The following is a 55193-nucleotide window of genomic DNA, read 5'->3' on the forward strand; positions in this document are numbered from 1 at the left end:
TCTCCGAGCTCGCCGAGATCGGTCCGCGTGAAGACGTTCCACCGCTGCAACAGCGGCTTGAACACCAGCTCGTCCTGCGCGGCCGGATCGTAGATGCCCGCCGCGGCGAGCACGTCGTCGCTGTTGCGTCCGTCGGCCAGGGTCACCGACGGCACCGCGAAATCGGCGATCCGATCGGCGATGGCCCGCATGGTCTGATCCGGCGCCACGTTGAAGCCCGCCTCGACCATGTCAGCGAAGAAGACGGCCTGCAGCTCGTCGTCGCGCGCGATGCGCTCGGCGATCGCGGTGACCATCGGGCTCTCGCCGAGCGCGGCGGTGTTGCGGTGCCGGATCGCGGCGGCGACCTCTTCGAAGGCGCACGCGGCGAGCACATCGAGCAGGTGCATGCCGGGGCGGCGGAAGCCGGTGGTCATGTGCTGCATCCGCATCCGCTCCAGCTCGACCGGGTCCACCGACCTGGTCACCATGAGGAAGTTGCGGATCAGGATCTCGTGGCGGTTCTCCTCGGCGGTCCAGCGACCGACCCAGCGCCACCAGGGGCCGGTGCGCAGGTACTTGCCGAGCTCGCGGTGGTACGAGGGCAGGTTGTCGGCGATGAGCACGCTGACGGTCAACGCCAGCTTGGCAACCTCGCTGAGTTCGGACTGTTCCGGATCCCAGTCGATACCGCCGAGGAATGAGAAGTTACGGCCGTCGTCCCACGGCACGTAGTCGTGCGGCTGCCACCCGTCGGCGGCGTCGATGTGACGGCGCAGGGTGGATTCCACGTCCAGCGCGAGCGATTCGAGCAACTCGCGGTCGGTCAAGAGAGTTTGCACCAAGACAACCTAGCGGTTGAGCCCGTAGTACGGGGATTCAATGAATGAGACCGGACAGGCGTCCGGGACCGCCCCCGGCGATCCCGGACGCCGACGTGCCAACTACTTCATCGTGACGGTCGTCTTGCCGTCCACCCAGGTGATGGTGCCACCGGTGAAGTCGCTCTCCTTGCCGCCCGCGATGTCCTTCTCGTCGCTGGTGGGGTAGCCCAGCTTGCCCTGGGCGCCGCCGTTCTCCTCCCACGCCTTGCGGATCTCGCCCCAGACGATGTGCGCCTGGCCGTCCTTGGCCTTGTAGACCGTGCCGCCGGCGAAGTCCTGGTACTTGCCCTCCTCCGGGCCGGACTCCTGGGCTTCCAGCGGAGCGCCGAGCGCACCGGTCGGGCCGCCGCTCTGCATGTACTTGTCGAAGATGTCACCGGAGACGGTGACCTCGCCGCCCTGCGTGGCGATCTTGGTCTCCTCCGCCGCACCCGAGGCGTGCTCGTCGCCGCTGTGCATCGCGGCCGAGGTGGCCGTCACCGACGCCGCGGCGTTGTCGTCGTTCTTGTCCTCATCCTTGCTACAACCCGCGACGATCAGGCCAGCGGCCGCGAGCAGGGCAGTGTATCCAGCCGTTCGTCGAGCGAAGTGGTGCATTTCCATCCTCTCGAAAGTGGCTACCGCGGACGTCCCCGGCACGGCGACGCCGCTGGCAGCCTAGGCCGATGTTCAGCAAAGACCCGGCGAATCACCAAGTGACACGCCGGGTCATGCCGAACAGCTATAGCCGGGATATTACCCGTCGACTGTGAGCTGAAACACACCGCCCAGATCAGGCGTTAGGCCCGTACTCCTCCAGCATCTCGGTCACGAGCGCCGCGATCGGCGACCGCTCGCTGCGGGTCAACGTGATGTGCGCGAACAGCGGGTGACCCTTCAATTTCTCGATCACCGCGGCCACGCCGTCGTGCCTGCCGACCCGCAGGTTGTCCCGCTGGGCCACGTCGTGGGTGAGCACCACCCGTGACCCGGTGCCGAGCCGGCTGAGCACGGTGAGCAGCACGTTGCGCTCCAGCGATTGCGCCTCGTCCACGATCACGAAGGAGTCGTGCAGCGAGCGGCCGCGAATGTGGGTGAGCGGCAACACCTCCAGCATGTCGCGACTGAGCACCTCCTCCATCACCTCGCGGCTGGCCAGCCCGTCGAGGGTGTCGAAGACCGCCTGCGCCCAGGGGCCCATCTTCTCGCTCTCGCTACCCGGCAGGTAGCCGAGTTCCTGGCCGCCGACCGCGTACAGCGGCCGGAACACCACCACCTTGCGCTGAGTGCGCCGCTCCAGCACGGCCTCGAGGCCCGCGGTCAACGCGAGCGCGGATTTACCGGTGCCCGCCCGGCCGCCGAGCGAGACGATGCCGACGCTCTCGTCCAGCAGCAGATCCAAGGCGATGCGCTGCTCGGCGGAACGACCGTGCAGGCCGAACGCCTCGCGCTCGCGCACCAGCTGGACCCGCTTGTCCGGGGTGACCCGGCCGAGCGCGCTGGAGCTGCTGCCGAGGAGCCGGATTCCGGTGTGGCACGGCAGTTCCCGTGCGCCGTCGAGATCCAGCACCGACTCCGCGTAGAGCTGATCGATCTGGGCCGAGCTGACGTCGAGTTCCACCATGCCGGACCAGCCGGAGGTGACGACGTCCTGCGCGTGATACTCGTCGGCCTGCAAGCCCACCGCACTCGCTTTGACCCGCAGCGGAATGTCCTTCGACACGAGCACCACCTGGCGGCCCTCGGCCGCGAGATTGAGTGCGCACGCCAGGATTCGGGAATCATTGGTGTCGGTGCGGAAGCCGACCGGAAGGACCGCGGGATCGGTGTGGTTCAGTTCCACCTGCAGCGTTCCACCCTCGGCGCCGATCGGTACCTGCTGATCCAGTCTGCCGTGCTGCAGCCGCAGATCATCCAGGTTGCGCAGGGCTTCCCGCGCGAACCAGCCCAATTCGTGGTGATGCCGTTTGCCTTCGAGTTCGCTGATGACCACCAGCGGTAGCACGACGTCGTGTTCGCCGAAACGGGTGAAAGCCCAGGGATCGGACAAAAGGACCGAAGTGTCGATGACGAAGGTATCGGCCGGGGAATGCGAGGGGTGTGCCCCCTTCGCGGCGGTTCCGCCTTTCGCGGAACGGGATTGCGCCGAGGGAGCGGGAACGGAGCGTGAAGCAGTCACGGTGGGCTCCTCTTTGTCCGCGCGGCACCCGCACGAACGATCTCGCTGGACCGGTCCGTCCTGATGGACCCGACGTTGCCGTCAGATGCCACGAGGGCCGGGTGCCGGCCCCCTCGTACTGAATAGCTCAGTCACGGTCAGGACCTCCCGTACGAGCCACACCGCCGCGGCCCGCACCATCGACGCTACCGCCGAACCACGCTTCCCCGCTTCCGCACAGGTAGGCGTGTCCGTGAATTTGTCGTTAACCTCACCTCCCGTCCGCTATCGCCGTGCCCGCGCGATCGGTCCGGGCGGCCGCGGATTCGCCGGTGCGGTCCGGGCCCCGCCGCCGCGCGGCCCGCTACAGTCGCTGGTATGGCCGGTAACGAGGACCTGGACACGCTGTCGTCGAAGGAACTGCACGACCGAGCGGTGAAGCTTGCCGTGCGACACGGGGACGTGAAGTTCCTGTGGCGGCTGCTCACCTCGATCCCGGCCGCCGAGGCCGCCGCGGGCAACCTCGGCGAGAGCGAGGCCGACATCAAATACGTGCTGCCCATGATCGACGACTACCTCCACGCCGGCGACGGCGAGATCGCCGAGGTCTTACGACCGATCTACCTGGAGTACCTCAACGAACACCGCTGACCCAGCACTTCAGGCCGCCGCCCAATCGCAGGATCCACACCAGTTCTCGGGATCCACACCGGTTCTAGCGGCTCAGAACTGGTGTGGATCCCGGGAAAGGGTGTGGATCCGGAGGCCCGGCGGGGTTCGTTTGGTACGACGGACCGCGAACTCCTAGACGACCGCATGCCTTCGGGGTTCCATGTCGCGGTCAGGCGGGGGTTTCCGGCCGGGCTGGGTGGTGGTGTCGATGATGCCTGACCCATCCAGACGCGGCTTGCGCACAGTGGTTGTCTGTGGCCCGTCGCTGGTCGTTGTGGTGGTGCTGGTCGAACCGTCCGGCCCCTGCATGGACTGGGCGACAGTGGTGGTGCCGTCCGGGTTGGGTGTGATCGTTATGGTCTTCCCGTCCTGGGTCGTGGCTGTTGACGGAACCCCGTTTTCGACCAGGAGTGCAGTTGCGAGAGGGCTCCCACTTCCGTCCAGACCGGTCGTGGTGTCCGGTGTTTGCCCTGGTGCGAGCCCGGTCATTCGGAGCACCTCGACGGTGCCTCTTGGATCACGACATTGCTCAGCTCGGATTTGGCGGCTATGAGGTTCGTCTGGACACCGTTCGCGACGCCCTGCGCATGCTGCAACAGTTCCAGCGTGTAAAGCCCGGCTTCAGCCATCAGTGGTATACCGGCCGACCATCGGAGCAGGTCCGAGAGTGTCGTAGCCGGAAGCCAGAGGTCACCGCGTGCCCCTTGAAGAGACCGTCCAAAGTCACTTGAAGGAGTCCTCGCGGGATGACCGATATCCAGCGTCTCGACCCGAGCCAGCCCTTCGACACCCAGGTCGGGGCCCTGGATGTCACGATCCCGAAGCCGCGGTCGGGTAGCTACTTCCCCCGACTGGCTGCTCAAATGTCGCAAACGCACCGATCGGGCGTTGATCAGCATGGCCGCGACCTGCTACCTGCCCGGCGTCGGCCGCGACATGATCGAATCCGCGGAACGGTGGCGAAAAGCGGTCGATAGTACGCGGATTCGAGAGTGAATCAGCGCGACAATGCGGCCCGCGCGATGCCTACGACGGTGCCGCGCAGGAAGTTCTCCCAGCTGAAGTGGTCGTCCCACAGGATGATTCGGCCGTCACGCACTTCGAACGTGCCCGCCACCCAGAACGCGACCCGTACCCGCCCCACCCGCAGCACATCGGTCCGGTCGGTGAGCACGATGTCCCCGTTCGCCGCAATATGATGCATCCGCACTTCGAAGCCGAACACGTCACGGTCGAGGCCACGCAGAATCTTGCGCGCCAGCCCACCCCTGATATCGGGCAACGTGGTGTTCTTCCAGACCAGATCCGGATGCAGCAACTCCAAGGCCTCGGCGACCGCGCCGAGCTCGAGCGCGGCGAAGAACTCCCGCACCGTGGTGATCGCATCCTGCTGTAACTCGAGTTTCCGGCTCATGGTCCGACCATAGGCCCCTAGCACACGAAACCGCGCGGCTCCAAGAGAACCGCGCGGTGTGCCGTGTGGCCCGGTCGCCCGACGTTCGCCCTGGATCAGGGGAGAACGGCGCAGGCGGGACCGAGGTTGATGCCGGTGCCGACCAGGATTTCGCCGCGGCGCGAATAGACGTCGTAGTCGTCGTCACCCAGGAGCTCTAGCACGATGATCCGGTGCTGGCCCTTACGGTCGGGAGTCCACGTGGTGCGGGCCAGTCCCGACGCGTCCGCGACGAGCTCGCTCGGCCGGAACTGCCGGTAGTCCGCGGTCTTCGGGTCGTCACCGATCTGGTCCAGGATGGCGATCGTCCTACCGGGATCGGTGGTCACGGTGACCTGGTACGAGCAGCCGGTACCACGGGCATCGGCCGAGCTGCCGAAGCTTTGTCCCTGCTCGACATGCATATTCGTGACGACTGCTCCCGCGTGCGGTGCGGCGAGCGCGATCGTCGCGGCGGCCGTACCGAGCGCCGCCAGCATCGTGGCGGCCGCTCTATTGGATCTGAGCACGTTGAAATTCTCTCTCTAGCAATGGCATTCCCCAAATGGGTGAAAGGCGAACCGGCACAGCGGCTGACCCCCCGCCCTCATCTTTCAGGGCTTCCCGCCCAACTTCAACCCTGAATTCCCTTCTCCCCCTACGCGAAAGGCATCGATACGCCGGACGACGCCGCGCCGCCGACCAGCTACCGATCAGCCCATGGCACGGGCGCCGATCAGGACGCCGAGGCCGTCGAGGATTCGACCGATACCGAAGCGCAGCGCACCGACACCGCCTGCTGCCGCGCCTTCTTCGGTGAACGCGGCTACCGATCGGGGGTAGTTCTCGGCCGCGGCGGCGACCATCTCGGCGAGCTGGCTCGCGATCCGGTTCTGGAACGCGCCCGCGTCGACGACGGGAACCTGCTGCACGAGGCTGCGCACATGCCCGGCCAGCAAGACGATGGAGTCCAAGCACTCCGCGGCGGTCAAGCCGGTATCGGCCAGGGCGGCGAGGGCGGACTCCATCCATGCCATCTCGTTGGGGCCCATGGGGCGCGCGCCGACGGTGAGTTCGATCGCCCACGGGTGGGCACGGTACCGCTCGAACAGCGTCTCGGCCCAGTCGGACAGCGCCGTCCGCCACGCTGAATCCTGCGGCACCACAGTTCTTTCCGGTGGCGCGCCGAGCGCGGTGTCGAGCATCAGCGCGGTCAACTGTTCCTTGCCGGGCACGTATCGATACAGCGACATCTTGGTGAAGCCGAGGCTTTCGGCCAGCCGTTGCATGGACAGGTTCGCGAGGCCTTCGGCGTCGGCGATCGCGATCGCCTCGGCCACGATGCCCGCGAGTGAGAGAGCCGGTTTCGGTCCACGCTTAGGCCGCTGCTGGATGCCCCAGAGCAACTCCACGGTGGTCGGCGTCGGCATGCCCGGATCCCTTCGATAAACGGCTTGACTTTAAAACTGTGTCTACCATACGCTAATCTGCGTCCAACGGAAACAGAATCCGTGAGACGCAGATGGAACAGGGAGCAACCGTGCAGAACAAGTCCGTCCTCATCTCCGGCGCCAGCATCGCCGGGCCCGCCCTCGCCTACTGGCTGCACCGCTACGGCTTCGACGTCACCGTGGTCGAACGCGCCCCGGCGTTGCGGCCAGGCGGCCAGGCCGTCGATTTCAAGGGCCGCACCCACTTCACCGTGCTGGAACGGATGGGCATCCGCGCCGACCTCGAGGAACGCCGGACCGGCACCACCGACACCGTGTTCGTCGACGACGACGGCAACCGCCTCGCCGTGATGTCCGGCGACTTCACCGGCGGCGACCTGGAAATCCTGCGCGGCGACCTCGCCGAGGTGATGTACAAGCGCACCGCCGAACACTGCGAATACCTGTTCGGCGACTCGATCAGCGCGCTCACCGAACTGCCCGACGGCGTGCACGTCGAATTCGAGCACGGGCCCGCGCGCACCTTCGACCTCGTCTTCGGCGCGGACGGCATCCACTCCCGAGTACGCGGGCTCGCGTTCGGACCGGAACAGGACTACGTCGAATACCTCGGCTATTACTACTGCGTCGCGGGTGCGAGCCCGTGGAGCGCCGAGCGCAGCGGCCCGCGCGAACGCGCGATCGGCTACGGCCACAACGCACCGGGCAAGCTGGCGATCACCGGTGGCGCCAAGGCACAGCAGCTCTACATGTTCGCCTCGCCCGAGCTCGACTACTCGCGCGACGACGCCGCCCAGCGGCGGATCATCGAATCGGTGTACGCCGACGTGCGCTGGCAAGTACCGCGGATGCTCGACGAGATGAACGACTTCGACGACTTCTACCTCGACTCGCTCAGCCAGGTCCGCATGAAGGGCCGCTACACCAAGGGTCGAGTAGCCCTGCTCGGCGACGCGGCCTACGGAAACACCTTGGCCGGCTTCGGCACCGGGCTCGCCGTGGTCGGCGCGTACGTCCTCGCGGGCGAACTCGCCCTCGCCGGTGGCGATTACGCGGTGGCCTTCGCACGCTACGACGAGATCATGCGGCGCTACGCCAAGATCGCGGGCAACAGCAACGCGGGCAGATTCCTCGCGCCGAAGACCGCACGCGGCATCCGACTGCGCAACTGGTTCCTCGGATCGCGGCTGTTCACCCTGATGACCAGGTACGCCGACAACGCCGCCAACGACATCGACCTGCGGGACTACCCCGCCCTCGTCGGCGTCCCCGAGATCAACTGAAACCGGCTGGCGCACTTCGGATCGCACCCACCGCAGGTTCCAGGGCGACCGGTACGCGACGGTCCCGCCGCGATCCCGGGACAGCGGCGAATCGGCTGTGTTTCGATGGAACCGATGTCGGGCGAGGCGCGTCTATAGGGTCAAAGGCACTGACGAAAGGAGACGGTGATGGTGGACAGCCCGTTTCCGGGATACATCGAGGATGCGAAGTCCGGGGCACTACAGGTGCGGATGGATCCGCAGGGGTTCGTCGATATGGACAAGGCGTGCCAAGAGCTGATCGATGCGCTCGTCGCGGTACAAACCGATGCCCGTGAGATCGGCGAGCGGCAGTATTGGGGTCTTGGCGAAGGCAATCCGCGTCTGTCCTCCGCCATCGAGCTGGTCGGCATGTTCCGCGACAAGGCCTTAGGCGGACCCAACAACGCCTTCGACACCCTCACCGACTACATCGCGGTGGCCCAAGAGATCCAAACCATGTTCACCGCGATGCGCGACACCTATGCACGCGTCGACGCCGGGTTCGCCGCCAAGCTGCGGGAGCTCGGGGCATGAGCTTCGGCCGCTATAGAAAGTCCACTCCGCGAATCGGTTTCGCGGCAACAGCGGCCGGGTTACTACTCGTTACCGGTTGCGTCGGCGAAAAGGCCGGTGGCACAACGACAACCGACGCACCATCGACCCCATCAGCGGCCGCGACAACCACGGCCGCAACGAACCCGCACACGGCGTTCGATCCGTGCTCGGCGTTGACGCCGCAGATCCTGGCCGCCCATCAATGGGATGCCAAGCCGCCGGAGCCCAAGCAGGACAGTGCCGCTGGCGTCACGTGGCAAGGTTGCCGCTACGTCGCCAAGGCGGGTTACGGGTTCGTGGTGGAGACCACCACCGGCACGCTCGCCGAGGTGCGGGAGAAGTTCCCGGCGGCCAGCGAGATCGCGACGGGCCCGCGCAAGGCCCTGCGGTATGAGGCACGGCCCGACATACCGGGCGGATGCTCCATCAATGTCGAGATGCGGTCCGGATCGCTCTACATCCTCACCAACGTGCCGCAGACACCGGCGAACAAGCACCTGGGTGCTTGCGAAATCACCACCGAAATCGCCCAAGCAGTCGCACCATTGCTGCCGGAGGGCAGCTGAACCACCCTACGGGGGAGCGAGCATGAAACAGACCGACGGCCGCGCGATCACCAATCCCGAGAACGCGCAAAGCTTTACGCACGCCGAGATCAAGCAGGCGGCCGACGAGATGAACCCCGACGGGGTGGCCGGTGCGCGTGACGCCTGGGCGAAGATGGCCACCGCGGTGACGGACGCGGGGCATCGGTTCGAGACCGCGATCAAGCAGGCGGTCGAACAGCATTGGGAGGGTGCGGCGGCCGAGCAGGTGGTGCGCGGCATCCGCGAGTACGCGGCACGGGTCGGCGAGTTCGGTGAGTCGTTGCACGCGCAGAGCACGCCGCTGTCCCAAGCTGCCGGTGCGGCCGCGAAATTCAAGATCGCGGTGCCTGATCTGGTGGAGACGGCGACGAATCCGCGCGGGCCGGAACTGCGCAACGCGAGCGAGGAGCAGGCTCGCGACGACATGACCACGCAGTACATCCAGCCGTACGGCACCACCGCCCCGGCCATTCCGACATTGCCGCCGCCGATCAACCCGGTCGCCGCGCCGCCACCAGGCACCGGTACGGGCACGGGCACGGGCACGGGCACGGGCACGGGCACGGGCACGGGCACGGGCAGCGATACCGGTACCGGCCCCGGCCAGGCCTCGGACGACGACAGTTCCACCCCGTCCGGTTCCGGCACGTCGACCGAGCACAGCGGCGACACCGTTACCGAATCATCCGAGCAACCGGCCGAGACCGGTTCCGACGCAGCGGAGCCGAGTATGGAACCCGCTGGCGCGCAGTCGGCTTCGACCAATCCCAACCCGACCACGGCGACGACACCGGCGTCCACCACGCTGTCGAATCCCGCAACGCCCGGCGCAGGCCCGTTCGGCGCTATTTCCAGCGCGGTTCCTTCCTCGACGCTGCCGAGCACATCACCCGTGCCGTCGACGGTGGTCTCGGCCGCGCTCGACGGGACGCCCGGCAGATCGGGCACGCCGACATTCGATCGCCCGAGCGGTGTGGCAGCCCCGGTCAGCGACCCGGGCACGTCGCGTCCCGCCGCACCGTCGACGACACCGGGCGCCGCGACCGCGCAACCGGCCGCTGCCCCGGCGCGTACCGGAATGCCCGGCGCGGCAGGCTATTCCGGCATGGTCCCGCCGAGCCTCCGTCCGCGCCGCGACGGCGACGACGAGCACAAGGCGCCCGGCTACCTACGGACCGAAGAGCACGCGAAGGAATTACTCGGCGAGGTGAAGCCCACGGTGCCGCCGGTGATCGGGGTCGAATGACGTCGCGGTGGTCGCTGTCGGCAGAACAGTTCGCGGCGGCCTGGTTCGGGACCGGCCTCGATCGCCTGCCCTTTCCGTTCCGCTTCACCAGCCGGTTCCCCGGCCTCCACGAATACCAGCAGTACCAGCAACGCTTCCGGGAGGAACTGGCCAGGCAGGAGCGAATCCCGCTGGCGCGCACCATCACCGCGCTCGCACGACCCGATTGGCGAATCGAGCTGTTCGGCTGCGACAACACCCGCGACGGCATCGAACTGCGCGCCATCGGCGGCGCCACCCGCAGCGGCGTCGGGGTGATCGCGCAGCAGGATCAGGCCCCAGACGGCGGGCGGGTGCAGCTGCGCCGCTGCCGCGCCGAACAGCTCGCGAACGAACTGGTGCGGCTGCTCCCCGACGCGGCCGCGGGCAACACCGGTGAAAAGAGCTTCCTGCTGGACGATCTCAACGACGCTCGGCCCGACCCGTTCGGCAACGCGCCCGCCGGCGCGGTGAAGGAGAAGTATCGACGGTTCTGGCGGCAGTCGTGTACCACCCGCGGCATGATCTCGGTGCTGCTCGGCCCGCGCAACGCCGAACCGTTGAGCACCGGGCGCCTCCGCTGGATCGACACCACCGACGGCCGCTACTACGAGGTTCCGGCCAACCGCGCACTCATGATTCGGCCGGGCACCAGCGCCGACATCCGGCGCTACCTCGAGGAATCCGTCGCCCGAGCCAGAGCCCGAATGGATTCCGGGTAAAGGCTGATCGTGTTTCGTGTCAACGACGTTGGCGGATCGCCTCGGTGAGCTGATCTGCTTCGTAGCGGTGCCCGGCGGCGTTGGCGTGCAACGGTTGTGCCGGTGCGCTCGGGACGAGGCCTTCGGACCAGCGGTCCTGCTCCGGGGCGCACGCGTCGTGGCCGACGCTGCCCGGGTAGACGTCGACGAACACCGCACCGTGCGCGGCCGCGGCGGCCGCGAGCAGCGCGTTGATCTCCCGCACCGCGGCATCGAGCCGATCGGCCATGGGCGGCGGGATCGGCAGCGCGGGGAAGCAGCCACCCGCGCGCACCCGTTGGACCTTGCCCATCACGAAGATGTCGGCGCGTGGGGCACGCGCTGCGATGTCCTCCAGCAGCACAGCGATTTTCGTGGCCAAGGCGGTGCCGGACCAACCGTCGCCGACGAAGTCGTTGACGCCGAAATCTACGGACACGATGGTGGCGTCCGCGCCTACCGCATCCAGTTGCGGGCCGTTGGCCTGGCCGAACAGCAGCGGCTGCGGTGCGTACGCCTCGGCGATCTTCGCACCGGAGCAGGACGCGTCGCGCAGGGTGAGCCCGAGGGCCGCGGCGCTCAAATGGGCATAGTTGCGATCGGACCGGAAACATCCGAGCGGATCGAGCTGGTCGGCGATGAACGGCCCCGCCGCACCGGACTCCCCCAGCGACACATAGATTTGCGGCGGCTCCGCACCGGCCACACCCACCGTGCTCGCCGCCAGCAGCAGCGCGCAGACCACCCGAACCACCAGCCTGCTCACCACCGGTTGCCTCCACGCCGAGTCGTCCCCACGCACCGCCGAACCCCGCCCGAGCACCCTATCCACGCCCGCCTCGGCAACCGCGCCGACACGCCCACACCCCCACCGCGACGCCAATAGGACCGCACCCACACCCACCGCGCAAAGGCCAGGGCCCGCCGACACACGGGGCCCACCTACGACCGCGGGCCAACACCCCAAGCGAAGAGGATGTGCGGCCGCCGACGACGCGGGCCGACGACACGGGCCGACGACACCTGCCCGCACCTCCGGAGGGAGGGTGCGGGCCCACGGTGGTTCGGGGTGGCTCAGCCGAGCAGGCGCCAGTCCTCAAGGCCGTCGTAGAGCGGGACGCTCTGGGCGAGCTTGGTGACGCGGGCGCGCAGGGCGTCCACGTCCGAGGTGCCGGCCAGGGCGCTCGCGATGACGTCGGCGACCTCGGTGAACTCGGCGTCGCCGAAGCCGCGGGTGGCCAGGGCCGCGGTGCCGATGCGCAGGCCGGAGGTGACCATCGGCGGGCGCGGGTCGAACGGAACGGCGTTGCGGTTCACGGTGATTCCGATTTCGTGCAGCAGATCCTCGCCCTGCTGGCCGTCGAGCTCGGAGTTGCGCAGGTCGACGAGCACCAGGTGCACGTCGGTGCCGCCGGTGAGCACGCTGACGCCCTTGCCCTGCACATCGGCGGCGCTCAGGCGGTCGGCGAGGATCTTCGCACCGGAGAGGGTGCGCTCCTGCCGCTCCTTGAACTCGGCGCCGGCCGCGATCTTGAAGGCGACGGCCTTGGCGGCGATGGCGTGCATGAGCGGACCGCCCTGCTGGCCGGGGAACACCGCGCTGTTGAGCTTCTTCGCGAAGTCCTGCTTGGCCAGGATGAGGCCCGAGCGGGGTCCACCCAGGGTCTTGTGCACGGTCGAGGACACCACGTCGGCGTGCGGCACCGGCGACGGGTGCAGTCCGGCCGCGACCAGACCGGCGAAGTGCGCCATGTCCACCCACAGGTAGGCACCGACCTCGTCGGCGATCGAGCGGAACGCGGCGAAGTCCTGCTGACGCGGGTAGGCCGACCAACCCGCCACGATCACCTTCGGCTGGGTCTGGACGGCGATGCGGCGCACCTCGTCCATGTCGATGCGGTGGTCTTCCTTGCTGACCCCGTAGAAGTGCGTCTCGTAGAGCTTGCCCGAGAAGTTGAGCCGCATGCCGTGGGTCAGGTGACCGCCGTGCGCGAGATCGAGGCCGAGCAGCTTGTCGCCCGGGTTCATCAGCGCCATCAGCACCGCGGCGTTGGCCTGCGCGCCGGAATGCGGCTGCACGTTGGCGAATTCGGCGCCGAACAGTTCCTTGGCACGGTCGCGGGCGAGGGTCTCGACGACGTCGACGTGCTCGCAGCCGCCGTAGTAGCGTCGGCCCGGGTAACCCTCGGCGTACTTGTTCGTCAGCACGCTGCCCTGCGCCTGCAGCACCGCGCGCGGCACGAAATTCTCCGAGGCGATCATCTCGAGCGTGTCGCGCTCGCGGGCGAGCTCACCCGCCATCGCGGCGGCGAGCTCCGGGTCGAGCTCACCGAGAGATTGAGTATTGACCGAGGCCGTCGTCTGCGTCACCGCCTCAGTCTATGGGCCACCGGTGCGCCTATCAGCAGGGGGTTCGCCCCCCTACACCGACCGGCGACCGCCCGCGAGGTCACCGCCGCGCCGAGCGATCGCGCGCGTCGGCGCCACAGCGGCTACTGCGGCACGGGGAGGTACTGCTCTAGCAGGACCGTGAGGTGCCGATGGGTATCGCGCAGCGGTTGGGTGGATTTCATCGCGCGGGATTGGATGATCGCGCCCTCGATCGCGCTGAACACGAAGCTGGAAAGCGACGCCGCCTCCGTGTCCGGGACACCAGCGGACACCATTGCGGCCCCGAGCTTTTCGTGCCATTCGGCGAAGGCGGCGCCCGCGGCGGCCTGCACGTCGGGCTCGGATTCGGCGAGGGCCGCACCGACGATCGGGCATCCGGTGCGGAACGCACTCGACTCCAGCGCCGTGACCCACCAGCCGGTCAGCGCCTCGAGCCACTGATCGGCCGGCCGGCTCGTGGTGATCTTCTCGATCACCGCCACGAGCCGGGTGCCCGCGACGGCGGTAGCGGTCGCAACCAGCTCGCTCTTGCCCGCGGGAAAGTGCTGGTAGAGGGAATTGCGCGACGCCTTGCCGCGGTCGAGCAGCGCGGCAAGGCCTGCCGCGTGCACGCCTTGCTCGCAGACCAGCTGGATCGCGCTCTCGATCAGCCGGGCGCGTGGGCCGCTCATCCGGGCTCCTTCCAGGAGACGGTTGCGTGAACCGATCGGTTCATGCTCCAATCATGACAGATGTGGACCGATCGGTTCACCGAAAGGATTGCATCATGTCGGAAACCACCCTCGACCTCGCCCAACTGTCCGGCCTCGAGCTGCTGCGGACCGCGATGACCATGCCGCAGCGGCCGCCGTTCATCGGCGATCTGCTCGGCATGGAGGTCGACCTGATCGAGCAGGGCAAGGTGGTCTTCGCGCTGCACACCAGGCCGGACTTCGCCAATCCGCTCGGCACCACGCACGGCGGCATCTGCGCGTCGCTGCTGGATTCGGTGATGGGTTGCGCGGTGCACAGCACGCTGGCGGCCGGTGTCGGGTACACGACGCTGGAGCTGAAGGTGAACTACATCCGCGCGGTGCCGACCGACGGCAGGCGCATCACCGCCACCGGCACCACCATCCACCTCGGCCGCACCACCGCGACCGCGGAGGGTCGCGTCGTCGACGAGCAGGGCCGCCTGGTCGCGCACGGCACCACCACCTGCGCCATTTTCAATGGAAACCGCTGACACACAAGGAGAACCGCTATGCGTGAACGCAGCCCGAGTGCAGCCGTCCGAAAGTTCCGCCGGGAGCGACTGCTCGGCCGCTACCTCGCCAATCCAGCCGTAAGTCTGCTCGAGCGCATCGGCATCCGGTCCGCCATGCTCGCCGAGCTGGAGACCACCGGAGCGAAAACCGGTCAGCCGCGCCGAGTTCCGGTGACCGTCTCGATCGACGCCGACGGCGCCTGGCTCATCTCCCAGCACGGCCGCCGCTCCGGCTGGGCGCGCAATATCGTCGCCGACCCCAAAGTCCGCCTGCGCCAAGGAAAACGCTGGTACACCGGCACCGCCGCCTTCGTGCCCGACGACGATGTGGTCGCCCGCGCGCGCAGCTTCGCCACCGGCCGCGTCCCCGAATCCGCCGCCGAGTGGACCATGAAAGCGCTGGAGAGCGACCCGATTTCGGTGCGCATCACCTTCACCGCCGCCTGACCGTTTCGACGCTGGACACTCCGCACGAGGTACCCCCGATCTATAGGGGCACAACAATTCGGGTCACTCGGAAAGGTAACGGGACAAGCACTTTCGATCGGTTAACCGGGTGCATAGTCCGTTCGTCGAGGAGTCAGCATGCTTGCCTTCGTCGCAGTTCCGTCCAACCCCATCGAAGGGCTGCTCCGCCAGCTCTCCACCATGATGTGCAGCCTGTCGGCGGGTACGTCCTGCTCGGTCATCCAGTAGGACACACGCGTCCGCCGGGTATGCCGGCGGCACACCACCGCGAGTGCGCGGTGGTCCGGCCGGTCCGGGCCGGAGTGGATCGCACCGTACGGCACACCGCCGCGCAGTCGCCTCTCCCCGATTCGCGCCCGCTGCCACTGCCCGGCAGCGGGTGCGAATCGCGTTCGGCCCGTCCCGGGGCCGAACTCAGCTGTGCAGGAACTCAGCCGCGGCGGATCGCGCCCGGTGTGAGCGGCTCGTCGAGCAGCCGGCGGAAGCGGTCGGAGCGCTCCCCTGGATCGACCGCCTGGTCCAGCCAGCCGCCGAGCAGGCGATAACCCTCGACGTAGGTGGAGATGTAGGCGCGCCACAGCGGCGACGAGAGGAAGCGCAGCGACTGCCGGGCCCGGTCGGGCGTGACCAGGCTCCAGGTCTGCAGGAACTCGGCCACCTCGTCCTGGGTGCGGTGCCGGTCGTGCAGCAGCAGCGCCGCGTCCTGCCGAACGCTGAGCAGCTTCGCGGAGGCGTTCGAAAGTCGTTCCGCGCGTTCGCCGTCGAAACGCAGCCCGAGGTCGGCGTAGATCTCCTGCGCCCACTTGCCCCAGCCGGGACCGACCAGCGAGCGCAGCGCGAGGTCGGCCAGGCCCTCCGCCATCAGGCACTGCGGCGTGTTCACCAGGAACAGTGTCTGTTCGGCCTGGCCCGCGGCGACCAGCCCGGCCTCCTTGCGGCAGTGCTCGGTGTGGTGACCGGGGTAGGACTCGTGCGCGATCAGCTGCGGCAGGTGCGCCATGTGCTGTTTGAGGTCGGAGTTGATCGCCACGCGGGAGTGGAAATTGCCGAGGTAGTAGTTGAAGCCGGACCACGGCTTGTCGCCGACCACCTCATAGGTGACGTGCTCGTGATCGGGCAGCGGGTAGCGCTCGCGCACCAGCTCGCGCAGCGCGCTGGAGAACGCCTCGACGCATGCGGGCAGTCGCTCGGGCGGGATCTCGTCGGTCTTGCGGTGCGCGGCCACCCGCTCGGCCAGCGGTCCGTCACCCGCGAGAACCTCGTCCATCTGCCGGTGCGCGTCGCGGTAGTCCTCGACGTCGGCGGGTGCGATGTCGACATCGAAGTAGGCGCGCACCTCGTCGACGAAGCCGATGTCGTCGCCGGCGAACTTGCGTCCGGAGCATTCCAGCGCACGCAGGTGCACATCCAGGAACTCGGTGCGTTCGGCCGTCAGCCCGGCGTCGGGCAGCTCGGCCCGCAAGCCGGCCGCCCGCTGCGCCAGCTGACGCGGCTCCGGTGCGGGTGCGTTCGCCACGTCCCGACGCAGTGCCGGATCACCGGTGTACGCGTCGACGAACCCCTCTTCCAGCCGGTCGAATGCCAAGCCGAGCCGCAGGTACTCGGTCACGAGTGGATGCGCTTCCATCCGACCGACATTAGCCGTCGGGCGCGTCCGGCGCGCGCCACATTCGACCGGTTACCAACCGGTACCGGTACCCCGCTTTTCCCGCGATATCGGCGCAGAGCAGAATTCGGCTATGCGGCGAAAGCTAGACCGAATCTCACTGAGCCGGCAGGGTATGTGTGCGTGTTTGCCGAAGTGGAGCGTCGGGTAAGTGGCACGAATGAGCGAGCCGAGTCCGTATGTGGAATTCGACCGGAAACAGTGGCGAACTCTGCGTAAGTCGACTCCCCTGGTGCTCACTGAGGAAGAACTGAGGGGCCTGCGCGGTCTCGGCGAACAGATCGACCTCGAGGAAGTGGCCGAGGTTTATCTGCCGCTCGCTCGACTCATCCACCTCCAGGTGGCCGCGCGGCAGCGGTTGTTCGCCGCGACCGCCACCTTCCTCGGCGAGACCCACCCCGACCGCCAGGTGCCGTTCGTGATCGGCGTCGCGGGCAGCGTCGCGGTCGGCAAGTCGACCACCGCCCGCGTGCTGCAGGCGTTGCTGGCCCGCTGGGATCACCATCCGCGGGTCGACCTGATCACCACCGACGGATTCCTGTATCCCACCGCCGAGCTCACCCGGCGCGGCATCATGCATCGCAAGGGTTTTCCGGAGAGCTACGACCGCCGCAAGCTGCTGCGATTCGTCACCGAGGTGAAATCGGGCGCGGCCGAGGTGTGCGCGCCGGTGTACTCGCACATCTCCTACGACATCGTGCCGGACAAGTTCCACTGCGTGCGCCAACCCGACATCCTGATCGTCGAGGGCCTCAACGTGCTGCAGACCGGTCCGCGGCTGATGGTCTCGGACCTGTTCGACTTCTCGATCTACGTCGACGCCCGCATCGAGGACATCGAGAAGTGGTACGTGCAAAGGTTTCTCACCCTGCGCGAGACCGCGTTCGCGAACCCGAACGCGCATTTCCACCACTACGCCGGATTCACCGACGACCAGGCGACACACGCCGCCGAGGAGATCTGGAACAACACCAACCGGCCGAATCTGGTGGAGAACATTCTGCCCACCCGGCCACGCGCGACGCTCGTGTTGCGTAAGGACACCGACCACGCCATCAATCGGCTGCGGCTGCGCAAATTGTGATCCCGCTTACAATTTCCACGCGTCGTCGAGGCGTTTAGCCACATTGATATCGCGGGCCGCGGCAATGTGCGGTTTGTCGATCTCTTTGGCGATATAGCGGGCAATGAAACGCCGGATCTCGTGATCGACGCTGGCGAGGATGCGCAGCAGCTGACCGCGCATGGTGGCGGTGGCGACGTTGATCCGGACGTCGCTCGAGCGCGGGGTGGCGATGTCGATGAGCACCCGCAGCGGCGCGGCGGCGCGCACGGTCAGATGCAGATGGATGTTGCCGTCGACCTCGAACCGATGCCGGTCCAGCGCCAGATCGATGAGCATGTCCACGTTGAGCGGGATCTTCAACTGGAACGAGATCACGTCCTCGACCTCGCGGCGCACCTGCGCCTGCCCGAGTCGCACCTGCGCGCTGGCCTTGGCCAACTTCGCCGGACCGACTCCGATCGGGCCGAAATCGAAAGCGGCGCCGGTCAACTGGTCGAAGGCGCCGAGGATGCGCTGCTCGGAGACGGCGTACTCGAAGAAGCGCCGCCCGAACTCCTCATAGCTGAGATACGGCTCAGGGACCGGTGCGCCGCCTACCTCGCTCACGCCGCCCTCCCCACCGGCGCGAGCGCGCGGGCGCGCCGGACTAGATACCGAACCTGCGATGCCTGGCCGCGTAGTCGCGCAGTGCCCGCAGGAAGTCCACACGCCGGAACTCCGGCCAGTACGCCTCGGTGAACCATATCTCCGAGTATGCGCTCTGCCACAGCAGGAACCCGGACAGACGCTGCTCGCCGGAGGTGCGAATGACCAGATCGGGGTCCGGCTGGCCGGAGGTGTAGAGGTGCTGGCCGATCGCGTTCACGGTGATCGATTGCACCAGATCCTCGCCGGTCTCCCCCGCGGCGATCTCCTGCCGGACCAGCGAGCGCACCGCGTCGGTGATCTCCTGCCTGCCGCCGTAGCCGATGGCCACATTGACGTGCACCCCGTTGCGGTCCTCGGTGCGCTCGGCGGCGGTGCGGATGCGCTTGGCGATCAGCTCGGGGAAACCGTCGAGCGAGCCGACGACGCGCACGCTCCAATTCTGTTCCGGCGCCGACAGTTCCTCGACCACGTCGGTGATCACTTCGAACAGCGTCTCCAGCTCGTCGGGATCGCGCTGCAGGTTCTCGGTGGAGAGCAGATAGACGGTGACCATCTCGATGCCCTCAGCGTGGCACCAGCCGACGAGCTCGGCGATCTTCACCGCGCCGACGCGGTGGCCGTGGCTCACATCGGTGAAACCGTTCTCCCGAGCCCAGCGCCGATTACCATCGCACATCACCGCGACGTGGCGGGGATGTTGTTTGCCGGCCAGCTGCTTGGTCAGCCGGGCCTCGTAGATGCGATACGGCAAACCCCGCACCTGAACCGGAAGCTCCACGCGGGCCACCCTACGCCCCACGGACAGGATCCTGTCAGCCGCCGCACCTCCCGGTACAGTGACGGAGGGGCGGTAACCTACGGTTCCGTAGGTTACCGGTGAGTTCAACCAGGAGGTAGCTCGTGTCCGAATCCGTCGGTGCCACCGATCCCGGCGTGGTCGAGGACTCGGCGCCCGAGTCGCTCGCCGAGGCGCTGATCAAACCTCGGATGCGCGGTTGGATCCACACCTGGGCGGTCGGTATCGCCGCCGTCGCCGCGATCGTGTTGATCGCGAAGGCCGCGACCGTCTCGGCGACGGCGGGCTGGTCCACGCTGGTCTACGGGCTGACCGTGTGCGGCCTGTTCGGCATCAGCGCGGTCTATCACCGGATCACCTGGCCGACCACGCGGGCCCGGATCCGGATGAAACGCGCGGACCACTCGATGATCTTCCTGTTCATCGCGGGCAGCTACACGCCGTTCGCGTTGCTCGGCCTGCCCGGCCGCACCGGACAGACTCTGCTGATCGTGGTGTGGGCGGGCGCCCTGGCCGGAGTCGCGCTGAAGCTGCTGTGGCCCACCGCCCCACGCTGGGTTGGCGTGCCGCTCTATCTCCTGCTGGGCTGGGCGATCGTGCCCGTCGCCGGCCAGCTGAACACCAATGTCGGTATCGCCCCGCTGATCCTGCTGCTCATCGGCGGCCTGATCTACAGCGGCGGCGCGATCCTCTACGCCACCGAATGGCCCAATCCGTGGCCGGCCGTGTTCGGTCACCACGAGTTCTTCCACGCCGCCACGGTGCTCGCCGCGCTGACGCACTACGTGGCGGTCTGGCTGGTCGTACTCCGCTGACCGGCCCAACCCGCCGGGTGACCGCCCGGTTTGCTCTAAGCTGCTCGTTCGTGTTCCTCGTCGCGGTCCGCAGGCCGCATCGGCCCGAGCGGCACGCGACATGATCGCGCGGCTGGTCATCTGGGCGCTCAAAGCCCGCGCGGGCTTGGCGGCCATGGTGATCGCGGCCAACTTCAGCGGATTCGGCGTCATCGTCACCGAGCTGTGGCTCAGCGGGTCGCTCAGCATGCTCGGCGACGACCGGCTCCGATCGGTGATGCTCGCGGGCATCTATCCCACGTTGGGCTTCCTGGTCGGGGTCGGCCTCGCCCTCCGGGACCGATCCTCGCACTTCGGCTGGCTCGATCAGGGGCGACGCCCGACCGAGAGCGAGGCGAGGCAGGTATTGCGCCTGCCGATCATCATTACCGTCCGCGCGTTCGCGGTGTGGCTGACCGGTGTCATCGTCGCCACCGTCACGCTGATGTATCTGGCGCCCGACAACGATCCCGCGGTGCTGGCCGCGCTGTTCATGCTCGGCGGGTTCGAATCGGTCGGGCTCACCTTCCTGATCGTGGACCGGTTGATCCGGCCGACCATTCCGGTGGTCGCCGCGGTGCTCGGACCCACCATGCACTGGAGTTCGACCGTGCTGGTCCGGGTCGTGGTGAGCTGGGCGGTGGCGGGCGCGCTGCCGCTGCTGATGCTGATCGTGGTGCTGGCCAATCCGGCGGCCGCGCCCACCGACCGCATCCGCACCGGGGTCTACCTGTCCATCGTCGGCCTGACCGTCGGCGCCATCGCGACCGCCTTCCTCGCTCGCGCCGTCGCCTCACCGATGCGCACGCTGCGCCGGGCACTCGACCGGATCACCAAGGGCGATCTCGACGTACGGGTGCCGGTGGGCAGCACCAGCGAGATCGGCAGGCTGGAGAACTCCGTCAACGAACTCGCCGCGAATCTGTCCGAGCGCCAACGCATGCGCGACCTGTTCGGCAGGCATGTCGGCAACGAGGTGGCCGAGCGCGCCCTCGCCGGCGGCGTCGACCTGACCGGCGACGTGCGCACGGTGACCGCGCTGTTCGTCGACGTGACCGGCTCGGTCGAGCTGTCCACCGGGCTGCCCCCTGAACAGTTCGTGGCCAAGCTGAACCGGCTGCTCGCGACCGTGGTCGCGGCCACCGAGGAGAACAACGGACTGGTCAACAAGTTCGAGGGCGACGCGGCGCTGTGCATCTTCGGCGCCCCGATCGACCTGCGCGACAACGCGACCCCCGCACTGCGCGCCGCCCGCCGGATCCGCGACGAGGTGGTCGCCGCGGGCGAACTCGACATCGGCATAGGCGTCGCGCACGGATCGGTCTTCGCGGGCAACGTCGGCTCCGACACCCGCCTGGAATACACCGTCATCGGCGACGCCGTGAACGAGGCCGCCCGCCTCACCACCGAGGCCAAAGAGGTGCCGCGGCGAATCCTGGTGAGCGGCGCGGTCATCGAATCGGCGGCCGCACACGAACGCGCCAAATGGGTGCACTACGAAACCATCCTGCTCCGCGGCATGCAGACCCCCACCGCCTGCTGGACCGACCTCGACCGGCGCACCGGTCCCGAGTCGGCCAGTGCCAGCGGATCGGCCGGGCCCACTACTGCCACCGGGCCCACCGGATCGACCGTGCCCACCGCTGCCACTGAGTCCGTCGCCGCCACCAGCACCACCAGGTCAACCGAACCCACCACCGCCACTGAGTCCACCACTGCCACCAGGACCACCGGACCCACCACCGCCACCGGGCCCGCCGCTGCCACCGATGTCGCCGGGACTACTGGGGCTACCAGATCGACCGAACCCATCACTGCCACCGGGTCCGCCGCTGCCACCGGTGTCTCCGGGGCCACCGGATCGACAAGTGCCGCAAGTACCGCAGGTGCAAGTCCGGTCATCGACCGCAATGGCACCGCCGATCCGACTACCGATCGCAGCACGGTCACCGAAGCGCGCACGGCCGCAACGGAGACCGACTGACACCGAGGTAAGACCAAGGCACGAACTGGTCAATTGATCACCAGGTAATGGTGGCGTTGGGCTCTCGGCCGATGCCGCCACCACTACCTGGTGAGCGAATGACCAAGTCGCAAACGAGCGCGTCGGCAGGCACCCGTGCGTGTCACGAGGGGCTTGATCGCGGTAAGTGTCCGGGGCATCACGTCCGGCGACAAGGATCCGCCCGATCGCAGTGGTGAGCCTGGAGAAACACGGATCCACTGGATCGCGCGGAATCAGACCGTCCTTCACCTGCTGTCCGCGCACCGCGCGAGCCGACGCGACCCCGGTTGTCGAAGTCCGCAGTGCCACAGCAGAATCCACCCGAGATCCGGCAGCGTCCGCCGCGCACACGGTCGAGCGGCGCCGCGAAGATGCTCGGCGCATCGAACCGGAGCGAACAGTACCCAGTCGATGACGCTGTTGGCGGCCAATGCGGCCTTGCTCGACGGCGCGAGTCGGACCTGTTCCAGAGCCCGCCCGTACTTTCGTGTCCCTCACGCGTGTCTTTCGACAGACACGCGCGCAGGGTAATGGGAACTGCGCGGCGTCGGCCGGCTCGATTCCGCGACGGAACAGATCACCTAGTCGAGGTTTCGCTCCAGGGCGGTGCGTAGTTCATCCGTGGTGCCCACCGGGAGGTCGCAGACCGCGCCGCGGCATACGTAGGCGGCAGGTGCGCCGTGTAGCAGGGGGCGATCCGCGAGGAGCGGCACCGCGTCCGGTGCGGCGGCGATGATGACCGCTCCGCCGGGTGCCGTCACTCGCGCTGTCGCAATCAGTTCCGTTGCGGCACTCGCAGACTCGGCGGCGATGGCGATCTGCAGCGGGCCTTGCAATGCGGCCTCGGCCACGGTGAGCCACTGCCCGGCCGAGCGCGGCGCGCGGGCCAGCACCACCGCGCCGCGCAGCAGGGTCTGCTCGGCCAGTTCGCGATACGGCACGGCAAGGCCGGGCTCGCTGCTGCCCGCCGCCGTGAGCAGGGCTTCGGCCAGCGCCGACGCGCCCGCCGGAGTCGCACCGTCGATCGGGTCGCGCGGGCGGGTGACCAGGGTTTCCGCGTCGTCGGCGGTGTCGAACCAGCTGCCGGGGGTCGCCGGGTCGGCGAAGTGCTGAATCGCGGTGTCCAGCAAGCGTTGCGCGTGCCGGAGCCAGTCGAGCTCGCCGGTGGCTTGATGCAACGCGAGCAGGCCGGTGACGAGCCACGCGTAGTCCTCGAGCACGCCCGGCGACGTACCCGCCGTACCGTGCAGCGACGCCCGACGCACCCGGCCGTCGATCACGTGCTCGGACAACAGGAATCGCGCGCACCGAGCCGCGGCCGCCACCCACTCGTCCACGCCGAGCGCGGCGCCCGCCTCGGCCAGCGCGGTGATCGCCATGCCGTTCCACGCGGTGACCACTTTGTCGTCGCGTTCCGGCTGCGGACGGCCGTCGCGGACCTTACGCAATGTCGCACGCACCCGTTCGAGCCGATCGTGCTCCGCCGCTTCGGGTTCGACGTAGCGGGTGAGCACCGACGTGCCGTGCTCGAAATTCCCGGCCTCGGACACCCCGAAAAAGGTTGCGGCCCAAGTACCGTCGTCCGGACCGAGCACATCGGTCAGCTCGTCCGGCGTCCACACATAGGTGGCGCCTTCCACCCCCGGCTTACCCGGCTCCACGTGCGTGTCCGCGTCCAAGGCGGAGGCGAATCCGCCGTGCTCGGTACCGAGATCGTCTAGCAGGAACCGCACCGTCTCCCGAGTGATCCGGTGCGCCAACGACTCCCGCGACTCCCGGCGCGCCAGGTGCGCGTAAACGCGCAGCAATTGGGCGTTGTCGTACAGCATCTTCTCGAAGTGCGGGATCACCCAGGCGGCGTCGACCGAGTACCGCGCGAAACCCCCGCGCAGCTGGTCGTAGATGCCGCCGCGCGCCATCGCGTCGGCCGTGCGGGCGACCACCGCGTGCACCGCGGGATCACCCAGGCGCTCCCAGCTGCGCAGCAATCCTTCCAGCAGCGCCGACGGCGGAAACTTCGGCGCCGCACCGAATCCGCCGTGCTTCGGGTCCTCGTCCCGCAGCACCGCCGCGACCGCGTGATCGAGCAGTTCCGGCGTGATCGTGAACTCCGAGTCGGGTAAGCCCGCGGCCTGCGCCTGCAACGCCGCCGTCACCTGCGCCGACGCCTGGTCGACCTCGTCGCGCCGGTTCCGCCAGGTATCGGTGATCGCGGCGAGCAACTGGGTGAACGACGGCATCCCACCGCGCGGCACCTTCGGGTAGTACGTCCCGCAATAGAACGGCTCCCCCGCCGGGGTGAGGAAGCACGTCATCGGCCAACCACCCTGCCCCGTCATCGCCACCGTCGCGTTCATGTAGACCGCGTCCAGATCGGGCCGCTCCTCCCGATCCACCTTCACACACACGAAATCGACGTTCATCAACGCCGCCGTCGCCTCGTCCTCGAACGACTCGTGCGCCATCACATGGCACCAGTGACAACTCGCGTATCCGATCGACAGCAGAATCGGCACGTCCCGCTCTGCCGCCTCCGCCAGGGCAGCGGCATCCCACTCCCGCCAGTGCACCGGATTGCCGGCATGCTGACGTAGGTAGGGAGATGTCGCACCGGCCAATTGGTTCACACTCCCAGCCTGCCACATCAGGATGCCGCCGAACCCGACCCATGCTCGCCTCTCGCGCCCGAGGCCAACCCGGACTAATCGTTGCGTTAGTCCGAGTTATCAGGCGAACTCGGACTAACGTGGCGGCTTTCCGTGTGCCCAACCCATCCTGTCCGCGGAGGAGGCGGAAACACTGACAAGCGCTTCGTGCAGCAGCGTTTTCGCGGCAATCAACCGCCTCGCCGAAGCTGGCGTACTGCGGCCGCTGAGCGATCGGAAACGCAACCGGATCCGGGGCGCCTGCTCGGTGCTCGACGGACCTCGGTGTCCGGATCGCCGACACGGCTCGGCCAAGGTGATCATGGGGTGCGGCGCGGTCAGTCCTTGACCACGGCTTCGGTGGCGGTGCGGCCTGCGGTGGTGACGCGGTCGAGGAAGTCGGCGAGTAGTTCGAGTTGTTCGGGGGTGTAGTCGGCGCAGAGTTCGTCTACGGCCACGTTCATGCCCGACAGGAGGTCGTACATCTCGCCGAGTCGGTCTGGGAGGGAACGGACGACGACCGCGCGGCGGTCGTCGCTGGCGCGTTCGCGCACGATCCAGCCGGCACGTTCCAGCCGGTCCAGTACGCCGGTGAGGGTCGCGGGGTGCACGCCCGCGTGCTTCGCGAGTGCGCTGGGGCTCAGTGGGCCGTGGGTATTGATCAGGTCCAGGCAGTCGAAGTCGATGTCCTTGAGTTCGAGCCGGGCGCCGACCTGCCGATTGAGCAGGGCCAATTGGCTGCGCACGGCACGCAGCGAGCCCTTGATCCGCGTCGTCGTGCATCACGGCGGTCTCGGTGATCGGCATGCGCCGCAACGGCTTCGGCGCAATCGAAGGCCAGTCGAGGTGCCGACCGACACCATGATCATCACCGCGACCAAGGCGGCCATCGGAATCCGCGCCACCAACCCGCCGAGCCCGACGGCCAGAATCAGCAGGAACACCCCGGCCAGGAATGTTCGTCATCATCGGAGCCACCGGAACAGTGGGCCGGGAGGTCGTCGGACAGCTGACATAGCTCGGCGCGGACGTCACCGCCGTGACCCGCGACCCCGCCGCCGCGCAGCTGCCGCCGGAAATCACTGTGGTGCAGGGAGATCCGTCGATACCGAGCATTCCCGGCGCGACCTGGACCGGCGTCGAGGCGGTGCACTACGCGCGCGTCCCTGGCCCCACCACCGACACCGTCGAAAGCCTGCTGGGCCGACCGGCACTCGACTTCGCCGCCTGGGCAGCCGAGCACGCCGCTGCCTTCGGCCGCTGAAGCCGGACCATTTGGTTGCGCGCGACGCAAATAACCTTTGTCAGAGTTGCGTGGCGCACAGCACTCCCGAATTCCTAACCTCGTGGTCATGGCACTGTCCATCCGATCGGCGGATCCCGAAAAGAGCCGCCCCAGAAGGGAATTCCTATGAGCACGACATCATCCGACGCCGCCGTCACCGCGTTCATGCTGGTGAAGACCACACCGGAATGGCTGGCACTGACCGTTGCGCAGCGCGTCGCCGCCTTCGAAACCGAAGTCCTACCCGCCATCAACAAGCGGACGAAGGGCGTTCGCTCCCGCTTCTTCGACACCGAGTTCTACTCGACCCGCGTCACCGACGTCTGGATGTGGGAGGCCGACGACCACGAGTCCTACCATCTGCTCATCGAGGCCCTCCGCGAAACCCCCTTCTGGGACCGCTATTTCGAGATCGTGGATCTCCTGGTAGGTGTCGAGAACGCCTACGCGAAGAACTACGACCTGCACCCTTTCGCCACTGTGAGCACGTAACCGCGTACCCGGGCGCTACGCGACGCCGGGATCTTACGGAAGGGATTTGAAGAGGACGGTGGTTACCGGGGCGGCGTCGGTGCAGGGGTCGCCGAAGTCGGTTTGCACGCGGGTGTTGCGGACGGCGAAAGCGATGCTGCCGTAGGGGGCGGGAGTGGCGATGTTGCAGACCAGCTTGTGGACGTCGGCGACGTAGCGGAATTGAATGACCTTTCGGCCCTGGTATTCGGTGCGGCGCAGGTCGGTGTAGGCGCCGGGTTCGAGCATGGTGTCGATGGTGCGGTCGGAGGCGGCCATGACGAGCTCGAAGGCGCGATCGCCGGCCTGCCATTTGCACATCTGCCAGGTCGGGAAGGCGGAGTCGGTGAGGCGCTGCTTGGTCGCCACATCCAATCCCGCTGCGGTCAGGGCAGATTCGGGAAGGGTGCACGGATCCCAGAACGCGTCGGCGGCGGGAGCGCTGGACGGACTCGCGGTGACCGCGGTGCCGGGTGCGGCCGGGCCGGGGTTGCTGTCCGGAGCAGAAGGCGCGGCAGTACCGGGCGCCGCCGGGCCGGGCGCAGCGGGACCGGGAGTCTCCGGAACAGAAGGCGCAGCGGTCGCACCGGTAGCGGTCACGGAGGCACTGCTCGGTGTAGCCGTGCTCCGCGCGGGCTCGGCGTCACAGCCGGCGAGCAACAGCACCACACCACCGGCCAGGGCCACACCACACCGCGCGGTCATCGTTCGGAACATGCTCGAATTCCCTACTGCCAGTGGTTTTCCCACATCGATCAAACGTGCTTGTTTCGCTCTCATGCTCACATGCCCGAATGATCGGTCGCAAGCACTGCGATGCCCCCAAAAGTAGTGCGCACGAACGAATTTGCCGTGCTCACAGCGGTTTCGCGGTGCGGAGGGGCGCGGTCTGGCATGGTGTCCAGAGGTGATCACGTCGGTGAGGGGGCAGGCTGTTTACGTATCGGGTCGAGATCTTCGAGGGCGAGCGGCACAGTCCGGTGTGGTGGCAGGTCGCGAACTCGGGGTGGGCCGCGGAGGTGTCCGCGGCGCTGAAGGAAATGGCGGTGCGGCTCGAGCTCGATCTTCCCTACCATCCGAGCGAGCGGTGGTGCTGGTACCGGTATGAGGTGCGCTGGCCGGACGGCGCGATCCTGGAGGGGTTCGAGGGCGCGGTCGAACCGGATTCCATCGCCGACGATCTGCGCGCGCTGGCCCGCGCGGTGATCGCGGTGAGCGTTCGCGATCTACGACGGAGCACCGAGTAGCGCGCGGGCCCGCCGTGTCGTCCCGCTGTGCTTGACTCTCCGGTCACTGGAGCATCGAGGCTGACCTTTCGTCCGCGAACCCGACAGGAGGACCAGATGAAGCTCGACCTGGCCAAGACCGACAAGCACTACTACCACGCTCCGACCGACCCGATCCGCCGCGTTTTCGGTAGCTACCGATACGTGACCGTCGCCGGCTCGGGCGCACCGGAAGGGCCGGAGTACAGCGCGGCGCTGGAGACCCTCTACCGCGCCGCCTACGGCGCGAAGAAGGTGGCCAAGTCCGCCGACCAGGATTTCGTGGTGCCGAAACTGGAGGGACTCTGGTGGGTGGAATCCGATGAACCCCCCTTGACGGTCCCGCGCGAGCAATGGCATTGGAAGCTGATGATTCGCATGCCGGAGTTCGTCACCGCGGATCTGGTGTCGGGCGCGAAGTTCGAAGAATTCAGCGAGGGCGACGCCATTCAGGCGTTGCACATCGGTCCGTACGCGACCGAACCGGACACCCTGGCCCGAATGGACGCCTTCATGCGGGCCGAAGGATTGACGATGAACGGCCGTCACCACGAGATCTATCTCACCGACCCACGCCGCTCGGCGGGCCCGAAGAACAGGACCATCCTGCGGCATCCGGTCCGGCCCAGCGCTGACCAGGCCGCGCGCAGCGCCGAAAAATAGGATGCGCCGGTCGAATTCGACCCGATACAGTACGCAGAGCGCCCAACGCGCGGGCAACGGTGATCGACGTTTGCCTATAGCGTGCTCGAAATGTCCTGGGCGCGAGTGAAATCAGTCCACCCTGCTACTCCGCCGGAAAGGGCAGAATTGCCATGCGCAAATTCAGCGGCACGCGTCCGAGCGACGACGCAGCTCGGATCATCGCCACCACGATATCGGACGCCCACGCCGAACAACACGCACTGCACCGCAGTCACAGCGGCCGTCTCGCCTACCAGCACACGGCCTCGCACGAGCTGTTGCTGCTCGCCGCGTCGACCGTGGTGCGGATTCGGTAGCCGCGCGCCCGCACTACGGCGTGCGCGCCAGCACCTCGCGGCCGACATAGCCGAGCAGCCTGCGATGCGCGGACGCCCCCTCCTCGACCGCGACCTGAGCACCGAAGACCCCGGGCACCCGGAACTTATCGATGCCACCCCTGGTCCGCATGATGGCGAGGAGTTCGCCGCACAGCTCGTCGTCGGCGAGGTCGGCGCGATCGATGGCCACCGCGATATCCACTCCGTGCACCACGAGCTCGGTGAGATGGACCAGTGCCGCCGTCGACGCGGGCACCGTGCCCAACGACGTGCGCACCCGGTAATCGAGCGCGTCGGGCCGGTGCCAGGCGGCCCGGTCCACCTCCGCCGCCGCGGCGTAGGCACCCTGCGGATCGCCGCCGAGCCAATCGGATTCGTGATCGGCGCCCGAATCCGTGCCGCTCAACGCGGCCGCGTAGACGTGCATACCGCCCACCATGTGGTTCAACACGGTGCGCACGTCCCACTCCCGACACGGTGTCGGCGCGGCCAGCGAGCTGTCGTCCAAGGCGGAAACGATGACGCTCGTCGCCTCGAGTGCACGGTCGATCTGTCCGATCACGTTGTCCATGAGCTTCCTTCGGTCGAGCGGTCTGGCTGAATTGGTAACACAGGCAGGCGAAATGCGGAGGCCGTTGCGAAAGCTGCTCTCGCCTGAACAGGTTGCCAGCAGTGTGCTTCTCGGTGGCCGACAGGAAAGCAATGTGCGTGCCGAATACAACTCGTTACAGTGTGCAATGCCACGGGTGCGCGCGCAACGTGCACCGCGATATCTGAAAACTGTTGAGCCACTACTGTTACCACCGTAGAGTGCGCTACGCGCCGGAGCGGAGGCCAATCGCTTCCACTCGGGTCCGACGAGATTTCATACCCCGGTTCGCGGTTATCGAAACCTGATGTGCCGATTGAATTCACATCGATGTCGCAGAACACACATTGCCGGTTCAGTGGCCCGACAGCCGATTTCCGCCAGTGAAAGTCAAGGAATAGTAAAAGATTTTGCCACGGGAAGGATCCGGAGACCAGGTCAATCGATGTTCCAGCACTCCACCGCGATATCCCGGAACCCGCGCCCATCCTTTTGAAATGCCACGACGCACACCCGCCCGCGCCCGATCCCGTGCACGATCCAACTCGGATCCACCTCGGTGCCGGACGCGGAGAGGTCACGGTCGATGCCGGGGCCGGTGAAGCTGAGGAACCCGACGAAGCCACACCCCTGCGCCGACGCCTGATATCCCTCGGCACCGCCGACCACGCGCAGGCGGATCGGCGCCACTGCGGCACCCATAGTCACGACCTCCACGACATCGAACCAACGCGGCGCACACCGCGCGCCACCACCAGTCTAGCCACCATTTACCTTCCCCCACTTCCCCTTTCACGCGCCGCGCGTCCCTTGGTTATCCAACAGGGATGCCCACCCCTGTGATCCAGCTCACATATCGATCGTGGCCTGCGACGACTCGGTTTTCCACTGCGCATTCGCGAAGGACGACGGTGGGTAAACTCACGTCGGTGCAGCGCAGTACCGGTGTGCTATCAGGAAGGTCGGTCGTGCGATCGTCTAGAACCCGAACCGGCGCGGGTGTCGTCGCGATACCCAGGCCCGCGGGCCCGCGCGTGCGCGGCGCATCGCTGCGGCAGGCAGAGCCCAGGCGGGCCGCATGACCGAGCAGCGCGGCACCGACCCCGACTTACACGCGGATCTTCTTGCGGCCCTCGGCGTCCCGATCGACGACGAACTGCTGACCCTGGCACTGACGCACCGCTCCTACGCCTACGAGAACGGCGGGATGCCGACCAACGAGCGCCTGGAGTTCCTCGGCGATTCGGTACTTGGGCTGAGTATCACCGAAAGCCTGTACCTGCGGCATCCGCAACGGTCGGAGGGCGATCTGGCCAAGATCCGGTCCCGGGTGGTCAACATGCACGCCTGCGCCGAGGTCGCGCGCAGCCTGGGTCCGGCCGGGCTCGGCCCGCACCTGCTGCTCGGCAAGGGTGAGGAACTGACCGGCGGCCGCGACAAGACCAGCATCCTCGCCGACGGCATGGAATCGCTGCTCGGCGCGATACACCTGCAACACGGCATCGACGTCGCGCGCGAAGTGGTGCTGCGTCTGTTCGACGACCTGCTCGAGCGGGCCGCCAAGATGGGCGCGGGCCTGGACTGGAAGACCAGCCTGCAGGAGCACACCGCCGAACACGGTCTCGGTGTGCCCAGTTACGAGATCACCTCGACCGGGCCGGACCACGACAAGGAGTTCACCGCGACCGCGGTGGTCGGCGGCGTCGCCTACGGCACGGGCGTCGGGCGTTCGAAGAAGGAGGCGGAGCAGAACGCGGCCGCCACCGCCTACACCGCGCTCACCCAGCAGCAGAGCTAGCAGCGCTGACGGTTGGTCAGGTGCGCAGCGGCGGTCCGTCCGGGCCGCCCTCCTCGGCGCGCGTAGTGATGCCGTGCTCGGTGCCCTCATCGGCTTCCTGATCCGGCTCGGGGTGATCCGGTTCGAAGGTCGCGGGCAGCCGCTTGATGTGCTTGTTCATCGAGCGAACCAGCAGCACCGTGCCGGCCAGCAGGATCAGGATGATCAGGAAGCCGAGCGGCGAGGCCTTGCCGAACTCGGGTCCGGTCGGCGTGCCGGGAGATGTCTGAGCGAGCAGAACCAACATCACCGCTGCTCGTCCTCGATACCGGCGAACAGGTCGGTCTCCGGCAGCGCGGTGCGCACCCGGGTCTTGGCCAGCTCGAATTCCTCGGTCGGCCAGAGCCGCTGCTGCAGCTCGAGCGGAATGGCGAAGAACGCGCCGTTCGGGTCGATCTGCGTGGCGTGCGCGCGCAGGGCGTCGTCGCGCTGCGGGAAGTACTTGGCGCACTCGATCTGCGTGGTGACCCTGGAGAACACGTCGCCGCGCTCGGGCACGTACTTGCGCATCCGGTCCAGCCACTCCTGTAGCGGGAAGGGCTCACCCATCCGCTCGTACTCCTCGGCGAAGACCTCCATCCGCCGTGCGGTGAAGCCGTGGTCGTAGTACAGCTTCAGCGGCGTCCACGGTGCACCCGCGTCGGGGAAACGCTGCGGATCGCCCGCCGCCTCGAACGCGGCCATGGAGACCTCGTGGCAGCGGATGTGGTCCGGGTGCGGGTAGCCGCCCAGCTCGTCATAGGTGGTCATCACGTGCGGCTTGAACTCGCGCACCACCCGGACCAGCGCCTCGGTGGCCTCCTCCAGCGGGACCAGCGCGAAGCTGCCCTCGGGCAGCGGCGGCAGCGGATCACCTTCGGGCAGCCCGGAATCGACGAAGCCGAGCCAGTGCTGGCGCACGCCGAGCGCGCGGGCCGCCGCGGCCATTTCCTCGCGACGGATCTCCTCGATCCGATCCAGGACGCCGGGCGTGTCCATCGCGGGGTTCAGGATGCTGCCGCGTTCCCCGCCGGTCAGCGTGACGATGAGGACGTCGTGTCCCTCGTCGGCGTACCGCGCGGTCGTCGCGGCACCCTTGCTGGATTCGTCGTCGGGGTGGGCATGCACCGCCATGAGGCGAAGGCCACTCACGTCTCGTTCACCATCGCTCTCGCTCGCGGGTGTCTGGTCTTCGTTCCCTATAGTTCCATTCGACCGACATTTGTTCCGACTTACCCCCCGGGAGCGACCTCATGGGCGAGCGCGACGACGCCACGGCTCCGGCGGCGATCCGCAGGCCGACCGACCGGTACGGAAAGCAGCCGTCCGCGCGCCCCCGCTGGTTGGCCCCCGCGCTCATCGCGGCCGTCGCGGTGCTCGGCTGCGGCGTGGCCTTTCTCGGCTGGCAGAAATACGGCCCCGAGGACATCGAGTCCGAGCAACTCGGCTACACCGTTGTCGACGATGCCACGATGTCGATCCGGATCAAGGTCACCAGGAAGGATCCGAGCCGGCCGGTGGTCTGCTTCGTGCGCGCGATGGCCCGCGACAGCGTCGAGGTCGGGCGCCGTGAGGTGCTCATTCCACCCTCTGACAGCGGCACGATCCAGCTGACGACCACCGTGAAGGCTTCCGAGCGACCCGCCTCGAGCAGCATCTACGCGTGCAGCGCGGACGTGCCCGAATACCTGCGGGCGGAGTAGCCCGCTACCGACCAGCACCGGCGCCAGAGTCGATTTGCCGCAATCGCCGCAGCAAATGTCCTCGAAATTAACTCCGACCTGCATGTTTGTGATTCATGCTAAAATGGCCTGACACACGGTTCCGGGGTTCGGAGCCGTGTTTGCTGCATTGGCGGCCAGCGCTATCTGTTCCGGACCACGAGCTTTGCCCGGAACCAGGGTCTGTCGGGGTTCGAAGAACTTCCCAGGATCGCTCTAGCCGTCGACTGGTGCGTGCCCGCCCCACGGGTGGGTACTGCGGCAGTTATCAGGGAATCCCGGCCTGCCGGGAACAACTACTAGGGAGTGATCGAGATGACTGAGACGCAAGTGACTTGGCTGACCCCGGAGTCGCACGACAGGCTCAAGGGAGAACTCGATGCGCTCATCGCCAATCGTCCCGTTATCGCTGCCGAGATCAACGAACGCCGTGAAGAGGGCGACCTCAAGGAGAACGGCGGATACCACGCCGCGCGTGAGGAGCAGGGCCAGCAGGAGGCGCGCATTCGCCAGCTGCAGGAACTGCTGAACAACGCCAAGGTCGGCGTGGCGCCGACCAAGTCCGGCGTCGCGCTGCCCGGCTCGGTCGTCAAGGTCTACTACGACGGCGACGAGTCCGATACCGAGACCTTCCTCATCGCGACCCGCGAAGAGGGCCTGAACGACTCCAAGCTGGAGACCTACTCGCCCGCCTCCCCGCTGGGCGGGGCGCTCATCGACGCCAAGGTCGGCGAGACCCGCGAGTACACGCTGCCCAACGGCAACACCATGAAGGTCACCCTGGTCAGCGCGGAGCCCTACCACAGCTGACCTCGCGGGCCGGGTCGCCGCGCGACCCGGCCGAATGTTCCCCCTGAGACACGAGCGGCCGCACCCGTATTCCAGGTGCGGCCGCTTCGTCATCTCAGGCGTCCCGTCAGCTCGCGAGCGCCTGCTCGACATCGGCGAGCAGATCGGCCGCGTCCTCGATACCGACCGAAAGCCGCACCAGATCGGCGGGCACCTCCAGGGCGGAGCCCTCGGTGGAGGCGTGGGTCATCGCGGCCGGGTGCTCGATCAGCGATTCCACCCCGCCGAGCGACTCGGCCAGGGTGAACACCTTTGTGCGCGAGCAGAACTCGCGAGCGGCGTCGGCGCCGCCGTGCAGCCGCACCGAGATCATGCCGCCGAACCGGCGCATCTGCTTCGCGGCGACCTGGTGCCCCGGGTGCTCGGGCAGACCGGGGTAGATCACCTGCGCGATCGCCGGGTGTCCGGCAAGGAACTCGACCAGGGTCTCCGCGTTGTCGCAGTGCCGGTCCATCCGCACGGCGAGCGTCTTGGTGCCGCGCATGGTGAGGAAGGCGTCGAAGGGGCCTGGCACCGCGCCCGCGCCGTTCTGCAGGAAGGCGAACGCCGCGTCGAGCTCCGGATCGTTGGTGATCAGCGCGCCGCCGACGACATCGGAGTGCCCGCCGAGGTACTTGGTGGTCGAGTGCGTCACGATGTCGGCGCCGAGCAGCAGCGGCTGCTGCAGGTACGGGGTGGCAAAGGTGTTGTCCACCACGAGCTTCGCGCCCGCGGCGTGCGCGACATCGGCCAGCGCCGGGATGTCACCAATGCTCAGCAGCGGGTTGGTCGGGGTCTCGACCCACACCAGCTTGGTGTTCGGGCGGATCGCCGCGCGCATCTCGTCCACGTCGAAGACGTGCGCGGGCGAGTGCTCGATCCCCCACTGGCTGAACACCTTGTCGATCAGGCGGAAGGTGCCGCCGTAGGCGTCGTCCGGGATGACGATGTGGTCACCGGGACGCAACGTGGCCCGCACGGCACAGTCGGTGGCGGCCATGCCGGAGGCGAAAGCCCGGCCGTACCGGCCGGATTCGAGCGCGGCGAGGTTCGCCTCCAGCGCGGAGCGAGTCGGGTTACCGGTGCGGGCGTACTCGAAACCGCCACGCAGACCGCCCACCCCGTCCTGAGCGAAGGTCGAACTCGCGTAGATGGGCACGTTCACCGCGCCGGTCTGCGGATCGGGATCGAACCCGGCATGCACGGCCCGTGTCGAGAACCCCAGCCCAGCTGTGCCTTCGGTCCGCTCGCTTCGCTCACTCATGAACCACACCCTAATTGGCCGCATCGTAGGGGCAACCCTCTGGTCGGGCTACCCGCCCGTAGAACCGTCACGCTCGCCGCGTTGTTCCGCGCGCCCCGCCGTCGCGACCGGAGCCGATCGGACAGATCCCGATACTTCCGGCCGATGGCCGATCTAATTCCACAGCTAGACCGCTTGGGCAGAAATATCTTCCGCCACTTGGGGCAGTGAACCCGATCTCACCGGCGCGACCGGCAATTAGGCTGAGCGCATGGTCACTGTGGAAGAACTGTTCGCGATCGATTCCCTCCTCTCCGACGACGAGCGCGAGATCCGCGACACCGTCGCCGCCTTCGCCGCACAACGGCTGCGCCCGCACATCGCGGACTGGTTCGAGGCGGGCACCTTCCCGGCCCGCGAGATCGCCCCCGAACTGGGCAAGGTGGGTCTGCTCGGCATGCACCTCGACGGCTACGGCTGCGCGGGCATGTCGGCCACCATGTACGGACTCGCCTGCCAGGAGCTGGAGGCGGTCGACTCGGGCGTGCGCAGCATGGTGTCGGTGCAGGGGTCGCTCGCGATGACCGCGATCCACAAGTACGGCTCCGAGGAGCAGAAGCAGCAGTGGCTGCCCGAGATGGCGGCGGGCCGCGCGATCGGTTGCTTCGGGCTCACCGAGCCGGATTTCGGCTCCAACCCCGCCGGCATGCGGACCAGGGCCAAGCGCGACGGCACCGACTGGGTGCTGAACGGGTCGAAGATGTGGATCACCAACGGCTCGGTGGCCGATGTCGCGGTGGTGTGGGCGCAGACCGAGGACGAGGGCAAGCAGGTGATCCGCGGCTTCCTGGTGCCCGCGGGCACCCCGGGATTCACCGCCCGTGAGATGCACCGCAAGCTGTCGCTGCGCGCTTCGGTGACCGCCGAGCTCGATCTCGACGACGTCCGCCTGCCCGCCGAGGCCGTGCTGCCGGAGTCGCGCGGGCTGGCCGCGCCGCTGGCCTGCCTGAGCGAGGCGCGCTTCGGGATCATCTTCGGCGCGCTCGGCGCCGCGCGCGACTGCCTGGCCGCGACCATCGACTACGCCCGCACCCGTGAGGTATTCGACAAGCCGCTGGCCGCCTACCAGCTGACCCAGGCCAAGCTCGCGGACATGGCCCTCGAGTTCGGCAAGGGCCAGCTGCTCGCCCTGCACCTCGGCCGGCTGAAGGACCGCGGCACGGTGACCCCGCAGCAGGTGAGCGCGGGCAAGTTGAACAGCACCCGCGAGGCCATCGCGATCGCCCGCGAGTGCCGGACCATTCTCGGCGCCAACGGCATCACGCTGGACTATCCGGTGCTGCGGCACGCGAACAACCTCGAGTCGGTGCTCACCTACGAGGGCACGGCCGAGGTGCATCAGCTGGTGCTCGGGCGCGCCCTCACCGACGCGAATGCCTTTCGCTGACCGGCGAATACGAAGCCGGTAATTTGCTGAAACACACCGATCGAATAGTGGTGAAGGGGAGAATCGTCACAGTTTCATCAAGACACGCCGGTTGCTAGCATCGCAACATGTTCCTGCTCGGCCCCGCGTTGCTCGAAGTGTCGGCGCGCAAGATATTGAACCGCCTGCACAAGACGCACGGGGTACCGGCGCTGGCTGCCGCGGCACAGTTGCCCGCGCTCTCGGCGGCACTCGACCAGCACGCCGCGGCCGTGCGCGACATTCTCGAATGGGGTGTCGAGGACGCCGCCAAGGTGCCTGCGCCGGTGCTGCTCGCGGGTTACGCGCGCGGGCTCCTCGATCAGGTCCGCGAGGCCGCGACCGGCGCGGAAGGGACCGGGCTCACCGGCGCCGCGCCGGGCGATCTCGGCAGTTGGGCCAGCGCGGACTGGCTGCAACTACGCCTGGCCGGGGTCTGCCTGCACGCGGCGCGCACCACCGCCTGAACCGAAAAGACGTCCGCCACCAGCTCGGCTGATGGCGGACGTCGTTGTCGGAGGACGAGATTCAGCGATCGATGCCCGGTTCGCGGTAACCCATGTACTCGCCCGAACGCTGGTAGGAACCACCGCCCTGCTGGTATCCGCCGCCCTGCATCGCGCCCTCGTCCCACTGCTGGCCCTGCTGGCCGCGAGCCGCCTGCTGATCCATCCACAGCTGCTCCCGCGAGGCGTCCTCACGGCCCCGCGAGTACGCCTCGGCGTGCCCCTTGACCGCGGGCATCTCCTCTTCCAGCCCGCTCAGCCAGTTCTCCCAGCGCTGCTGCATCGGGCGGACCATCCCGCCGCCGACACCGACCACCAGGATGCCGCCGATGGTGGCGAGCACCGTGATCAGGATCGGCATGGTGACCGACATGGCCACCCCGATCTGGTTCAACGCGGCCACGATGCCGACGCCCCAGATGAACACGGCCGCGACGCGGCCGATCATCGCGCCGTAGGAGAGGCCGCCGAGCATGTTGCCCACCAGGTCGCGCACGGCGGCGGCGATCGCGCCCGCGACCACCACGATGATGATCGCGACGGCGGCCTTCGGCAGCCAGGAGACGATGCCGTCGAGCAGGTCACTGACCGGGTTCGGCCCGAACACGCCGAAGCCGAGTTGCAGCGCGATCAGCAGGATCGCGTAGTAGGCCAGCTTCGCCAGCAGGTCCGAGGCGTCATAGCGACTGCGCGCCATCATCTGCCGCAGCCCGCCGCGCTCGACCAGGCGGTCGAAGCCGACCCGGTCCAGCACCTTGTCCACGATGGTCGACACGAGCTTCGCGACGATCCAGCCGATGAGCAGGATGACGAGGAATCCGGCCAGTTTGGGGACGAACGTGGCGACGGAACTCCATGCGTCGGAGAAGCCCTGCTGGAAATCGATAGCCAAACTGGAGGTGTACATGCCCATCCCTTCGCTATCCGATTAGCCGGGGCGGTTTGCCGAGGCTGCTTCAAGGCCGGTTATACCCCGGCGACATCACTCGAACCCTATATTTGCAGCTAATTTGCCACATCGACGCATTCCGCGCGACAAGTAACTCGAACGATATGCCGGACCGCACGAATGAATGGTGGATCGAGCCGGTCACGGACGACGTGCACGCCAAGGCCGAACCCCGCGACGGCACAACGCGCTTCGGGGCGCGGCACTCGCCTCAGGCGACGAACTCGGGCTGCGGCGTGAATTGCCGCGCGGACAGCCAGCGGATGCCCCGGGTCAGCAGCGGCAGCATCAGGACCATCAGCAGTAACCGCAGGCTCTGCACGCAGGTGATCAGCGGTAGGTTCGCGTCCATCGATTCGGCGGTGGCCAGCACGGCGTTGATGCCGCCCGGCGTGGTGGCCAGGTAGATGTCGGAGAGCTCCAGGTCGACGAAAGTCGCTACGGCGAAAGCCAATCCGGCGACGATGGCGGAGAGCGCGACGATGGTGACCGTCATCCCGGGAATCATCCGCGCCATCTCGGTGACCACGGACTTGGTGAAGCGCGTGCCCACCTCGAAACCGATGAGCACGAAAAGCAGGTCCTTGAACAGGTTCGTCGGCGCGTAGCCGTGACTGACGCCGACTGCGGTCAACACCGCGGTCAGCACCATCGGCCCGATCAACGCGGGGCTCGGCAGGTGTACTCGCCTGCCCAGTTTGGTGCCGACGATGCAGAGCATGATCGCGATGGAGAGCCCGGCCACCTGATCGCCGCGCCCGACGATCATCCAGCTCGGCAGGTCGGGATTGGTGACGGCGGCGCCGAGGGTGGCGTGCGTGGTGGAGAGCCCGCCCGCGTTGTTGTTCAGCAGCGCGCCGAGCGCGGGCGCGCTCACCGCGACCAGGGCGACCCGCAGGTACTGCATGAACGCGACCTGCCGCGGGTCGGCGTCCATGTCGTCGGCGCAGGACACCACCGCGGCGGAGCCGCCGGCCAGCAGGCCGAGGGTCGCGGTCGGCAATTCGACGTGCGCGACGCGGGCGAACACCACCGCGACCAGCAGGCTGATCACCAGCGTCGCCACCGTCACCGCGAGCACGGGGAACAGGGCGAGCCCGATGCTGGACAGCAGCGAGATCTCCAGATAGCTACCCATCAGCACGCCGAGCATGCCCTGCACGCCGATCGTGAGCGTGCGCGGCAGCGGGGTCGGCAAGTTCCCGGTCAACGCCAGCGCGCCGCCGACAAGGATCGCCAGGATCATCTGCGGCGCCGGGAAGTGCACCCGATCGAGTAGATGGGCGCCGACAAGCACCGAGGCCAGCAGAGCCACCCATCCGATCACTTGCCTGCGCGTCATACCCAGGAATTGTTGCGGCCGCTAATGAACAATCCGTTACGGCTCCGTTATCGTGATTTACAGGTGGCTGTGATCCACGACGCAATTGCGCCATTCCCCCTGTCATAGCGGGGATTTCGGGGTCCGGAACACACCGTTCCCGGTGCTTGGATCGTCATCGTCGGCCCGACTGGCGAACCCGCCGTTCACCTTCTCGAACCTACCCCGCGCCCCCGGAGCACACCGGCCGGCGCGGTGCCGCGTGTACTATTCGGCCCGAATCACCCCCACCGCGGGAGCTCGGGCACGGCCGGGCTGAGAGGGCGGACCCCAGCGCTTCGCCGACCGCCTGAACCTGTCCGGGTAATGCCGGCGTAGGAAGAGCGTTTTCGGGCATGTCTTCATCGACCCTGCACAACTCCGAACGGCACGAAGCACCGTTCACCCTCGACGAGCCCGCCCCCAAGGTGCTCTCGTTCTGGGACCAGAGCGCATTCTGGGCAAATCTCGGCGTCAGCCTCATCGCGTTCTCCGGCGCGTACACCGTGCTCGCGCCGAACTCCGACGGCGCGGCCCAGATCTCGATCGCGGCGGGCATTCTCGCGATGATCGTCGGCACGGTCGTCGGCGGCGTCATGCTCGGTCTGGCCGCCGTGCCCGGCGCGCGCACCGGCAAACCCGCGATGGTGCTGCTGCGCGGTCTGTTCGGCGCGAAGCTGAGCTACCTGCCGACCGTGCTCAACATCGCCCAGCTGATCGGCTGGGGCACCTTCGAATTGATCGTCATCGGCGACGCGGCCGACGAACTGTTCGGCGGCGGCCCGCACTGGCTGTACGTGGTGGCCGCGGGCGCGCTCACCACCGCGCTGACCATCTGGCCGCTCGGGTCGGTCCGGCTCCTGCGCCGGTTCGTCACGGTCGGCGTGGTGATCGCGCTGGTGTGGTTCTACATCCAGTTCTTCCGCACCGGACTGCCCGATCTCACGGCCAACCCCGGCCCGCACGGCAGCGGCCCGTTCGGCGTCGACTGGAATCTGTTCTGGATCGCCACCGACGCGGCGCTGGCCGTCTCCATCTCCTGGGTGCCGGTGGCCGCCGACTACACCCGGCATTCGCGCAGCACCGGCAGCGCGTTCGGCGCGGCGAGCGGCGCCTACGCGCTGACCCAGATCGTGGCCTACATCCTCGGGCTGTTCGCGCTGGCCCGCGCGACCGGTGACGGGCAGTACTCGCCGTTCCTCCAGGTGACCCTGGGCGGACTGTTTTTCTTCATCTTTGTGCTGCGCGAAGCCGATCAGTCCTTCGCCAACGTGTACTCCACCGCGGTGTCCATCCAGAACCTGTGGCCGCGACTGGACCGGCGGGTGCTCTCTATCGGGCTCGGCGTGCTGATCACGTTGCTCGCGTTGCGGCTGAACATGGCGAACTACTTCGGCTTCCTCGGCCTGATCGGTTCGGTGTTCGTGCCGTTGCTCGGCGTGCTGGTCGCCGACTTCTTCCTGCGGGCCAGGGGCGAGTGGAACACCGCTGCCGACGCCCCGCCGCGCTGGGGCATGGTGCTCGCGTGGCTGGCCGGTCTCGCGGTCTACCAGCTGATCAACCCGGGTGACGCCGGGTTGTGGACCGATTTCTGGGTGCGCGCGCAGGAGCTGCTGCACTTCAGCAAGCAGGCGTGGATGAGCGCGTCGCTGCTGTCGTTCCTGGCCGCGGTGCTCGTGGCCTGGATATTCGGCCGGGTGGCGGCCCTGCGCGCGGCACGGTGAGCCCGGCGGCGTTGCTGTCACGATGGAGACATGGGCCAGATCCGGATCGGCACGTCGGGGTGGGTGTACCCGCCCTGGCGCGGTGTCTTCTATCCCAAGGGCGTGCCGCAGAAGCGCGAGCTCGAGTACCTTTCGCAGCGGTTGAACAGCGTCGAGATCAACGGGTCTTTCTATGCGCTGCAACGCCCTTCGAGCTATCGGAACTGGGCGAGCATGACCCCGGACGACTTCGTGTTCGCGGTGAAGGGCAGCCGATTCATCACCCATATGAAGCGGTTGCGCGACGGCGACGAGCTGCTGGCGAACTTCCTCGCGTCCGGCCTGCTCGCCCTCGGTCCGAAACTGGGTCCGATCCTCTGGCAGCTGCCGCCGAACTTCCAGTTCGAGCCGGACGTGCTCGACGCCTTCTGCGCTCATCTCCCGCGCACCACCGCGGCGGCCGCGCGGATCGCCGAGCACCATGACCACCGGGTGGACCCCGCGCACGTGCGCACCGATGCCGACCGTCCGCTGCGGCACGCGCTGGAGGTGCGCCACCCCAGCTTCGTCACCCCGCGCTGCTTCGAGTTGCTGGCCGCGCACGGGGTCGCCCTCGTCGTCGCCGACGCCGCGGGCAAGTTCCCGCTGATCGAGGAACGCACCGCCGACTTCGTCTACATCCGCCTGCACGGCCACGACGAGCTCTACGTCAGCGGCTATACCGACGCCGGCCTGGACATGTGGGCCGAGAAGATCCGCGCCTGGTCGGTCCACCACGACGTGTACTGCTATTTCGACAACGACGCCAAGGTCATGGCGCCGCGGGACGCGCTGGCGCTACGCGACCGGCTGATCGACGCGCACCCCCGCTGAACTAGCGGGGGTGCGCGGCCGAGCTAGGCGTTCAGGAAGCCGAGCAGATCGTGCCGGGTGATGACGCCGACCGGCTTGCCCTCCTCGACGACCATCAGGGCGTCGGTGTCCGAGAGCGCCTTGGTGGCGGCGGAGATCGGCTCACCCGCACCGATCAGCGGGAACGAGGCGCTCATGTGCTGGGACACCGAATCCGTCAGGTGCGCACGGCCTTCGAACACCGCCGACAGCAGATCCCGCTCCGAGACGCTGCCCGCGACCTCGCCCGCCATCACCGGCGGTTCGGCGCCGACCACGGGCATCTGCGAGACGCCGTATTCGCGCAGGATCTCGATGGCGTCGCGCAGCGTTTCCGACGGGTGGGTGTGCACCAGGTCCGGCAGAGCGCCCGACTTGCCGCGCAGCACATCGCCGACCAGGGGTTCGGCGGTGCTGCCGTCGAGGCGTTCGCGCAGGAAGCCGTAGGAGGCCATCCACTTGTCGTTGAAGATCTTCGACAGGTAGCCGCGGCCGCCGTCGGGCAGCAGCACCACCACGACCGCGTCCGGGTCGCGGCGCGCGACCTCGATCGCCGCGACCACCGCCATGCCGCACGAGCCGCCGACCAGCAGCCCTTCCTCGCGGGCCAGGCGTCGGGTCATGTCGAACGAATCGGCGTCGGAGACCGCGATGATCTCGTCCGGAATGGCCGGGTCGTAGGCCGAGGGCCAGAAATCCTCGCCGACGCCCTCGACCAGGTAGGGCCGGCCGGTGCCACCGGAGTAGACCGAGCCCTCGGGGTCGGCGCCGATGATCTTCACCTTGCCGCCCGAGACCTCCTTGAGGTAGCGACCGGTGCCGCTGATCGTGCCGCCGGTGCCCACGCCCGCGACGAAGTGGGTGATCTTGCCCTCGGTGTCGCGCCAGATCTCCGGACCGGTGGTCTCGTAGTGGCTCTCCGGGCCGCCCGGGTTGGAGTACTGGTCCGGCTTCCACGCCCCGTCGATCTCCTGGACCAGGCGGTTCGAGACGCTGTAGTAGCTGGCCGGGTCCTCGGGCGCGACCGCGGTCGGGCACACCACGACCTCGGCGCCGTAGGCGCGCAGCACGTTGCGCTTGTCCTCGCTGACCTTGTCCGGGCAGACGAAAACACAGTGGTAGCCGCGCTGCTGGGCGACCAGCGCGAGACCGACACCGGTGTTGCCGGAGGTGGGCTCGACGATGGTGCCGCCGGGTCGCAGCTGACCGGACTGCTCGGCGGCCTCGATCATCTTCACCGCGATCCGGTCCTTGGAGCTGCCGCCCGGGTTCAGGTATTCGATCTTGGCGGCGAGCAATCCCGCGGTCGGTTCGATGACGGAGTTCAACCGGACCAACGGCGTGTTGCCGATGAGGTCCACGACATGGTCGGCGATGCGCATGCCCCCATCGTTCCAGACGGCGCAGAATCCGCCCGCCCAGGTCGGCCCGCGCCGCCGTGTTCGCGCTGGATGCCAGGTCATCCACGCCACGCACACCCCTACCGCGCGACAAACCGGAAATTCGGTTTGCCCGCGCTTAGGATCGCCCTCATGAGGCAGCCGAACATCGCTCGTGCCGTTCTCGTGCCTGCCGCCGCGGCGTTGGCCGCGCTGGCCGGACCCGGTACCGAGGCCAACGCCGTGACCACCGAGTTCCCGCAGGTGCCGACGCTCGCGCACGGTGGCCTCTGCTGGACCACCCTCCGCACCTGGGCCGATGTCAGCCCGGCATGGCCGGGGCGCGCCATCCTCAATATCCAGGCGCTGCCACTCGTCGGCATCGGTCCCGGTGAATATCCGCTGGCACCGGTCTGCGAGGTGAACACCACGGTCGACTGGCGCAACACCACCACCGGAGCGACGGGCCGCTACTCCGACACCGTGGTGGCCGGCATGTACGGCAGCATTCAGTACGCGCTGTTCCAGGACACCGGCCCCGGCCGCGTCGAGGTTACCGTCACCACCGACGCCGCGAGCGTGCCCGCCCACGGCTCGTTCGACGTTCCCGCTCCCCCTGCCCCGCCTGCGTGAAGTCGGTATCTTTAGCTTCTGTGAACGCACCTCGGATCGGCTGGCGGACAGCCGCGGTCACGGGTGCCGCGACCGTGCTGGCCGGTTCCGGCGCGGGCACCGCGTGGTGGGCCGCGTATCGACTGCTGACGGCGCAGGCGGGCACCGCGCGCGGCGTGATCGGCCGCGACACCTCGAAACCGCCTGAGGCGGACGGCATCTACACCGCGGGCTGCCTGGAGCCGGAGCCGTGGCGCGCGGGCAAGCACGCCGACCTGCACCTGATGATCTTCGGTGATTCCACCGCGGCGGGGGTCGGCTGCCGAGTCGCCGACGAGGTGCCCGGCGTGCGGCTGGCCCGCGGCCTCGCCCTGGCCACGAATCGGCGAATCCGGTTGAGCACCAAGGCGATCTCGGGCGCCACCTCGAAGGGGTTGTCCGGACAGGTGGACGCGATGTTCGTGGCGGGACCGCCGCCGGACGCCGCGGTCATCCTGATCGGCGCCAACGACATCACCAAGAAGCATTCCGTGCGCGCCTCGGCCCGCAGGCTGGCCGCCGCGGTCGCCCGGTTGCGCAGGGCCGATGCCGTGGTCGTGGTCGGCACCTGTCCCAATCTCGGTACGGTGACCGCGATTCCGCAGCCGCTGCGCACGGTCGTGCACAACTGGAGCCTGCGGCTGGCGCGGGCGCAGACCCTGGCCACCACCGCGGCGGGCGGGCTCCCGGTGCCGATGGGGTATCTGCTCGCGCCGGAATTCCGGGCGCAACCGGAGTTGCTGTTCGCCGAGGACGGTTTCCACCCATCAGCGGCGGGCTACGAACTGGCCGCGGCACAGTTGCTTCCGGTCCTGCTCGAGGCGCTCGGCGAGCCGACCCCGGGTGCTGGTTCCCCGCGACGCGACGTAGATTCGACAAGAACCCGCGAGTAACAAAGCGGGGGCGCTCGTACCCTCCGACAAAGGAGTCCTCATGCCTGAGGCTGTCATCGTCTCGACTGCCCGTTCCCCGATCGGCCGGGCGGCCAAGGGATCGCTGGTCGACATGCGGCCCGACGACCTGACCACCCAGATCGTCCGCGCGGCACTCGACAAGGTGCCCGCTCTGGACCCCAACCAGATCGATGACCTGATTCTCGGCTGCGGTTCGCCGGGTGGCGAGTCCGGTTTCAACATCGCCCGCATCGTGGCCGTGCAGCTGGGTTACGACCTGGTGCCGGGCACCACCGTGCACCGCTACTGCGCCTCGTCGCTGCAGTCCACCCGGATGGCCTTCCACGCCATCAAGGCGGGCGAGGGCGAGGTGTTCATCTCCGCGGGCGTCGAGACCGTGTCCCGCTACAAGAACGGTTCCGCCGACAGCTGGCCGAACACGCAGAACGAGCTGTTCGCCGACGCGCAGGCGCGCACCGCGAAGACCGCGGAGGGCGGCGCGGGCGCGTGGCACGATCCGCGCCAGGACGGCCTGATCCCGGACGCGTACATCGCGATGGGCCAGACCGCCGAGAACGTCGCCAGCTTCACCGGCATCACCAGGGAAGAGCAGGACCGCTGGGGCGTCCGGTCGCAGAACCGGGCCGAGGAAGCGATCAAGAACGGCTTCTTCGAGCGCGAGATCACCCCGATCACGCTGCCCGACGGCACCGTCGTTTCGAAGGACGACGGCCCGCGTGCCGGGGTCACCTACGAGGCGGTCAGCCAGCTGAAGCCGGTCTTCCGCCCGGACGGCACCGTCACCGCGGGCAACTGCTGCCCGCTCAACGACGGCGCGGCCGCGCTGGTCATCATGAGCGATACCAAGGCCAAGGAGCTCGGTCTGACCCCGCTGGCCCGCATCGTATCCACCGGTGTGTCCGGCCTGTCGCCCGAGATCATGGGCCTCGGCCCGATCGAGGCGTGCAAGCGCGCACTCGCGTTGGCGGGCAAGACGATCGACGACATCGACCTGGTCGAGATCAACGAGGCGTTCGCGGTGCAGGTGCTCGGCTCGGCCCGCGAGCTGAAGATCGACGAGGACAAGCTGAACGTCTCCGGCGGCGCGATCGCGCTCGGCCACCCGTTCGGCATGACCGGCGCCCGCATCACCACCACGCTGCTGAACAACCTGCAGACCTACGACAAGCAGTTCGGTCTGGAGACCATGTGCGTCGGCGGCGGCCAGGGCATGGCGATGGTCATCGAGCGCTTGAGCTGAGTCATCACGAAAGAGACCCCCGGCCTGCGCCGGGGGTCTTTTTTGTCGGTCGCTGTATCAGTCGCGCTGGAAGTAGCTCAGCAGCCGGAGGATCTCGATGTAGAGCCACACCAGGGTGACGGCCAGGCCGAGGGCGACGCCCCAGGCAGCCTTCTCCGGCGCCTGGGCGCGGATGAGCTGGTCGGCGGCATCGAAGTCGAGCAGGAAGCTGAACGCCGCGATCGCGATGACGACCAGGCTGAACACGATGGCGAGCGGGCCGCCGTCGCGCAGGCCGAGGCCACCGGAGATGAAGAAGCTCGCGATCAGGTTGCCGAGCGCGAGCACCAGCACGCCGATCATCGCGCCGACGATCATCCTGGTGAAGCGCGGGGTCACCCGGATGGCACCGGTCTTGTAGACCACCAGCATGCCGGCGAACACACCGAAGGTGCCGAGCACCGCCTGCGCGATCATCGCGCTACCGCCGACGCCACCGAACTCGATGTTGGTGAACATGAACGACAGCGCGCCGACGAACAGGCCCTCGAACACCGCGTAGGAGAGCACGAGGACCGGGTTGTCCATCTTGTTGGCGAACGACGCGATGAGCACCAGCACCAGGCCGACCAGACCGCCGCCGATGACGAACAGCGGGGCGAGGGAGGTGTTCGCGTTGGTCAGGCCGTAGGAGATGATCGCCGACAGGGCGAGCACGCCCAGCGTGATGGCGGTCTTGGTGACCACGTCGTCGATGGTCATCGCCCTGGCGCCCGCAGGCGCCTGCTGGTAGGGCTGGGGCTGCTGGTACTGCTGTCCGTACTGGTTACCGAACTGCTGACCCAACTGTCCCGCGCCGGCGACGCCCGACCCGAAGTTGGCGTAGCCACCGCCCTCTTGCCGAGGCAGGTTTCTGAAAACCGGATTGCTCGTGGTACGCACTTGCGTCCCTTTCTGGTCGTTGCCGCTGATCGTCGAGCTTTCGCTCGATCATCCAACTGCTTGGTCCAACGTTCACTGCCTGGTTCCAGTTCCCGGAAGGGCTTTTCCGGGCTCCAGCGCCTAGGCGGACAATTCGGACTCTACCGCTGCTGCGCGTCGTGCAGACCACGCACGGACCGAGTGACCGTGAATTTGCGGTTGCGGCCGACCACATCGGTGTGGCCGACCATCCGCTCGATCACCCCACGGTAGTTCAGATGGGAGTTGAACACCGTCCACAGCTCGCCGCCTGGCCGCAGCACCCGGCCGGTCTCGGCGAACATCTTGATCGCCGATCCGGTGTGCACGGCGGCGCCGACGTGGAAGGGCGGGTTGCACAGGACCAGGTCCGCACTGTTGGCCGCGGCCGAGGACATCGCGTCGTCGCGCACCACGCTCACCCGATCGGCGACCTCGTTGACGACCACCGTCGCCCGCGCCGAGGCCACCGCCGCGGCCGACTGATCGGTGCCGACCACTTTGATGGCGGGCCGCGCCTTCGCCAGCGCGACGGCCAGTATCCCGGTGCCGCAGCCGAGGTCGATCGCCTCACGGGCGTCGGGTTTCATCCACTTCAGGTGCTGGAGCAGGAACCGCGTGCCGATGTCCAGGCGCGCGCCGGAGAAGGCGGCGCCGTGGGCGACCACATCGATGTCGAGATCGTCGAGCCGATCCCGGACCGGAAACGGCGGACTGCCCACCGGCTTCGGCCCGGTGACCAGCAGCGTGCGCGACTTCTGCCGGCCACGACTGGCCCGCACCTCGGAGAACGACTGCGCCAGAACCTCGTTCATCGATTTGGTCAGGTACTTGTCCCGCCCGCCCGCGAAGACCACCACCTCGGGGTCGGCGTAGCGCGCGATGGCGTCGGCCACCTCGGACAGCCCGGCCAGCGCCCGGGGCAGGCGCAGCAGGACCACGCGCACGCCGTCGAGCAGCCCGGCGCCGAGCGGGTGCGCGGTGTAGCGGTCGGCGAAACCGAGCGCGCGGGCATTGTTGGCCAGCGCCAGCTCGCCGGTGAGCAGATCCTGATGCACCCGGACCGCGCGCAGGTCGTGTGCCGCGATGGCACCGATGGTCAGCGCGCCGTACGCGTCACCGATGACAGCTATCTTTCCGCTATCTTCAGTGGTCAGCGCATCGGCGGCGACGTCGAGGATCAGCCGATCGGCGGCATCGACGGCGTAGAGGTTTAGCGCCTCCACGTCCGGATACCGCCGCAGCCGGCCGAGTACCTCCTCGATATCTGTCACGACTCAAGTGTGCTAGATCGTTGCCCTGACGTCACATCGACCCCGGCAATTCGCCGGCTTCGCGCGGCGTGGCGTCGCATCCGCCCACCGAAATACCCAGCAGCACAGCCGATTCAGCCCGGACACCCCTGGCGCGCCGCCGGTAGGGCTCAGCACGCGCCACACCCCCTACCGATACCTTCCCCATTCGGGTCGCCGAAGTCGGCGCCGGAGTCGGGAAACCAGACCGGCCGCCCCGCGATCGTGACTTGGCATGCGGCATCGGCTTGTTCGACGAAACCGACGAGCCACGACGCCGCGCCTGTGATCTACGTCGCTCGGCCACACCGGGTGGATACCGGCGGCAGCGAGCATCGCGAGCGGGTGCACGGGCATGCGCGTCGCATCGACCCGCCCCACCCACGGTGGCCGTAACCCGCTGTCCGACAGTGCCATTGTCGAGCAGACGCGAGTTGCACGATATTCGCGCCGACCGGGGCGGTTCCGTGGTAGGCCTTCACCGCTCTCGCGTCACGGTCGGCCGCGCGTGCCGCGACACCGCCGCGGCGACGGGCGGGGCCTGCCACGGGGCGCAGGCCGCGACGGCCAGGAGCGGGTGCGCATGTGCGGCACACCGGCGAGAAGCCCCGAGACAGCGGCGAATGGATACCCGGCTTGCCGAAAATGCTTGCTCCACAATACTTTCGACCTCCTTCGAGCCGTCCGGCCCGACCCGGCGGGAAGTAGACCAGCAGCGGTGACGAGCCGAACCGCGCGCCGATCCACCGGAGGCGACCCCACTGCGGCAAACATCGAGAAACCCGCAAATCCCGCGCACAGCCTCGCCCAACGTTTACCATCAGCCACATGCGCAACAGGACGGTGTTGACGGTCGCCGCGGTGGCGGTGCTGCTCGGGGGCTGCGCCGACGACGGCTCCACCACGGACACCCCTGCCGCAGGCTCCTCGACCACCGGCACCCTCGCCGAAGCGCCGCAGGTCCCCCGTGACGCGCTGCCCAAGCGCGGCACCGCGTCCAATGACGCGGGCCTCACGGTGACCGGCATCCGGATCGGGCACCAGCCCGGTTTCGACCGCGTGGTCTACGACCTCGGCGGCAAGGGCACGCCGGGCTGGATCGTGCAGTACACCGACCGGGCCGTACAGGATGGCAGCGGCAAGCCGATCGACGTCGCGGGCACCGCCATCCTCGAGGTGCAGATCCTCGGGTCGGCGTATCCGTTCGACAGCGCGGTCACCCCGTACGCGGGCCCGGACCCGGCGACCGACCCGAGCGCCCCCGGCATCGCCGGTGTCTATCGGACCACCGTGTTCGAGGGCACCACCCAGTCGTTCATCGGTGTCCGGGCCGACCGGCCCGGGTTCTCGGTCAGCACGTTGAGCAACCCGACGCGCCTGGTCATCGACATCGCCACCCCGAAGTCGTAGGTACCACTAGGGGGTATCGCTCGGCGGTGCGCGGGCCGTCACTACACTGGCCGCGTGGTCGAACGGCACCTCCCGCTGCGCGCACCCGGGCTCACCCGGGCGCTCGGCGTGCTGGTCCTGCTGGCCGGAATCCTCACCATGCACACCGCGGTCTTCGCCATGCCCGCTCACGGGCATGCCCAAGGCCACAGCGCGCCTGCGCACGGCGGGTCGGCGCCCACGATGCCGGGTAACGGTCCCGTCGCCATGGTGGCCGTGCCAGCACCGCGGTCGACTACCCCGGACCACACCGCCGCCGGTGCACACGGCACGAGCGGACCCGATTGCGGGGGCCCGGGGTGCTCCGGCACGCACGGCGCTATGCACGGCTGCGTGTTCATCCTGGCCGCCATCGCGCTGCTGCTCGCCTTGGTCGTGCTCTACCGCCTGGCGCTCGACCGATCGGGCAACGCCGTCACGCCGCCGCGGCATCGACGGCCGCGGCGCGAACGCGCGCCCCCGTGGACAGTGCTCTCCCTCGCCGAATTGTCGATTCTGCGGATCTGACAGGCACGCGGTGACCGCTCGCACGGTCGCCGCCTCGTCGTGCCCGAAACCCAGTCATTCGCAATACGCAAGGAGCACAACCATGTTCATCAGCCGTACCCGGATCACGATCGCCGTCGCCGCGGTCAGCACCGTCACCGCGCTGTTCGCCGCTGGCTGCGGCAGCGACGACTCGAACGGCATGCCCGGCATGGACCACAGCGGTTCGAGCCCGTCCGCGTCGTCGAGCGCCCCCGTGGCCCGCACCGATTTCAACGATGCCGATGTCACCTTCCTGCAGATGATGTATCCGCATCACGCACAGGCGGTGGAGATGGCGAAGCTGGTGCCGAGCCGCAGCCAGAATCCGCGGTTGCAGGCCCTCGCCACCGCCGTCGAGCAGGCGCAGGCGCCGGAGATGCAGCAGATGACGGCGCTGTTGCAGAGCTTCGGCAAGTCCGCGCCGAGCGCCGGCGGACACGGCGGACACAACATGCCGGGCATCATGACCCCCGAGCAGATGAGCGCCCTGCAGGCCGCGTCCGGCCCGGATTTCGATCGGCAGTGGCTGACCATGATGATCGAACATCACGCAGGTGCTATCACCATGGCCGAGACCGAACTCGCCGACGGCAGCAACGCCGAGGCCAAGGCGTTGGCCCGCAGCATCATCGACGCCCAGCGCACGGAGATCGACATGATGCGGGGCATGCTCGGCCAGAGCTGACCCGCACGACCCGGGTGCGCCGGGGCCGCCGTGGTCCCGGTGCGCTCGGCTGCGGTAGGTATCGGTTCCTCATCTATCTGAGTCAGTGCAGGTGACGGCCCGTGCCGCGACGTACCGTCGAAAGGTCCGGCATCGGGCAGTACCGGCCCGGCCGGATCTGTCGAAGGAAGGGGCCGACATGCACGGACTGGAACGCGCCGGGTTGGCGGCCGCGGGCGCGGCGACCGCGGCGGGCGTGCTGATCATCGGCGCCTGCTCGCAGCAGATCTCCGGCACCGCCGAGGTGAACCGCACCGACCTGGCGGCGTACACCTCCGAGGTCACGGCCTCCTCGATCGCGGCATCCGCGGCCAGGGCGGCCGCCATCGAACGCGCGACCGGATCGGCCTGCGACGCCTTCCTGAGCGCGAACGGCCGTTCGGTCCAGGCCTTCAACGATTACATCGGCCTGACCAACGACCGCGGCCGCAACGACCCCGAGGCCAATGGCAAGGCGGATATCGCCGTGACCGCGTTGCACGACGGGGCGAAGTCCGTCGACCAGAAGGTGACCAAGGAGGTGCCCACGCACATCGCGGACGTGCTGCACGCCTACCGCGACGACACCAACGCCCTCGCCGACGCCCTGGCCCGGCGCGCGGACACCGACGCGCTCAACGCGGGCATCGACAAGTTCAACGCCACCAAGGACACCGCGCTCGCGGCCTGCGCGGGTCACGGCACCCGCTAAGCCCCGCCCGCTACACGGCACGCTCGAGAACTGCTCCAGCAGCGCGTTGAAAACGCGGCCCGGTGTGTCGACTGTGTCCATACCGCCGGGCGTCATCGCGCCACGGGCGGCAGGCACTTGGTCCGGTTGACCTCGGCCAGACGCAGGCTCGCGCGTGCGAGGTCGGGGCCGACCGACTCGATCGTGGCCGTACCCTTCGCGATGGCCCGGTAGCTCGTACTTATGGTGGCGAGGTCACCGGCGGCTTCGGCGGGCGCGATGGCCGCTGGACATCTCACCGGCCTTCCCTCGCATTTCAGCAGATTCGCTACCGCGTCCCGGAGCTCCGGTCGAGGATCCGGCACAGCACCGCGGCGAGGCACTCGGCCGGACTCGCGACCGTTCCCGGGCTCCGCCATGCGATGACCTGGTCGGGACGAACCAGCACCGCCCCTGTTGCGTCGATGCCCGCCAGGGACGGCCACTCCGGCGCTTCGATCGCGGTGGCCGCCACCGCGATTCCCAGACTCGCCGCGACCTGCTCCGCCGCCTGCGCCCACGCGATACCGTCGACGCCCGTGAGCAGCGCGAAATCCGTGTCGACGAGATCGAGCGTCGAGCGTTGCGCATCGATCCACAGATGCGGGAGCCGCGAACCCGGTGTGCCGTCCAGCACCAGTGCCACGTCCTCGGTGTCCGGCAGCCGCGGCGCGGCGTCGAGCACGGCCGTCGAGTCATAGCGGTACCCGAGTTGCACCACCGGTGCGGACGCCATACCGACCGCGGCCCGCGCTGCCGCGCCACCGGGACTCGTATCCCAGTGCAGGCGTGGGTGTTCCACGCGCAGCAGCGCCTGCGTCAACGTGCCGGCGGCGACCGCGCGACGTTCGGTCGAATAGGTGCGCAGCAGGCCCGGCCCGGCCTGCCCACGCAGCACCGCCGCCAGCTTCCACGCGAGGTTGTGCGCGTCGGCAGCACCGGTGTTCAGCCCGAACGCACCCTGTGGCGGCACCGCGTGCGCCGCGTCGCCGACCAGGAAAACCCGCCCCGCCTGGAACTCGTCCGCGAGCAAACCCCTTACCCGCCAAGGCAACCGGCTGCGGATCTCGACGTCCAGCAGCGGATCACCGACGGCGGCGCGCACCAGGGTCCGGCAGTGTTCCTCGGTGAACCCCTCGCGCGATTCCCCCTGTTCCGGTTGGTAATCGGTATGGAAGATCCAGTCTTTCGCACCGTCCACCGTGACGAACATGCCGCGGACCGGGCCGGTGATATCGCAGGTGGTGAAGTGCCGACCGCCGGTGTATCGGCCCAGATCCGCCCGGAAGAGGATGCTCATGTTCGGGTTGCCCAGCGCCCCTGGGCCGGTCGTACCGATACCGAGGGCATCACGAATACCGCTGCGGGCACCGTCGGCCGCGATCAGGTACTCGGACCGGACCGTCGTGCCGTCGTCGAGCCGGGCGGTGACACCGGAGTCATCCTGTTCGACCGATGCCACCCGGGTCGAATACCGAAGGGTCGCACCGAGTTCCGCCGCGGCGGGCGCCAGCACGGTATCGAGGCGATCCTGCGCGCAGATGCCGCGGATCAGCGCGGGACTGATGCGCGGCGAGCCCCAGCCGGTCCGGGTGGGCGGCGCGTCCGGCAGGGCGGCCAGATCCACCGCGGCGAGCGTCGGGCCGGAGATCTTGCCGAGACTGCCCGCGGACATGTCGACGGCGAGCGCGTCGACGGCATCGGCGAGCCCGGCCTGCCGCAGCAATTCCATGGTGCGCGGGCCGATCCCGGTCGCCCGCGGGTGGACACTGGGACCGGACGCCTGCTCCACCGCCATGGCGGCGACGCCGTGCCGCGCGAGGAAGACCGCCGCGAACAGGCCGACCGACCCCGCTCCCACGATCAGTACGGGAACCCGTGTTTCGGTCATACACACTCCTCGAGGCTTTATCGTTCGCGTTATGGCTACACTGTAGCCATAACGTCCGCGCAACAGAGGGAAGCGATGACGGACTCGCCACAGTCGGCAGCGCTGGTCTGGACCAAGCAGCGGCGCGTGCCGAGCCGCCGCGCACCCAGCGTGGAACGCATCGTGCGCACCGCGGTCGAGATCGCCGACGCAGAAGGACTCGATGCGGTGTCCATGCGTCGCGTCGCCACCGCACTCGGCTCCGGCACCGCGTCGCTGTACCGCTACGTGGCATGCCGCGACGATCTGCTCGACCTGATGATCGACGCGGTACACGGCGCGGCGCCGCCACCCGAGCTCACCGGAGACTGGCGCGCCGATCTACGCGCCGTGGCCGAACACACGCGCGCGACCTTGATCCGGCATCCGTGGCTCGGGGCCGAACTCACCGGGCGGCCCGCGCTCGGCGCGAATTCGCTACGCCTGCACGACATCGCGCTCACCGCGGCGGGCGCGTTCACCCGCGACATCGACCTCGCCGCCGCCGTCGTCGACACCGTGCAGGCCTACGTCTTCGGCGCCGTGGCGCACCAGCTGGCCGAGGAACGAGCCCGGCGCCGCACCGGTCGCACCGAGGCCGAGTGGCGGCAGTCAGTCGCACCGTACCTGCGCAGCGTGCTCGACAGCGGCGCATATCCCGAGTTCGGCAGGCGGGTTCGCGAGGCAGGCGACCCCGATCCGGCGCAGCGCTTCGCGTTCGGGCTGGAGTGCGTGCTGGACGGGATCGCGACCCGGAGCCGGAATCAGTTGTAGGACTTGCCGACTCCGTCGAGCAGGCGCTCCAGGGTGTCGAAGGTGGGTGTGGTGATCACATCGGCGAGGTCGGGCACGACCGGCACGTGATGATCGGCGGCCACCGCGGCGAACTGTTCGGCGGCACCGGTGCGGAAGCCGTGTTCGGCGGCCAGCCGCTGCAATTCGGGGTCGGTGGCGAGCAGTCGGCCGATCCGATCGCCCGGCTCGCTGAACGGCACCAGCGTGTGCCGCGACAGGATGGTCGGCGTCGGGTACAGCATCGTCATCCGCGGCTTCAGCAACCCGCGCACCGCGGCGTCGACGAACTGCGCCTCGTACATCCAGACCAGCGGCGTCGGCCCCATCCCGGTTGCCAGATAGGTCTCGAACGGTCCCTCGCTACTGCCCTGGGTGTACCCCTGGCCGACGAAAAGCCTTGCCACCGTGGGCAGGATATCTTCCTCGGCGGAGCGTCCCTGCACGATGGTGTTGTTGTTGGCGACGTAGCCCGCGATCGCGAGGTACATCGCGGCGGAGTTGGAGCTGCGCGGATCGGTCGTGGAGATCAGCACGTTCTTGCTCGTGGGGTAGACCGTGTTTTCCGCCAGCTGATCCCAGCGCGTGTTGTTGCCGACCATCCGCAAGTACGGCCCCATGTCGAAGGTCGGCACCGGGCCCGGGTGCACCACACCGGCTTTGGTGAGCAGGTCCGCGATCGGCGTGAACGTCGCGATCGCCAGCGGCGAGGCGAACGGCAGGTACTTCGCACTCACATTGCGCT

Annotated in this window: 60 protein-coding genes and 1 pseudogene (2 of these 61 only partly in view); 31 read left to right on the plus strand and 30 right to left on the minus strand. The window is 68.1% G+C overall.

The features are described from left to right. From F5X71_RS30605 to F5X71_RS30615, 3 genes are all read right to left on the minus strand, one after another. Positions 1-821, minus strand: partial view of an acyl-ACP desaturase gene (locus F5X71_RS30605; protein WP_167465119.1) — the 5' portion only. 34 nt of this gene lie to the left of the window's left edge; only the first 821 of its 855 coding nucleotides appear in the window; the start codon lies at positions 819-821; the stop codon falls past the left edge of the window. 102 nt (positions 822-923) lie between these two features. Next, positions 924-1466 (minus strand): esterase, encoded by a 543-nt coding sequence (locus F5X71_RS30610; RefSeq protein ID WP_342803750.1) that lies wholly within the window; start codon positions 1464-1466, stop codon positions 924-926. A gap of 169 nt (positions 1467-1635) precedes the next feature. Beyond that, entirely contained in the window at positions 1636-3021 is a 1386-nt protein-coding gene (locus tag F5X71_RS30615) for a PhoH family protein (protein ID WP_167465120.1), read from the minus strand. Positions 3022-3378: 357 nt separating this feature from the next. Between F5X71_RS30615 and F5X71_RS30620 the strand changes: the two genes are divergently transcribed. Next, a complete protein-coding gene (locus F5X71_RS30620) occupies positions 3379-3651 on the plus strand; it encodes a hypothetical protein (RefSeq protein WP_167465121.1) in 273 nt (90 codons plus the stop codon). Between the two features lie 506 nt (positions 3652-4157). On the opposite strand, the gene F5X71_RS30625 is transcribed toward F5X71_RS30620, so the two are convergent. The 4 genes from F5X71_RS30625 to F5X71_RS30640 form a co-directional block, all read right to left on the minus strand. Further along, complete coding sequence (locus F5X71_RS30625) at positions 4158-4301, minus strand: hypothetical protein (protein WP_167465122.1); 144 nt, start codon at positions 4299-4301, stop codon at positions 4158-4160. Positions 4302-4669: 368 nt separating this feature from the next. Beyond that, positions 4670-5086 carry a limonene-1,2-epoxide hydrolase family protein gene (locus F5X71_RS30630; protein WP_167465123.1) on the minus strand — a complete coding sequence of 139 codons (417 nt, stop codon included), beginning with the start codon at positions 5084-5086 and terminating at the stop codon, positions 4670-4672. A 95-nt stretch (positions 5087-5181) separates the two neighbouring features. Further along, complete coding sequence (locus F5X71_RS30635; protein WP_167465124.1) at positions 5182-5634, minus strand: hypothetical protein; 453 nt, start codon at positions 5632-5634, stop codon at positions 5182-5184. Between the two features lie 183 nt (positions 5635-5817). Beyond that, positions 5818-6534 carry a TetR/AcrR family transcriptional regulator gene (locus F5X71_RS30640; protein ID WP_167465125.1) on the minus strand — a complete coding sequence of 239 codons (717 nt, stop codon included), beginning with the start codon at positions 6532-6534 and terminating at the stop codon, positions 5818-5820. 110 nt (positions 6535-6644) lie between these two features. On the opposite strand from F5X71_RS30640, the gene F5X71_RS30645 reads away from it, so the two are divergent. From F5X71_RS30645 to F5X71_RS30665, 5 genes are all read left to right on the plus strand, one after another. Beyond that, a complete protein-coding gene (locus tag F5X71_RS30645; RefSeq protein ID WP_167465126.1) occupies positions 6645-7838 on the plus strand; it encodes an FAD-dependent monooxygenase in 1194 nt (397 codons plus the stop codon). A gap of 168 nt (positions 7839-8006) precedes the next feature. After that, complete coding sequence (locus F5X71_RS30650; protein WP_167465127.1) at positions 8007-8393, plus strand: hypothetical protein; 387 nt, start codon at positions 8007-8009, stop codon at positions 8391-8393. Continuing rightward, on the plus strand, positions 8390-8980 hold the full coding sequence (locus F5X71_RS30655; RefSeq protein ID WP_167465128.1) for a DUF3558 domain-containing protein: 591 nt from the start codon (positions 8390-8392) through the stop codon (positions 8978-8980). The genes F5X71_RS30650 and F5X71_RS30655 overlap by 4 nt, the downstream gene beginning before the upstream one ends. A 22-nt stretch (positions 8981-9002) precedes the next feature. Further along, complete coding sequence (locus F5X71_RS30660) at positions 9003-10247, plus strand: PPE domain-containing protein (protein ID WP_167465129.1); 1245 nt, start codon at positions 9003-9005, stop codon at positions 10245-10247. Continuing rightward, positions 10244-10987 (plus strand): ESX secretion-associated protein EspG, encoded by a 744-nt coding sequence (locus tag F5X71_RS30665; protein ID WP_167465130.1) that lies wholly within the window; start codon positions 10244-10246, stop codon positions 10985-10987. The genes F5X71_RS30660 and F5X71_RS30665 overlap by 4 nt, the downstream gene beginning before the upstream one ends. A gap of 19 nt (positions 10988-11006) precedes the next feature. Here the strand turns inward: F5X71_RS30665 and F5X71_RS30670 are convergent, their stop codons facing one another. The 3 genes from F5X71_RS30670 to F5X71_RS30680 all read right to left on the minus strand — a co-directional run bounded on the left by F5X71_RS30670 (position 11007) and on the right by F5X71_RS30680 (position 14067). After that, entirely contained in the window at positions 11007-11771 is a 765-nt protein-coding gene (locus F5X71_RS30670; protein ID WP_167465131.1) for an SGNH/GDSL hydrolase family protein, read from the minus strand. A 308-nt stretch (positions 11772-12079) separates the two neighbouring features. Next, positions 12080-13375, minus strand: a complete 1296-nt coding sequence (glyA, locus tag F5X71_RS30675; RefSeq protein ID WP_167465132.1) for a serine hydroxymethyltransferase — start codon at positions 13373-13375, stop codon at positions 12080-12082. 122 nt (positions 13376-13497) lie between these two features. Further along, complete coding sequence (locus F5X71_RS30680) at positions 13498-14067, minus strand: TetR/AcrR family transcriptional regulator (RefSeq protein ID WP_167465133.1); 570 nt, start codon at positions 14065-14067, stop codon at positions 13498-13500. A 95-nt stretch (positions 14068-14162) separates the two neighbouring features. Between F5X71_RS30680 and F5X71_RS30685 the strand changes: the two genes are divergently transcribed. Further along, on the plus strand, positions 14163-14621 hold the full coding sequence (locus F5X71_RS30685; protein ID WP_167465134.1) for a PaaI family thioesterase: 459 nt from the start codon (positions 14163-14165) through the stop codon (positions 14619-14621). A gap of 18 nt (positions 14622-14639) precedes the next feature. Beyond that, positions 14640-15089, plus strand: a complete 450-nt coding sequence (locus F5X71_RS30690; RefSeq protein ID WP_167465135.1) for a nitroreductase family deazaflavin-dependent oxidoreductase — start codon at positions 14640-14642, stop codon at positions 15087-15089. Between the two features lie 451 nt (positions 15090-15540). On the opposite strand, the gene F5X71_RS30695 is transcribed toward F5X71_RS30690, so the two are convergent. After that, positions 15541-16737, minus strand: a complete 1197-nt coding sequence (locus tag F5X71_RS30695) for a DUF885 domain-containing protein (RefSeq protein ID WP_167465136.1) — start codon at positions 16735-16737, stop codon at positions 15541-15543. Positions 16738-16927: 190 nt separating this feature from the next. Between F5X71_RS30695 and coaA the strand changes: the two genes are divergently transcribed. Next, positions 16928-17860 (plus strand): type I pantothenate kinase, encoded by a 933-nt coding sequence (gene coaA / locus F5X71_RS30700; RefSeq protein ID WP_167465137.1) that lies wholly within the window; start codon positions 16928-16930, stop codon positions 17858-17860. A 6-nt stretch (positions 17861-17866) separates the two neighbouring features. On the opposite strand, the gene F5X71_RS30705 is transcribed toward coaA, so the two are convergent. Together F5X71_RS30705 and F5X71_RS30710 are read right to left on the minus strand one after the other, a co-directional pair. Beyond that, positions 17867-18448 (minus strand): hypothetical protein, encoded by a 582-nt coding sequence (locus F5X71_RS30705; RefSeq protein WP_167465138.1) that lies wholly within the window; start codon positions 18446-18448, stop codon positions 17867-17869. A 40-nt stretch (positions 18449-18488) separates the two neighbouring features. After that, on the minus strand, positions 18489-19277 hold the full coding sequence (locus tag F5X71_RS30710; protein WP_275106813.1) for an isoprenyl transferase: 789 nt from the start codon (positions 19275-19277) through the stop codon (positions 18489-18491). A gap of 200 nt (positions 19278-19477) precedes the next feature. Here F5X71_RS30710 and trhA point away from each other — a divergent pair, with 200 nt between their 5' ends. Together trhA and F5X71_RS30720 are read left to right on the plus strand one after the other, a co-directional pair. Continuing rightward, positions 19478-20101, plus strand: a complete 624-nt coding sequence (trhA, locus tag F5X71_RS30715; RefSeq protein WP_167466873.1) for a PAQR family membrane homeostasis protein TrhA — start codon at positions 19478-19480, stop codon at positions 20099-20101. Between the two features lie 100 nt (positions 20102-20201). Further along, complete coding sequence (locus F5X71_RS30720) at positions 20202-22103, plus strand: HAMP domain-containing protein (RefSeq protein ID WP_238815564.1); 1902 nt, start codon at positions 20202-20204, stop codon at positions 22101-22103. Positions 22104-22705: 602 nt separating this feature from the next. On the opposite strand, the gene F5X71_RS30725 is transcribed toward F5X71_RS30720, so the two are convergent. From F5X71_RS30725 to F5X71_RS37295, 3 genes and pseudogenes are all read right to left on the minus strand, one after another. Further along, complete coding sequence (locus F5X71_RS30725; RefSeq protein ID WP_167465140.1) at positions 22706-24769, minus strand: thioredoxin domain-containing protein; 2064 nt, start codon at positions 24767-24769, stop codon at positions 22706-22708. Between the two features lie 338 nt (positions 24770-25107). Then, entirely contained in the window at positions 25108-25515 is a 408-nt protein-coding gene (locus F5X71_RS30730; RefSeq protein ID WP_238815565.1) for a MarR family winged helix-turn-helix transcriptional regulator, read from the minus strand. Positions 25516-25549: 34 nt separating this feature from the next. Then, positions 25550-25728 (minus strand): annotated as a pseudogene (locus F5X71_RS37295) (SulP family inorganic anion transporter); the annotation flags it as partial. 80 nt (positions 25729-25808) lie between these two features. On the opposite strand from F5X71_RS37295, the gene F5X71_RS36495 reads away from it, so the two are divergent. Further along, positions 25809-26033, plus strand: a complete 225-nt coding sequence (locus F5X71_RS36495) for a hypothetical protein (RefSeq protein ID WP_174817166.1) — start codon at positions 25809-25811, stop codon at positions 26031-26033. Between the two features lie 147 nt (positions 26034-26180). Beyond that, complete coding sequence (locus tag F5X71_RS30750) at positions 26181-26546, plus strand: darcynin family protein (protein ID WP_167465141.1); 366 nt, start codon at positions 26181-26183, stop codon at positions 26544-26546. A gap of 33 nt (positions 26547-26579) precedes the next feature. Here F5X71_RS30750 and F5X71_RS30755 read toward each other — a convergent pair whose 3' ends face one another. Next, on the minus strand, positions 26580-27269 hold the full coding sequence (locus F5X71_RS30755; RefSeq protein ID WP_167465142.1) for a DUF3558 family protein: 690 nt from the start codon (positions 27267-27269) through the stop codon (positions 26580-26582). 314 nt (positions 27270-27583) lie between these two features. Here F5X71_RS30755 and F5X71_RS30760 point away from each other — a divergent pair, with 314 nt between their 5' ends. From F5X71_RS30760 to F5X71_RS30770, 3 genes are all read left to right on the plus strand, one after another. Next, positions 27584-27811 (plus strand): hypothetical protein, encoded by a 228-nt coding sequence (locus F5X71_RS30760; protein WP_167465143.1) that lies wholly within the window; start codon positions 27584-27586, stop codon positions 27809-27811. A 96-nt stretch (positions 27812-27907) separates the two neighbouring features. After that, positions 27908-28492 (plus strand): GyrI-like domain-containing protein, encoded by a 585-nt coding sequence (locus tag F5X71_RS30765; protein ID WP_167465144.1) that lies wholly within the window; start codon positions 27908-27910, stop codon positions 28490-28492. A gap of 152 nt (positions 28493-28644) precedes the next feature. Then, complete coding sequence (locus F5X71_RS30770; protein ID WP_167465145.1) at positions 28645-28830, plus strand: hypothetical protein; 186 nt, start codon at positions 28645-28647, stop codon at positions 28828-28830. 13 nt (positions 28831-28843) lie between these two features. On the opposite strand, the gene F5X71_RS30775 is transcribed toward F5X71_RS30770, so the two are convergent. Beyond that, positions 28844-29422 carry a TIGR03086 family metal-binding protein gene (locus F5X71_RS30775; protein ID WP_167465146.1) on the minus strand — a complete coding sequence of 193 codons (579 nt, stop codon included), beginning with the start codon at positions 29420-29422 and terminating at the stop codon, positions 28844-28846. A 456-nt stretch (positions 29423-29878) separates the two neighbouring features. Beyond that, the gene (locus tag F5X71_RS30780) at positions 29879-30142 is read right to left on the minus strand and encodes a hypothetical protein (RefSeq protein ID WP_167465147.1); all 264 of its coding nucleotides are present in this window, start codon (positions 30140-30142) and stop codon (positions 29879-29881) included. A 376-nt stretch (positions 30143-30518) separates the two neighbouring features. Between F5X71_RS30780 and rnc the strand changes: the two genes are divergently transcribed. Next, positions 30519-31238 carry a ribonuclease III gene (gene rnc, locus F5X71_RS30785; protein WP_167465148.1) on the plus strand — a complete coding sequence of 240 codons (720 nt, stop codon included), beginning with the start codon at positions 30519-30521 and terminating at the stop codon, positions 31236-31238. Between the two features lie 16 nt (positions 31239-31254). Here the strand turns inward: rnc and F5X71_RS30790 are convergent, their stop codons facing one another. Further along, the gene (locus F5X71_RS30790) at positions 31255-31524 is read right to left on the minus strand and encodes a hypothetical protein (protein ID WP_167466876.1); all 270 of its coding nucleotides are present in this window, start codon (positions 31522-31524) and stop codon (positions 31255-31257) included. Further along, the gene (gene mca / locus F5X71_RS30795) at positions 31524-32390 is read right to left on the minus strand and encodes a mycothiol conjugate amidase Mca (protein ID WP_167466875.1); all 867 of its coding nucleotides are present in this window, start codon (positions 32388-32390) and stop codon (positions 31524-31526) included. The genes F5X71_RS30790 and mca overlap by 1 nt, the downstream gene beginning before the upstream one ends. Positions 32391-32509: 119 nt before the next feature. Between mca and F5X71_RS30800 the strand changes: the two genes are divergently transcribed. After that, a complete protein-coding gene (locus F5X71_RS30800; protein WP_167465149.1) occupies positions 32510-32959 on the plus strand; it encodes a DUF4307 domain-containing protein in 450 nt (149 codons plus the stop codon). A 333-nt stretch (positions 32960-33292) separates the two neighbouring features. Continuing rightward, positions 33293-33787: a transcription elongation factor GreA gene (greA, locus tag F5X71_RS30805; RefSeq protein ID WP_014988087.1), complete on the plus strand. Its 495-nt coding sequence runs from the start codon at positions 33293-33295 to the stop codon at positions 33785-33787. Between the two features lie 106 nt (positions 33788-33893). On the opposite strand, the gene F5X71_RS30810 is transcribed toward greA, so the two are convergent. After that, on the minus strand, positions 33894-35069 hold the full coding sequence (locus F5X71_RS30810; protein WP_167465150.1) for a cystathionine gamma-synthase: 1176 nt from the start codon (positions 35067-35069) through the stop codon (positions 33894-33896). Between the two features lie 250 nt (positions 35070-35319). On the opposite strand from F5X71_RS30810, the gene F5X71_RS30815 reads away from it, so the two are divergent. Further along, on the plus strand, positions 35320-36495 hold the full coding sequence (locus F5X71_RS30815) for an acyl-CoA dehydrogenase family protein (RefSeq protein WP_167465151.1): 1176 nt from the start codon (positions 35320-35322) through the stop codon (positions 36493-36495). 107 nt (positions 36496-36602) lie between these two features. Further along, a complete protein-coding gene (locus F5X71_RS30820) occupies positions 36603-36980 on the plus strand; it encodes a DUF6401 family natural product biosynthesis protein (protein WP_167465152.1) in 378 nt (125 codons plus the stop codon). A gap of 61 nt (positions 36981-37041) precedes the next feature. On the opposite strand, the gene F5X71_RS30825 is transcribed toward F5X71_RS30820, so the two are convergent. Continuing rightward, entirely contained in the window at positions 37042-37926 is an 885-nt protein-coding gene (locus tag F5X71_RS30825) for a mechanosensitive ion channel family protein (protein WP_428981418.1), read from the minus strand. Between the two features lie 253 nt (positions 37927-38179). Then, on the minus strand, positions 38180-39310 hold the full coding sequence (locus tag F5X71_RS30830; protein WP_167465154.1) for an AbrB family transcriptional regulator: 1131 nt from the start codon (positions 39308-39310) through the stop codon (positions 38180-38182). A 374-nt stretch (positions 39311-39684) separates the two neighbouring features. Here F5X71_RS30830 and F5X71_RS30835 point away from each other — a divergent pair, with 374 nt between their 5' ends. Further along, on the plus strand, positions 39685-41052 hold the full coding sequence (locus F5X71_RS30835; RefSeq protein WP_167465155.1) for a purine-cytosine permease family protein: 1368 nt from the start codon (positions 39685-39687) through the stop codon (positions 41050-41052). Between the two features lie 30 nt (positions 41053-41082). Beyond that, a complete protein-coding gene (locus F5X71_RS30840; protein ID WP_167465156.1) occupies positions 41083-41904 on the plus strand; it encodes a DUF72 domain-containing protein in 822 nt (273 codons plus the stop codon). A 23-nt stretch (positions 41905-41927) separates the two neighbouring features. On the opposite strand, the gene F5X71_RS30845 is transcribed toward F5X71_RS30840, so the two are convergent. Further along, on the minus strand, positions 41928-43304 hold the full coding sequence (locus F5X71_RS30845; RefSeq protein ID WP_167465157.1) for a cystathionine beta-synthase: 1377 nt from the start codon (positions 43302-43304) through the stop codon (positions 41928-41930). A gap of 150 nt (positions 43305-43454) precedes the next feature. On the opposite strand from F5X71_RS30845, the gene F5X71_RS30850 reads away from it, so the two are divergent. From F5X71_RS30850 to F5X71_RS30860, 3 genes are read left to right on the plus strand one after another with little or no spacing between them, the layout of a single operon-like run. Then, complete coding sequence (locus F5X71_RS30850; RefSeq protein ID WP_167465158.1) at positions 43455-43934, plus strand: hypothetical protein; 480 nt, start codon at positions 43455-43457, stop codon at positions 43932-43934. A 20-nt stretch (positions 43935-43954) separates the two neighbouring features. Continuing rightward, on the plus strand, positions 43955-44845 hold the full coding sequence (locus F5X71_RS30855; RefSeq protein ID WP_167465159.1) for an SGNH/GDSL hydrolase family protein: 891 nt from the start codon (positions 43955-43957) through the stop codon (positions 44843-44845). 40 nt (positions 44846-44885) lie between these two features. Continuing rightward, positions 44886-46106, plus strand: a complete 1221-nt coding sequence (locus F5X71_RS30860) for an acetyl-CoA C-acetyltransferase (protein WP_167465160.1) — start codon at positions 44886-44888, stop codon at positions 46104-46106. A 57-nt stretch (positions 46107-46163) separates the two neighbouring features. Here F5X71_RS30860 and F5X71_RS30865 read toward each other — a convergent pair whose 3' ends face one another. Continuing rightward, entirely contained in the window at positions 46164-47027 is an 864-nt protein-coding gene (locus tag F5X71_RS30865; protein WP_167465161.1) for a Bax inhibitor-1/YccA family protein, read from the minus strand. Positions 47028-47167: 140 nt separating this feature from the next. Then, positions 47168-48319: a class I SAM-dependent methyltransferase gene (locus F5X71_RS30870; protein WP_167465162.1), complete on the minus strand. Its 1152-nt coding sequence runs from the start codon at positions 48317-48319 to the stop codon at positions 47168-47170. An 846-nt stretch (positions 48320-49165) separates the two neighbouring features. Between F5X71_RS30870 and F5X71_RS30875 the strand changes: the two genes are divergently transcribed. The 4 genes from F5X71_RS30875 to F5X71_RS30890 all read left to right on the plus strand — a co-directional run bounded on the left by F5X71_RS30875 (position 49166) and on the right by F5X71_RS30890 (position 51729). Then, positions 49166-49747 (plus strand): AMIN-like domain-containing (lipo)protein, encoded by a 582-nt coding sequence (locus F5X71_RS30875; RefSeq protein WP_167465163.1) that lies wholly within the window; start codon positions 49166-49168, stop codon positions 49745-49747. Positions 49748-49801: 54 nt separating this feature from the next. Beyond that, complete coding sequence (locus F5X71_RS30880; protein ID WP_167465164.1) at positions 49802-50293, plus strand: DUF6153 family protein; 492 nt, start codon at positions 49802-49804, stop codon at positions 50291-50293. An 82-nt stretch (positions 50294-50375) separates the two neighbouring features. Continuing rightward, positions 50376-50999, plus strand: a complete 624-nt coding sequence (locus F5X71_RS30885) for a DUF305 domain-containing protein (RefSeq protein ID WP_167465165.1) — start codon at positions 50376-50378, stop codon at positions 50997-50999. A 178-nt stretch (positions 51000-51177) separates the two neighbouring features. Next, on the plus strand, positions 51178-51729 hold the full coding sequence (locus F5X71_RS30890) for a hypothetical protein (RefSeq protein ID WP_167465166.1): 552 nt from the start codon (positions 51178-51180) through the stop codon (positions 51727-51729). A 92-nt stretch (positions 51730-51821) separates the two neighbouring features. Here the strand turns inward: F5X71_RS30890 and F5X71_RS30895 are convergent, their stop codons facing one another. Further along, positions 51822-52007 (minus strand): hypothetical protein, encoded by a 186-nt coding sequence (locus F5X71_RS30895; protein WP_167465167.1) that lies wholly within the window; start codon positions 52005-52007, stop codon positions 51822-51824. A 29-nt stretch (positions 52008-52036) separates the two neighbouring features. Beyond that, positions 52037-53638: an FAD-dependent monooxygenase gene (locus F5X71_RS30900; RefSeq protein WP_167465168.1), complete on the minus strand. Its 1602-nt coding sequence runs from the start codon at positions 53636-53638 to the stop codon at positions 52037-52039. A 75-nt stretch (positions 53639-53713) separates the two neighbouring features. Here F5X71_RS30900 and F5X71_RS30905 point away from each other — a divergent pair, with 75 nt between their 5' ends. Beyond that, positions 53714-54430, plus strand: a complete 717-nt coding sequence (locus F5X71_RS30905) for a TetR/AcrR family transcriptional regulator C-terminal domain-containing protein (RefSeq protein ID WP_167465169.1) — start codon at positions 53714-53716, stop codon at positions 54428-54430. On the opposite strand, the gene F5X71_RS30910 is transcribed toward F5X71_RS30905, so the two are convergent. Further along, positions 54421-55193, minus strand: partial view of a three-helix bundle dimerization domain-containing protein gene (locus tag F5X71_RS30910; RefSeq protein ID WP_238815566.1) — the 3' portion only. 649 nt of this gene lie beyond the right edge of the window; the window shows 773 of its 1422 coding nt (coding positions 650-1422); the start codon falls outside the window, past its right edge; it ends in the stop codon at positions 54421-54423. The genes F5X71_RS30905 and F5X71_RS30910 overlap by 10 nt on opposite strands.

It is taken from the genome of Nocardia brasiliensis, from assembly GCF_011801125.1.
Lineage (GTDB): Bacteria > Actinomycetota > Actinomycetes > Mycobacteriales > Mycobacteriaceae > Nocardia > Nocardia brasiliensis_C.

Coding starts and splice junctions, on each gene's coding strand:
- trhA (WP_167466873.1), top strand. CDS start 19,478: ATGCGCGGTTGGATCCACACCTGGGCGGTCGGTATCGCCGCCGTCGCC.
- F5X71_RS30820 (WP_167465152.1), top strand. CDS start 36,603: ATGTTCCTGCTCGGCCCCGCGTTGCTCGAAGTGTCGGCGCGCAAGATA.
- F5X71_RS30770 (WP_167465145.1), top strand. CDS start 28,645: ATGCGCAAATTCAGCGGCACGCGTCCGAGCGACGACGCAGCTCGGATC.
- F5X71_RS30845 (WP_167465157.1), bottom strand. CDS start 43,304: ATGCGCATCGCCGACCATGTCGTGGACCTCATCGGCAACACGCCGTTG.
- F5X71_RS30875 (WP_167465163.1), top strand. CDS start 49,166: ATGCGCAACAGGACGGTGTTGACGGTCGCCGCGGTGGCGGTGCTGCTC.
- F5X71_RS30835 (WP_167465155.1), top strand. CDS start 39,685: ATGTCTTCATCGACCCTGCACAACTCCGAACGGCACGAAGCACCGTTC.
- F5X71_RS30725 (WP_167465140.1), bottom strand. CDS start 24,769: ATGTGGCAGGCTGGGAGTGTGAACCAATTGGCCGGTGCGACATCTCCC.
- mca (WP_167466875.1), bottom strand. CDS start 32,390: ATGGCGGTGCATGCCCACCCCGACGACGAATCCAGCAAGGGTGCCGCG.
- F5X71_RS30610 (WP_342803750.1), bottom strand. CDS start 1,466: ATGGAAATGCACCACTTCGCTCGACGAACGGCTGGATACACTGCCCTG.
- greA (WP_014988087.1), top strand. CDS start 33,293: ATGACTGAGACGCAAGTGACTTGGCTGACCCCGGAGTCGCACGACAGG.
- F5X71_RS30825 (WP_428981418.1), bottom strand. CDS start 37,926: ATGTACACCTCCAGTTTGGCTATCGATTTCCAGCAGGGCTTCTCCGAC.
- F5X71_RS30780 (WP_167465147.1), bottom strand. CDS start 30,142: ATGGGTGCCGCAGTGGCGCCGATCCGCCTGCGCGTGGTCGGCGGTGCC.
- F5X71_RS30655 (WP_167465128.1), top strand. CDS start 8,390: ATGAGCTTCGGCCGCTATAGAAAGTCCACTCCGCGAATCGGTTTCGCG.
- F5X71_RS30690 (WP_167465135.1), top strand. CDS start 14,640: ATGCGTGAACGCAGCCCGAGTGCAGCCGTCCGAAAGTTCCGCCGGGAG.
- F5X71_RS30890 (WP_167465166.1), top strand. CDS start 51,178: ATGCACGGACTGGAACGCGCCGGGTTGGCGGCCGCGGGCGCGGCGACC.
- F5X71_RS30695 (WP_167465136.1), bottom strand. CDS start 16,737: ATGGAAGCGCATCCACTCGTGACCGAGTACCTGCGGCTCGGCTTGGCA.
- F5X71_RS30640 (WP_167465125.1), bottom strand. CDS start 6,534: ATGCCGACGCCGACCACCGTGGAGTTGCTCTGGGGCATCCAGCAGCGG.
- F5X71_RS30790 (WP_167466876.1), bottom strand. CDS start 31,524: ATGTTGGTTCTGCTCGCTCAGACATCTCCCGGCACGCCGACCGGACCC.
- F5X71_RS30860 (WP_167465160.1), top strand. CDS start 44,886: ATGCCTGAGGCTGTCATCGTCTCGACTGCCCGTTCCCCGATCGGCCGG.
- F5X71_RS30815 (WP_167465151.1), top strand. CDS start 35,320: ATGGTCACTGTGGAAGAACTGTTCGCGATCGATTCCCTCCTCTCCGAC.
- rnc (WP_167465148.1), top strand. CDS start 30,519: ATGACCGAGCAGCGCGGCACCGACCCCGACTTACACGCGGATCTTCTT.
- F5X71_RS30750 (WP_167465141.1), top strand. CDS start 26,181: ATGAGCACGACATCATCCGACGCCGCCGTCACCGCGTTCATGCTGGTG.
- F5X71_RS30625 (WP_167465122.1), bottom strand. CDS start 4,301: ATGGCTGAAGCCGGGCTTTACACGCTGGAACTGTTGCAGCATGCGCAG.
- F5X71_RS30620 (WP_167465121.1), top strand. CDS start 3,379: ATGGCCGGTAACGAGGACCTGGACACGCTGTCGTCGAAGGAACTGCAC.
- F5X71_RS30630 (WP_167465123.1), bottom strand. CDS start 5,086: ATGAGCCGGAAACTCGAGTTACAGCAGGATGCGATCACCACGGTGCGG.
- F5X71_RS30840 (WP_167465156.1), top strand. CDS start 41,083: ATGGGCCAGATCCGGATCGGCACGTCGGGGTGGGTGTACCCGCCCTGG.
- F5X71_RS30680 (WP_167465133.1), bottom strand. CDS start 14,067: ATGAGCGGCCCACGCGCCCGGCTGATCGAGAGCGCGATCCAGCTGGTC.
- F5X71_RS30660 (WP_167465129.1), top strand. CDS start 9,003: ATGAAACAGACCGACGGCCGCGCGATCACCAATCCCGAGAACGCGCAA.
- F5X71_RS30905 (WP_167465169.1), top strand. CDS start 53,714: ATGACGGACTCGCCACAGTCGGCAGCGCTGGTCTGGACCAAGCAGCGG.
- F5X71_RS30800 (WP_167465149.1), top strand. CDS start 32,510: ATGGGCGAGCGCGACGACGCCACGGCTCCGGCGGCGATCCGCAGGCCG.
- F5X71_RS30850 (WP_167465158.1), top strand. CDS start 43,455: ATGAGGCAGCCGAACATCGCTCGTGCCGTTCTCGTGCCTGCCGCCGCG.
- F5X71_RS30665 (WP_167465130.1), top strand. CDS start 10,244: ATGACGTCGCGGTGGTCGCTGTCGGCAGAACAGTTCGCGGCGGCCTGG.
- F5X71_RS30755 (WP_167465142.1), bottom strand. CDS start 27,269: ATGACCGCGCGGTGTGGTGTGGCCCTGGCCGGTGGTGTGGTGCTGTTG.
- F5X71_RS30775 (WP_167465146.1), bottom strand. CDS start 29,422: ATGGACAACGTGATCGGACAGATCGACCGTGCACTCGAGGCGACGAGC.
- F5X71_RS30810 (WP_167465150.1), bottom strand. CDS start 35,069: ATGAGTGAGCGAAGCGAGCGGACCGAAGGCACAGCTGGGCTGGGGTTC.
- F5X71_RS30765 (WP_167465144.1), top strand. CDS start 27,908: ATGAAGCTCGACCTGGCCAAGACCGACAAGCACTACTACCACGCTCCG.
- F5X71_RS30885 (WP_167465165.1), top strand. CDS start 50,376: ATGTTCATCAGCCGTACCCGGATCACGATCGCCGTCGCCGCGGTCAGC.
- F5X71_RS30720 (WP_238815564.1), top strand. CDS start 20,202: ATGATCGCGCGGCTGGTCATCTGGGCGCTCAAAGCCCGCGCGGGCTTG.
- F5X71_RS30830 (WP_167465154.1), bottom strand. CDS start 39,310: ATGACGCGCAGGCAAGTGATCGGATGGGTGGCTCTGCTGGCCTCGGTG.
- F5X71_RS30650 (WP_167465127.1), top strand. CDS start 8,007: ATGGTGGACAGCCCGTTTCCGGGATACATCGAGGATGCGAAGTCCGGG.
- F5X71_RS30685 (WP_167465134.1), top strand. CDS start 14,163: ATGTCGGAAACCACCCTCGACCTCGCCCAACTGTCCGGCCTCGAGCTG.
- F5X71_RS30900 (WP_167465168.1), bottom strand. CDS start 53,638: ATGACCGAAACACGGGTTCCCGTACTGATCGTGGGAGCGGGGTCGGTC.